The 56541-nt window shown below is 71.1% G+C and carries 48 protein-coding genes, 1 tRNA gene and 1 pseudogene (1 of these 50 only partly in view); 21 read left to right on the top strand and 29 right to left on the bottom strand.

Annotated elements, in window-relative coordinates; genetic code table 11:
• Positions 1 to 1440 carry the 5' portion of an FG-GAP and VCBS repeat-containing protein gene (locus ABZ877_RS33270; protein ID WP_361079061.1) on the bottom strand. The gene continues 6 nt to the left of window position 1, outside the view, so only the first 1440 of its 1446 coding nucleotides appear in the window; the start codon lies at positions 1438 to 1440; its stop codon lies off the left edge, out of view.
• Between the two features lie 271 nt (positions 1441 to 1711).
• On the opposite strand from ABZ877_RS33270, the gene ABZ877_RS33265 reads away from it, so the two are divergent.
• Positions 1712 to 2833 (top strand): ADP-ribosylglycohydrolase family protein, encoded by a 1122-nt coding sequence (locus tag ABZ877_RS33265; RefSeq protein WP_361079058.1) that lies wholly within the window; start codon positions 1712 to 1714, stop codon positions 2831 to 2833.
• Between the two features lie 896 nt (positions 2834 to 3729).
• Here the strand turns inward: ABZ877_RS33265 and ABZ877_RS33260 are convergent.
• The gene (locus ABZ877_RS33260; protein ID WP_361079055.1) at positions 3730 to 5295 is read right to left on the bottom strand and encodes a sodium:solute symporter family protein; all 1566 of its coding nucleotides are present in this window, start codon (positions 5293 to 5295) and stop codon (positions 3730 to 3732) included.
• Positions 5296 to 5668: 373 nt separating this feature from the next.
• Positions 5669 to 6463 (bottom strand): SDR family oxidoreductase, encoded by a 795-nt coding sequence (locus ABZ877_RS33255; protein ID WP_361079053.1) that lies wholly within the window; start codon positions 6461 to 6463, stop codon positions 5669 to 5671.
• A 99-nt stretch (positions 6464 to 6562) separates the two neighbouring features.
• Here ABZ877_RS33255 and ABZ877_RS33250 point away from each other — a divergent pair, with 99 nt between their 5' ends.
• Complete coding sequence (locus ABZ877_RS33250; RefSeq protein ID WP_361079051.1) at positions 6563 to 7417, top strand: hypothetical protein; 855 nt, start codon at positions 6563 to 6565, stop codon at positions 7415 to 7417.
• A 191-nt stretch (positions 7418 to 7608) separates the two neighbouring features.
• On the opposite strand, the gene ABZ877_RS33245 is transcribed toward ABZ877_RS33250, so the two are convergent.
• From ABZ877_RS33245 to ABZ877_RS33235, 3 genes are all read right to left on the bottom strand, one after another.
• The gene (locus ABZ877_RS33245; RefSeq protein WP_361079048.1) at positions 7609 to 7809 is read right to left on the bottom strand and encodes a DUF397 domain-containing protein; all 201 of its coding nucleotides are present in this window, start codon (positions 7807 to 7809) and stop codon (positions 7609 to 7611) included.
• A gap of 285 nt (positions 7810 to 8094) precedes the next feature.
• Entirely contained in the window at positions 8095 to 8952 is an 858-nt protein-coding gene (locus tag ABZ877_RS33240; RefSeq protein WP_361079045.1) for a helix-turn-helix transcriptional regulator, read from the bottom strand.
• Between the two features lie 329 nt (positions 8953 to 9281).
• A complete protein-coding gene (locus tag ABZ877_RS33235; RefSeq protein ID WP_361079042.1) occupies positions 9282 to 10019 on the bottom strand; it encodes a GPP34 family phosphoprotein in 738 nt (245 codons plus the stop codon).
• Positions 10020 to 10349: 330 nt separating this feature from the next.
• Between ABZ877_RS33235 and ABZ877_RS33230 the strand changes: the two genes are divergently transcribed.
• Positions 10350 to 12581, top strand: coding sequence for a D-alanyl-D-alanine carboxypeptidase (locus ABZ877_RS33230; protein ID WP_361079039.1), 2232 nt, complete (start codon positions 10350 to 10352; stop codon positions 12579 to 12581).
• Between the two features lie 97 nt (positions 12582 to 12678).
• Here the strand turns inward: ABZ877_RS33230 and ABZ877_RS33225 are convergent, their stop codons facing one another.
• A complete protein-coding gene (locus ABZ877_RS33225; protein WP_361079036.1) occupies positions 12679 to 14406 on the bottom strand; it encodes a hypothetical protein in 1728 nt (575 codons plus the stop codon).
• A 386-nt stretch (positions 14407 to 14792) separates the two neighbouring features.
• On the opposite strand from ABZ877_RS33225, the gene ABZ877_RS33220 reads away from it, so the two are divergent.
• Positions 14793 to 16508 (top strand): MFS transporter, encoded by a 1716-nt coding sequence (locus tag ABZ877_RS33220; protein ID WP_361079144.1) that lies wholly within the window; start codon positions 14793 to 14795, stop codon positions 16506 to 16508.
• 4 nt (positions 16509 to 16512) lie between these two features.
• On the opposite strand, the gene ABZ877_RS33215 is transcribed toward ABZ877_RS33220, so the two are convergent.
• From ABZ877_RS33215 to ABZ877_RS33190, 6 genes are all read right to left on the bottom strand, one after another.
• A complete protein-coding gene (locus tag ABZ877_RS33215; protein ID WP_361079033.1) occupies positions 16513 to 17805 on the bottom strand; it encodes an alpha-glucoside ABC transporter substrate-binding protein in 1293 nt (430 codons plus the stop codon).
• The gene (locus tag ABZ877_RS33210) at positions 17802 to 18956 is read right to left on the bottom strand and encodes a hypothetical protein (RefSeq protein WP_361079030.1); all 1155 of its coding nucleotides are present in this window, start codon (positions 18954 to 18956) and stop codon (positions 17802 to 17804) included. The genes ABZ877_RS33215 and ABZ877_RS33210 overlap by 4 nt, the downstream gene beginning before the upstream one ends.
• On the bottom strand, positions 18953 to 21223 hold the full coding sequence (locus tag ABZ877_RS33205) for a tetratricopeptide repeat protein (RefSeq protein WP_361079027.1): 2271 nt from the start codon (positions 21221 to 21223) through the stop codon (positions 18953 to 18955). Before ABZ877_RS33205 ends, ABZ877_RS33210 begins: the two co-directional genes overlap by 4 nt.
• A gap of 95 nt (positions 21224 to 21318) precedes the next feature.
• Positions 21319 to 21939 (bottom strand): bifunctional 4-hydroxy-2-oxoglutarate aldolase/2-dehydro-3-deoxy-phosphogluconate aldolase, encoded by a 621-nt coding sequence (locus tag ABZ877_RS33200; RefSeq protein ID WP_361079024.1) that lies wholly within the window; start codon positions 21937 to 21939, stop codon positions 21319 to 21321.
• Complete coding sequence (locus ABZ877_RS33195) at positions 21927 to 22673, bottom strand: IclR family transcriptional regulator (RefSeq protein ID WP_361079021.1); 747 nt, start codon at positions 22671 to 22673, stop codon at positions 21927 to 21929. The genes ABZ877_RS33200 and ABZ877_RS33195 overlap by 13 nt, the downstream gene beginning before the upstream one ends.
• 3 nt (positions 22674 to 22676) lie before the next feature.
• Positions 22677 to 23582, bottom strand: coding sequence for a sugar kinase (locus tag ABZ877_RS33190; protein WP_361079018.1), 906 nt, complete (start codon positions 23580 to 23582; stop codon positions 22677 to 22679).
• Positions 23583 to 23717: 135 nt separating this feature from the next.
• Here ABZ877_RS33190 and ABZ877_RS33185 point away from each other — a divergent pair, with 135 nt between their 5' ends.
• Both ABZ877_RS33185 and ABZ877_RS33180 read left to right on the top strand, forming a co-directional pair.
• Positions 23718 to 24338, top strand: coding sequence for a GNAT family N-acetyltransferase (locus ABZ877_RS33185; RefSeq protein ID WP_361079015.1), 621 nt, complete (start codon positions 23718 to 23720; stop codon positions 24336 to 24338).
• 117 nt (positions 24339 to 24455) lie between these two features.
• Complete coding sequence (locus ABZ877_RS33180; protein ID WP_361079012.1) at positions 24456 to 24878, top strand: hypothetical protein; 423 nt, start codon at positions 24456 to 24458, stop codon at positions 24876 to 24878.
• A gap of 125 nt (positions 24879 to 25003) precedes the next feature.
• On the opposite strand, the gene ABZ877_RS33175 is transcribed toward ABZ877_RS33180, so the two are convergent.
• The 3 genes from ABZ877_RS33175 to ABZ877_RS33165 all read right to left on the bottom strand — a co-directional run bounded on the left by ABZ877_RS33175 (position 25004) and on the right by ABZ877_RS33165 (position 27644).
• Complete coding sequence (locus ABZ877_RS33175; protein WP_361079009.1) at positions 25004 to 25570, bottom strand: Uma2 family endonuclease; 567 nt, start codon at positions 25568 to 25570, stop codon at positions 25004 to 25006.
• 227 nt (positions 25571 to 25797) lie between these two features.
• Entirely contained in the window at positions 25798 to 27153 is a 1356-nt protein-coding gene (locus ABZ877_RS33170; protein WP_361079006.1) for a hypothetical protein, read from the bottom strand.
• 26 nt (positions 27154 to 27179) lie between these two features.
• Positions 27180 to 27644, bottom strand: a complete 465-nt coding sequence (locus ABZ877_RS33165; protein WP_361079004.1) for a hypothetical protein — start codon at positions 27642 to 27644, stop codon at positions 27180 to 27182.
• A 63-nt stretch (positions 27645 to 27707) separates the two neighbouring features.
• Here ABZ877_RS33165 and ABZ877_RS33160 point away from each other — a divergent pair, with 63 nt between their 5' ends.
• The 3 genes and pseudogenes from ABZ877_RS33160 to ABZ877_RS33150 form a co-directional block, all read left to right on the top strand.
• The gene (locus tag ABZ877_RS33160; protein ID WP_361079001.1) at positions 27708 to 28208 is read left to right on the top strand and encodes an ATP-binding protein; all 501 of its coding nucleotides are present in this window, start codon (positions 27708 to 27710) and stop codon (positions 28206 to 28208) included.
• Between the two features lie 12 nt (positions 28209 to 28220).
• A complete protein-coding gene (gene tgmA / locus ABZ877_RS33155) occupies positions 28221 to 28520 on the top strand; it encodes a putative ATP-grasp-modified RiPP (RefSeq protein WP_361078998.1) in 300 nt (99 codons plus the stop codon).
• Positions 28517 to 28891: pseudogene (locus ABZ877_RS33150) on the top strand (MvdC/MvdD family ATP grasp protein); the annotation flags it as partial. The gene tgmA and the pseudogene ABZ877_RS33150, both read left to right, overlap by 4 nt.
• A 38-nt stretch (positions 28892 to 28929) precedes the next feature.
• Here the strand turns inward: ABZ877_RS33150 and cyaB are convergent.
• Together cyaB and ABZ877_RS33140 are read right to left on the bottom strand one after the other, a co-directional pair.
• Complete coding sequence (cyaB, locus tag ABZ877_RS33145; RefSeq protein WP_361078996.1) at positions 28930 to 29493, bottom strand: class IV adenylate cyclase; 564 nt, start codon at positions 29491 to 29493, stop codon at positions 28930 to 28932.
• 14 nt (positions 29494 to 29507) lie between these two features.
• Entirely contained in the window at positions 29508 to 30158 is a 651-nt protein-coding gene (locus tag ABZ877_RS33140; RefSeq protein WP_361078994.1) for an XRE family transcriptional regulator, read from the bottom strand.
• 541 nt (positions 30159 to 30699) lie between these two features.
• Here ABZ877_RS33140 and ABZ877_RS33135 point away from each other — a divergent pair.
• The gene (locus ABZ877_RS33135) at positions 30700 to 32043 is read left to right on the top strand and encodes a Fic family protein (RefSeq protein WP_361078991.1); all 1344 of its coding nucleotides are present in this window, start codon (positions 30700 to 30702) and stop codon (positions 32041 to 32043) included.
• 1008 nt (positions 32044 to 33051) lie between these two features.
• Here the strand turns inward: ABZ877_RS33135 and ABZ877_RS33130 are convergent.
• Positions 33052 to 33127, bottom strand: a tRNA-Arg gene (locus tag ABZ877_RS33130).
• Between the two features lie 347 nt (positions 33128 to 33474).
• Here ABZ877_RS33130 and ABZ877_RS33125 point away from each other — a divergent pair.
• Entirely contained in the window at positions 33475 to 35184 is a 1710-nt protein-coding gene (locus ABZ877_RS33125) for a class I adenylate-forming enzyme family protein (protein ID WP_361078989.1), read from the top strand.
• Between the two features lie 101 nt (positions 35185 to 35285).
• On the opposite strand, the gene ABZ877_RS33120 is transcribed toward ABZ877_RS33125, so the two are convergent.
• Positions 35286 to 36572, bottom strand: a complete 1287-nt coding sequence (locus ABZ877_RS33120; RefSeq protein ID WP_361078987.1) for a M6 family metalloprotease domain-containing protein — start codon at positions 36570 to 36572, stop codon at positions 35286 to 35288.
• Between the two features lie 320 nt (positions 36573 to 36892).
• On the opposite strand from ABZ877_RS33120, the gene ABZ877_RS33115 reads away from it, so the two are divergent.
• Together ABZ877_RS33115 and ABZ877_RS33110 are read left to right on the top strand one after the other, a co-directional pair.
• A complete protein-coding gene (locus ABZ877_RS33115; RefSeq protein ID WP_361078984.1) occupies positions 36893 to 37558 on the top strand; it encodes a TetR/AcrR family transcriptional regulator in 666 nt (221 codons plus the stop codon).
• Between the two features lie 149 nt (positions 37559 to 37707).
• The gene (locus tag ABZ877_RS33110) at positions 37708 to 39225 is read left to right on the top strand and encodes an MFS transporter (protein ID WP_361078981.1); all 1518 of its coding nucleotides are present in this window, start codon (positions 37708 to 37710) and stop codon (positions 39223 to 39225) included.
• A 25-nt stretch (positions 39226 to 39250) separates the two neighbouring features.
• Here the strand turns inward: ABZ877_RS33110 and ABZ877_RS33105 are convergent, their stop codons facing one another.
• Positions 39251 to 39877: a MarR family transcriptional regulator gene (locus tag ABZ877_RS33105; RefSeq protein WP_361078979.1), complete on the bottom strand. Its 627-nt coding sequence runs from the start codon at positions 39875 to 39877 to the stop codon at positions 39251 to 39253.
• 46 nt (positions 39878 to 39923) lie between these two features.
• Here ABZ877_RS33105 and ABZ877_RS33100 point away from each other — a divergent pair, with 46 nt between their 5' ends.
• Entirely contained in the window at positions 39924 to 40685 is a 762-nt protein-coding gene (locus ABZ877_RS33100) for a class III extradiol ring-cleavage dioxygenase (RefSeq protein WP_361079142.1), read from the top strand.
• A 236-nt stretch (positions 40686 to 40921) separates the two neighbouring features.
• Here the strand turns inward: ABZ877_RS33100 and ABZ877_RS33095 are convergent, their stop codons facing one another.
• Positions 40922 to 41947, bottom strand: a complete 1026-nt coding sequence (locus ABZ877_RS33095; RefSeq protein ID WP_361078976.1) for a questin oxidase family protein — start codon at positions 41945 to 41947, stop codon at positions 40922 to 40924.
• Positions 41948 to 42018: 71 nt separating this feature from the next.
• The gene (locus tag ABZ877_RS33090; protein WP_361078973.1) at positions 42019 to 42558 is read right to left on the bottom strand and encodes an N-acetyltransferase family protein; all 540 of its coding nucleotides are present in this window, start codon (positions 42556 to 42558) and stop codon (positions 42019 to 42021) included.
• A 176-nt stretch (positions 42559 to 42734) separates the two neighbouring features.
• Between ABZ877_RS33090 and ABZ877_RS33085 the strand changes: the two genes are divergently transcribed.
• Complete coding sequence (locus tag ABZ877_RS33085) at positions 42735 to 43742, top strand: sigma-70 family RNA polymerase sigma factor (protein WP_361078970.1); 1008 nt, start codon at positions 42735 to 42737, stop codon at positions 43740 to 43742.
• 410 nt (positions 43743 to 44152) lie between these two features.
• On the opposite strand, the gene ABZ877_RS33080 is transcribed toward ABZ877_RS33085, so the two are convergent.
• Positions 44153 to 45136, bottom strand: a complete 984-nt coding sequence (locus ABZ877_RS33080; RefSeq protein ID WP_361078967.1) for a YafY family protein — start codon at positions 45134 to 45136, stop codon at positions 44153 to 44155.
• Positions 45137 to 45198: 62 nt separating this feature from the next.
• Between ABZ877_RS33080 and ABZ877_RS33075 the strand changes: the two genes are divergently transcribed.
• The 5 genes from ABZ877_RS33075 to ABZ877_RS33055 all read left to right on the top strand — a co-directional run bounded on the left by ABZ877_RS33075 (position 45199) and on the right by ABZ877_RS33055 (position 51279).
• Complete coding sequence (locus tag ABZ877_RS33075) at positions 45199 to 46743, top strand: MFS transporter (protein ID WP_361078965.1); 1545 nt, start codon at positions 45199 to 45201, stop codon at positions 46741 to 46743.
• Between the two features lie 135 nt (positions 46744 to 46878).
• Entirely contained in the window at positions 46879 to 47640 is a 762-nt protein-coding gene (locus tag ABZ877_RS33070) for a DeoR/GlpR family DNA-binding transcription regulator (RefSeq protein ID WP_361078962.1), read from the top strand.
• 74 nt (positions 47641 to 47714) lie between these two features.
• Entirely contained in the window at positions 47715 to 48665 is a 951-nt protein-coding gene (pfkB, locus tag ABZ877_RS33065) for a 1-phosphofructokinase (protein WP_361079139.1), read from the top strand.
• Positions 48666 to 48774: 109 nt separating this feature from the next.
• Positions 48775 to 50925 carry a fructose-specific PTS transporter subunit EIIC gene (locus tag ABZ877_RS33060; RefSeq protein ID WP_361078959.1) on the top strand — a complete coding sequence of 717 codons (2151 nt, stop codon included), beginning with the start codon at positions 48775 to 48777 and terminating at the stop codon, positions 50923 to 50925.
• A 108-nt stretch (positions 50926 to 51033) separates the two neighbouring features.
• Positions 51034 to 51279: a hypothetical protein gene (locus tag ABZ877_RS33055; protein ID WP_361078957.1), complete on the top strand. Its 246-nt coding sequence runs from the start codon at positions 51034 to 51036 to the stop codon at positions 51277 to 51279.
• Between the two features lie 16 nt (positions 51280 to 51295).
• On the opposite strand, the gene ABZ877_RS33050 is transcribed toward ABZ877_RS33055, so the two are convergent.
• From ABZ877_RS33050 to ABZ877_RS33040, 3 genes are all read right to left on the bottom strand, one after another.
• On the bottom strand, positions 51296 to 52081 hold the full coding sequence (locus ABZ877_RS33050; RefSeq protein ID WP_361078954.1) for a DUF6227 family protein: 786 nt from the start codon (positions 52079 to 52081) through the stop codon (positions 51296 to 51298).
• A 228-nt stretch (positions 52082 to 52309) separates the two neighbouring features.
• Positions 52310 to 53485, bottom strand: coding sequence for an Ig-like domain-containing protein (locus ABZ877_RS33045; protein WP_361079136.1), 1176 nt, complete (start codon positions 53483 to 53485; stop codon positions 52310 to 52312).
• Between the two features lie 157 nt (positions 53486 to 53642).
• The gene (locus tag ABZ877_RS33040; RefSeq protein WP_361078951.1) at positions 53643 to 54806 is read right to left on the bottom strand and encodes a P1 family peptidase; all 1164 of its coding nucleotides are present in this window, start codon (positions 54804 to 54806) and stop codon (positions 53643 to 53645) included.
• A gap of 217 nt (positions 54807 to 55023) precedes the next feature.
• Here ABZ877_RS33040 and ABZ877_RS33035 point away from each other — a divergent pair, with 217 nt between their 5' ends.
• Positions 55024 to 55206: a hypothetical protein gene (locus tag ABZ877_RS33035; RefSeq protein ID WP_361078948.1), complete on the top strand. Its 183-nt coding sequence runs from the start codon at positions 55024 to 55026 to the stop codon at positions 55204 to 55206.
• Positions 55207 to 55225: 19 nt separating this feature from the next.
• Here ABZ877_RS33035 and mscL read toward each other — a convergent pair whose 3' ends face one another.
• Together mscL and ABZ877_RS33025 are read right to left on the bottom strand one after the other, a co-directional pair.
• A complete protein-coding gene (mscL, locus tag ABZ877_RS33030; protein WP_361078945.1) occupies positions 55226 to 55696 on the bottom strand; it encodes a large conductance mechanosensitive channel protein MscL in 471 nt (156 codons plus the stop codon).
• A 132-nt stretch (positions 55697 to 55828) separates the two neighbouring features.
• On the bottom strand, positions 55829 to 56374 hold the full coding sequence (locus ABZ877_RS33025; RefSeq protein WP_361078942.1) for a hypothetical protein: 546 nt from the start codon (positions 56372 to 56374) through the stop codon (positions 55829 to 55831).
• Between the last annotated feature and the right edge of the window lie 167 nt (positions 56375 to 56541).

The following is a 56541-nucleotide window of genomic DNA, read 5'->3' as shown; positions in this document are numbered from 1 at the left end:
GCCCAGGTCACGGCCCAACTGGGCGTTGGCTACAGGAGCGTGGAGGGTGGCCGGGCCGAAGGAGGTGGTGGCGGTCGTTGTGAGGCCGGTGGGGGTGCCGCGGAGGAGCCAGGTCGCGCCGGAGTCGCGGTAGGTGCCGTCCTCCAGCGGGGCGGCGGCGGTGAGGTCGGCGTGCTTGTCGCCGTCGAGGTCGGACAGCAGGACCTGGAGGCCGAACCGGTCGCCCTTCTCGCTGGCGCCGGGGATGCCGGGGGTGGACTGGTGGAATGCCTGGGCGCCCGCGCCGCTCAGGCCGCCCCTGCCGCCCTTCAGGAGGACGACGGCGCCCGCGTCGGTGACGTCGCCGATCGCCTCGCCGGGGACGCCGACGGCGATGTCCGCGAACCCGTCGCCGTTCACGTCACCGGCGGCGATGTCCGTCCCGAACTGGTCGCCGCTCTCGCCGCTGCCCGGGACGCCGCTCGTCTCCTGGGTGATCGCCGTCGTACGGGTGGAGGAAGGGCCGGCGGCGCTGCCGTACAGGACGCGGACCGTGCCCTTCTCGTAGGCGATGTCCTCGTAGTTGTCACCGATGTCGTGGACGACGAGGTCGCCGTAGCCGTCCCCGTCGACGTCGGCGACAGCCCCCGCGAGGCTGGAGGTAAGGGAGGTGGAGGTGTGGGCGACGCCGTCCGCGCCGCCCTTCCAGAACTTGCTCGCGTACGCCGCCTCCTCGAACCCGTGACTCGTGACGATGTCGTCCGCGCCGTCGCCCGTCACATCGCCGACGACGAAGTCCTGCGGCCCGAAGGTCTGGCTGGTCACGATGGTGTCGGTGCGGGTGGCGGCGCCGGTCGTGCGGTGGAAGGGGCCGTACGAGACGGTCATCCCGGCGTCGTCGTCGTCCGGGTCGTCGCTGCGGGGGTAGTCGTCGGTGACCAGGTCGCGGTGGCCGTCCCCGTTGAAGTCCCCGACCGAGAACAGGCCGGACCCGCCCGGCAGGCTGACCGCCCCGGCGCCGCTCAGGCCCGTCGCGGAGCCCCACAGGACGACGGGGTGCGACCCGTTCACCGACCCGACGACGAGGTCCGTGAACCCGTCCCCGTCCAGGTCGCCGGTGGCGGTCCGCTCCCCGAAGTACTCCCCGCCGGTCGATGTCCCCGGCACCCTGGCGGAGTCCCGGCTCAGCACGCGCGCGTGGGTGACATCCGCCCCGTTCTTCGATCCGTAGACCACGGCTATGACCCCGGCGGCCTGCTTGCCGCCCACGGCACCCCCGGGCGCGCCGAGCGCGAGGTCCGCGTAGCCGTCGTGGTTGAAGTCGGTGAGGGGGGTGCGGGGTGGGATGGGTGCGAGTGCGGCCGTGGCCGTTCCCGTGGCTGTGGCCGTGGTGACGGTTGCGGCGGTCGTGGCGGTGAGGGCGGTGGTGAGGGCCAGAGCGGTCAACAGGGTGCGGCGCACAGGGGCTCCCGGGTTACGTGGGGAAACGGCGGTAGGCATAGGGGAGACGTTCGGGGGGCGGGAAGCGTTGTACGCGGAGGGGGGCGTAGAGGGGGCGTTTCCGGGCGATGGTTCTGTGTTGTTGTGTACGCCTTCGCTAATTGGGCGAATTCTGTCTCATGTGATTTCACGGCTGTCTTTTCGCATACCAGGTGAGGTCGCATGAGTCGCTACAGCGAACGTTCCCGGTCGGGCTCGGTCGATTACAGTGCTGCCCGGAGGAGGGGATCCCATGGGCGCACCGGTCGCCGCCGCGGCCGTCTGGGGCCGCGTCGAGCAGCAGGACTTCCGCAGCCGGGTACGCGGCACGCTCCTCGGCGCCGCGCTCGGCGACGCCTTCGGTGCCCCGCTCACCGGGCTCACCCTCGACGCCATCCGCGAGACGCACGGCGCCGCCGGACTCACCCAGCTCGCACCCGCGTACGGGCGCAGGGGCGCCGTGACCGCGGCGACCCAGCTCGCGCTGTTCAGCGTCGACGGGCTGATCCGGGCGCAGGTGCGGCGCGACACCGGGGCCTGGCATCCGCCCACCGATGTGCACCGGGCCTACCTGCGGTGGGCCGCCACCCAGCGGGACTGGGGGCCCGACGAACGCCGCAAGGAAGACGGGTGGCTCGCGCGCGAGGAGTGGCTGTACTCGCGGCGCGGGGCCTCTCGGGCGTGTCTGCTCGGGCTCGGCAACGACGTCATGGGGACGTTGGACAAGCCGAAGAACCCTGAGGCGGCCGGGCCCGAGGCCGTGACGCGGTCGGCGCCGTTCGGGCTCCTCGTGGGGTGGGAGCCGCAGCTCGTGCTCCAGTTGGCCGTCGAATGCGCCGTCCATACGCACGGTGCCGCCGAGGCGTATCTCGCGGCCGGGGCGTACGCGGTGATCGTGCATGCGCTCGCGCGCGGGGAGTCCCTGGACGCGGCGGTGCAGCGTGCTCTCGTGCTGCTTGCGGCGCGGCCCGGGCATGTGCCGGTCGTCGAGGCGCTCAAACATGCGGTGGGGGCCGTGCGGCAAGGGATGCCCAGTCCCTCGCGGGTCGGGGAGCTGGTCGCGGACGGCGGGGCCGTCGGGGCGCTCGCCGCCGCCGTGTACTGCGCGCTCGTCGGGGAGGACATACGGCACGGGCTCGGACTCGCCGTCCACCACGACGGGCCTTCGGCGGAGGTCGGGGCGTTGTGCGGGGGGTTGCTCGGGGCGCTGCACGGGGAGACGGCGTTGCCTCCGGCGTGGGTGGCGGAGCTTGAGGGGCGGGCGACGATTCTGCTTCTGGCGGATGATTTCGCGATGGAAATGACGCAGGGCGCTGCGCTGCATGGACCGGGCGTTTCGTCCCCGGGGTGGCTGGCGCGGTATCCCCGGGCTTGAGGCCCGGCGCGTATGCGAGGGCGTTGTGGGGCGCGGTCGGTTGGATGGTGGGGCGGGGCCGGTCCAGACGTACACGCGAGGGCGCTGTAGGGCGCGGTCGGTTGTGTGGTGGGGCGGGGCCGCGCCGGCGTACCTCCTCGGCCGGATAGGTCTGGTCGCCTGCTGTCCGCCCAGAGGTCGCGTATCCGGGGCGGGTTTCCGGCGGTGTCCTGCGGGGGCACCCCGACACGTCCCCTCACGTGGCGACGCGGGTGCACCCCGGTGGCCCATACGGTGGCCACAGCACGGCCGGGTACGCCTGGTGCCGCCGCCTTGGGCAACCTGCCATCCACCACCCCCACCCCGAACACCCCTGCTGCCGCAGGCAACTCGCCGCCCACCGCCCCCACCCCGGGGCGCCCGGCCCCGCCCTGGGCAACGTGCCACTCCCCGCATCTTCCCACCCCGGCCGCCCCGCCCGCCTTGGCCAACCTGCCGTGCCCCGCGCCTCCCCACCCCGGGGCGCCCCGCCCCGCCGTGGGCGACCCACCGCTCCCCGCACCCCCCCGCCCCGCCCGCCTTGGGCAACCCGCCGCTCCCCGCCCCTCCCCACCCGGGCCGCCCCCGCCCCGTCTAGGGCAACCTGCCATCCACCCCCCCGCCCCGGGCGCCCCCGCCCCGCCTTGGGCAATCTGCCGCCTGGGGCGGCAGGGTGGGCAAGGCGGCACCCCGGCGCCGGGCCACCGTGCAAAGCGGGCTCCCGCAAGCACCCCGCCCCGGGCAGGCAGCCCCCCGCGTACAACCAACCCGCGCAGGGGCCCCGCTGCGTTCACGTCAGGGCCCGGGCCCGGGGCATCCCATCGACCAGCCGGCGCCCACCGAAGCAACCCGGCGTATCCCAAAACCCCGCCCCCTCCCTAAAGCCGCCGCGCCTCATCCACAGGCCCCGTCGGCGCCGGAATGCCCCCCGCGGCGAGCGGCCCGTCGGCATCCGTGTTCAGCCGCTCGATCAGCGCATCCCGCTCAGGCGTGTCCTCCGGCTTGACGTAGCCGATGACCACGTACAGGACGAGTGAGACGGCGAGCGGGATGGAGACCTGGTACTGGAGGGGGACGCCGCCGTCGACGTTCCAGTTGATGGGGTAGTTGACCAGCCAGAACGTGAACAGGCCCAGCGCCCAACTGGTGAGCGCGGCTGTCGGCCCGGACTTGCGGAAGGGGCGGAGCAGCCCGAGCATCATCGGGATCGCGATCGGCCCCATGAGACCCGCGACCCACTTGATGACCACCGTGATGATGTCTTTGAAGGTCGGGGAGTTGACCTGTGTCGCCACCGCCATCGACAGGCCGAGGAAGATCACCGTGGTGAGGCGCGCGGCGAGCAGGCCCTTGCTGCCGACCCACTGCTCCTTCGCCTTGCGCGACAGCGCGGGCGCGAGGTCCCGCGTGAACACGGCCGCGATGGCGTTGGCGTCGGAGGAGCACATGGCCATGGTGTGGGAGAAGAAGCCGACGATGACGAGGCCGAGGAGGCCGTGGGGGAGGAGTTGTTCTGTCATCAGGCCGTACGAGTCCGAGCCGTCCGGCTTCTCGGCCTTGACGAGGAGCGGTGAGACCCACATCGGGAAGAAGAGGACGACCGGCCAGACGAGCCAGAGGACGGCGGAGAGGCGGGCGGAGCGGGTGGCTTCGCGCGGGCTGTTGGTGGCCATGTAGCGCTGGGCCTGGTTGAGCATGCCGCCGTTGTACTCGAACAGCTTGATGAAGAGGAAGGCCAGGAGGAAGACGGTGCCGTAGGGGCCGACGAGCGGTTTGCCGTGGCCCGCCAGTTCCGGCTCGTCCCAGACGCCGAAGATCCCGCCGAACGGGCCGAGCTTGGAGACGACGGCCACGAACATCGCGATGCCGGCGATCAACTGGATGATGAACTGGCCGAGTTCGGTCAGCGCGTCCGCCCACAGGCCGCCGATGGTGCAGTAGACCGCCGTGATGGCGCCGGTGATCAGGATGCCCTGGTTGATGGAGATGCCGGTGAAGACGGAGAGCAGGGTGGCGATGGCGGCCCACTTCGCGGCCACGTCGACGATCTTCAGCAACATGCCGGACCAGGCGAGCGCCTGCTGTGTGCCCAGGTTGTAGCGGTTCTTGAGGTATTCGAGCGGTGAGGCGACGTGGAGCCGTGAGCGCAGCCGGTTGATGCGCGGCGCGAAGAGGTTGGCGCCGATGGCGATGCCGAGCGCGATGGGGAACGACCAGGTGATGAAGGACGTGACGCCGTAGGTGTACGCGATGCCGGCGTATCCGGTGAACATCACGGCGCTGTAGCCGGACATGTGGTGTGAGATGCCGGAGAGCCACCAGGGCATCTTGCCGCCGGCGGTGAAGAAGTCGGAGACGTTGTCCACGCGTTTGTGCGACCAGATGCCGATCGCGACCATGATGCCGAAGTAGCCGATGAGCACGGCCCAGTCGAGACTGTTCATGTGCCCCCTCCAGGGGTCCGCCTTGTGAACGTTGCGGCTCTTCGTCAGTACGTCCGTTCCAGCGGGCGCCCCCTTGCGGGAGTGGGGACTTCCGGGATTGAACCGCTTGTTCGGGTGGACGGTCAAGAGGTTCGTGGGTCATGTACGTGAACGCAGATCAGCAAGACGAACGATTTTGCATTTTCGTTACTGGGCGGGGAGTTGTCGTGAACGTGACGCCGCCCACACCATGAGCGGGCACTTCGTCAGTAGCCGCACACACGCGAACGGCCGTACGGGATGCGGGTCCCGTGCGGCCGTGTGACGAGAGGGGTGAGATCGATTTCGGTGAAGTTCCTTGAGGCAGGGGTGTCTTCGGTCGGTTCCGCGCGCCTCAGCGCATCACCTCGCCCGCGTTCACCAGCAATTGCTGCCCCGTGATCGCCCGCGCGCGGTCCGATGCCAGGAAGACCGCCGCCTCCGCCACGTCGCCGTCCGTGGCCAGTTCCGGCAGCACCATCCGCTCCGTGAGCCTCGCCAGGACCTCGCCCTCCGGCACCCCTTCGGCGTGCGCGGTGTACTGGACGTACGTCCGTACCGGCGGGCCCCACATCCAGCCGGGCAGCACCGTGTTGACCCGGATCCGGTACGGGCCGAGTTCGCGCGCCAGTGAGTACATCGCGCTGGTCAGCGCCCCTTTCGAGGCCGCGTACGCCGCCTGCCGCACCTGGGAGGGGGCCGCCACCGCCGACTGCGTCCCGATGAAGACGACCGAGCCGCCGTGCTCCTTGAGCGCGGGCAGGCAGGCCCGGGTCATCCGCAGCGTGCCGAGCAGGTTCACGTCGACGACCCGGCGCCACGTCTCGAAGTCCGCGTCCTCCAGGCCGCCGAAGCAGCTGTCCCACGCGGCTACGTGGATCACCGCGTCCACCCCGCCGAACCGCTCCCGCGCGAGCGCCGCCAGCGCCGCGCACTGTGCCTCGTCGCCGATGTCCGTCACCCGGTACGCGGTCCGGGCGCCCTCCGGGTCCAGTTCGGCCGCCGTCTTCGCCAGGTTGGCCTCCGTGCGCGCCCCGAGCACGGCGTTACCGCCGTCCCGCACCACGGCCGCCGCCACCTGGTGGCCGAGCCCGGCGCCGACCCCCGAGACGATCACGGTCCTTCCGGCGAGCAGCTCGTCCGTGCCCATGAGGAGCCTCCCGAGTCTGGCCATTCATCTGACGGGGCGTCAGAGTATGGGCGGCACGTCGAGGACGGAAGACACGTGAGCGGGAGAAGGAGTGGTGGCATGGACGCACGGCCCGGTTCCGGCACCCGGAGCGAGACGTACGCGGAGCTGGCGGCCCTCGGCCCCTACGGGGTGCGCCCGGGCCACGCCCTGATCACCATGGTGGAACCGCACCCGGGGCACGAGCGCGCGTACAACCGCTGGTACGAGGACGACCACTACTACGCCGGCGCGATGGCGATGCCCTGGATGTACGCGGGGCGGCGCTGGGTCGCGACGCGCGACCTGCAACTCCTGCGCTACCCGGAGAAGTCGGCGGTCGCCGAGCCGGTCACCGCCGGGTGCTACCTCTCCACGTACTGGATCACCGAGGGGCGCTACGACGACCACATGAAGTGGACCGTCGCGATCAACAAGCGGCTCAACCGTGACGGCCGCGTCCATCACGACCGCACCCACGTCTTCACCGCCTTCCAGGACCACGAGGCGACGGTGTACCGGGACGGGGCCGCCGGGCCGCGCGACTTCCATGCCCTCGACCACCCGTACGCGGGCCTCGTGCTCGAAGTCGTCGACGTGGCGGACGGGGAGCGGCGTCCCGAGGTGGCGAAGTGGCTGCGGTCGTGGCATCTGCCGCCGGTCCTGGCCGGGTCACCGGCCGCGATGGTCGTCCTCTTCCGGCCCACGCCGCTGCCCGGCGACCGGATGACCTACGTGAAGCAGGTGGAGGGCGTCGACACCCGGCTGACGCTGCTCTGGTTCCTGGAGGCCGATCCGCGCGACTGCTGGCAGGAACGGTTCACCGGGCTCGGGGAACAGGTGGCCGAGGCCGGGCTCGGGGCGCGGGTGGAGCTGATGGCGCCCTTCGTGCCGACCGTGCCGGGCACCGACCGCTACGTCGATCAACTGCGATAGCGGCTGCGGTCACGGCGGTCGCGGATTCGGGGATTGCGGGAGCGAAGGTTTGCCGGGCACAAGCCGAGCCCCCTCGGCCGGGACGGCGGGCCAGTCGAGAGGGCTCCCACGGTGGTGCCTGATGCGTGTGACACAGGTGGTGCTGGTGGTGCTGGTTGTGCATGTGTGGTTGTTGTGCCGTTCCTCGTCCTCTACAACGAACCCGTGCGCACCTTCCGCACGAACGCGGTCCAGGTCTCGGGGCCGAAATCGATCGACGGCCCCTGCTCGACCTTCGAGTCCCGCACCGCGATCGCGCACAGCTCGGGAGACCGGACCTCGACGCACGCGCCGTTCCCCGTGGAATAGGAGGACTTGACCCAGGATTCCGTGGCGCCCTGCTGAATTGCCATGATTGCTCCGCTTTTTAGCCAGTGGTCGAATTGCATCCCCGCCCGGAGGTCCAGAGCGGTTCTCGCCAACGATGTTGTCTTGATGGCGTGATCGACGCTACTCGCCAACCCGAGTACGTGAAGCGGGCATTCACCCGACCGGATGGCATATTCCATGGGAGTCTTCCATTCCTCCGAGGGATAGGTGTACCGTGCGGCGCCCTTGCCTCGGAGGCATGAAATCCGGCGGTCACGCAGAGGAATCCGGCCTTCCGGAGATCGTCGCGGAGGGGTCGGAAAGCGCCCTCAGCGCGCGTACTCCTTCGCGATCTCCGAGATGAACTGCCGGGATTGCTCCACGTTCAGCGCCTGTGCCCGCAGATGCTCGTACATGACGCTGTACTTCTGGACATCGTTGGCCTTCTCCAGATAAAGGTCGCTGGTGACGCCCTCGATGTAGACCACGCTGGAGTCCGCCGCGTCGGGGAACTCCAGGATCGCGTACTGCCCGTTGAGCCCCGGATGCGCGCCCATGTCGAACGGGATCACCTGCACCGTCACATGCGGCAACTGCGACTGCTCGACCAGGTGCTCCAACTGCTCGCGCATGATGTTCCGGCCGCCGACGACCCGGCGCAGCGCCGCCTCGTCGAGCACCGTCCACAGCCGCAGTGGATTGTCCGGCGCCTGGATGCGCTCCTGCCGGCGCATCCGGACCTGCACGCGCTTCTCGATGTCCTGCGGGGTCGTCTCCGGCAGCGCGCCGCTGATGAGGGACTCCGCGTAGCCGCGCGTCTGCAACAGACCGGGCACGACCTGCGGATCGTAGACGCGCAGGCTCGCCGCGTCCGTCTCCAGGCCGATGTAGACGCTGTAGGGGATGTCGCCGAACGAGTGCCACCAGCCCTGCTGACGCGAGTCCTTGGCCATCTGCATCAGCGAGTCGACGATCCGGTGGTCCTCGACCTCGTACACCCCGCACAGGTCGCGTACGTCGCGCTGGCTGATGCTGCGCCGCCCGTTCTCCAGGCGGCTGATCTTCGACTGGGACACCAGCAGGCGCTCGGCGACCTCCTCGGCGGTCATGCCCTTGAGCTCGCGGAGCCTGCGCAGCTCCTGGCCCAACCGGCGTCGTCTGACAGTGGGATTGACGTTGGACGCCACGGGACGTGCACCTCCGGCTGCGTGCATCTTTTTCTACGTTGCGTATCTGCTGCTCAGCAGATTGCCACTTCAGAGCGTTTGCCGCTGGGAAACAGCGGATGTGTGTACGGACGGCCCCCGCACACACGACCGCGCGGGGCGATGGCCGGGCACCCGCCGCGTGGTACGGACGTCCGGTTCATCGCCCCGCGCGGTACAGCGGCTCCCGGACCGGTCGTGGGGACTGCGGCGCGGCGCTGTTGCGGGTTGGTGCGTGGTTCTGCCTTGTGCGTGGTTTCGCTTCGTGCGTGGTTCTGCCTCGTGCTGGGTGTGCTGGTGCTACCGCGCGCCTAGTGGGCCGCGGCGCGGGCCATGGAACCGTGACGCGGCTGCATCGGAACCCCCCTGGCGGGCTCCGGTGCGCCCCGGCCCGCCGGGGCGGCGGGCGAACGGCGTGGCTGAGCGGCCACCCCGTTCTGGACGTCCATCACGGCGTGCGCCACGAGGCCGCCCATCGGGTCGTGCCTGATCAGGTCCCGCAGCCGGGAGCGGGACGAACGTCCCTCATTGCCCGGGTACAGGTGCTTGCCGAGACCGACCGCGTGGGCCAGCGCGGCGAGCGCCGCGGTCCGTGGGTCCGGTGGCACGCCGGTACGGATCGCTGAATCCAGCCGGGACCTTATCTCCCGGCTGATCGCCGTGTCCGTCGCCTGATAGCGAGTCGTCGGCAGTACCCCGCACATCTGGCCGGCCACAGCATGCACCATGCCGCACCGCTCCAGGTGCGAGAGGTAGGTCTGGCGCAGCCCGAGACGCGGCCCGCCAATCCAGTGGACCGCCCGCACAGGAGCGCCGCGCCTTCGCAGCAACTCCAACGCGCAGTCCAGAGTCGGATCTCCGGTCGGCCGTGGTGCCACCACGGCGATACGATCCCCGTCTGGGGCTATCCGTCCGGCCAGCGCCAGCTCTACTAGCTGTGCTCCGGCCAGACCTAGGTCGAGCGACTGCGGCTGTGCGGTGGTACCCGTGGTCGGGTCCAGCGCCAGCAGCAGAAGCTCCTCCGGAAGTGTTCTGCGGCTCCTGCCCATCCATGCCTCCCCGCGTGGATGAATGACAGGGTGACCCCTCTCACATTGGTCTGTCGAGAGTGCGTGGGGACTTTGGACGGGAACCAGTAGGTATGTCGTTCTCGTCTACCACGGGGGTTAAGCCCCCACACAGGACACTGGTACATGGTTCGGACAGGGCCGCAGGACAGGATCGGCCTGTCCGGCGCTGAGTGGTGAGTGGTCGAGGAGGCATCGGTGGCGGGGACCCCGGACAGGTCGGGCGAAGAGCAGAAGGCGTCGGGCGGCCCGGCCCGGGACGAACGAGACCCGCGCCTTTCCGTGGCGCGGGAGACTCCGTCGGCGTCTGGCGTGGATCAGGCGACGACGGTGTTCTCCGTCCGGGACGTCGCGAAGGCGGAAGCCGGTTCCGGTTCTGGTTCCGGTTCCGGCTCGGATTCCGGTACGGGGTCCGCTGCCGCGGCGGAGCCCGGGGACGAGCGGCTCCGCGCCGCGGTGGCGGCCTGGGTCGGCACGGCTGACGGCAAGGACGAGACGGACGCGGACGCGGCTGCCGCCGATACCGGGAAGCGCGGCGGCGCCGCCGAGGCGGAAGCGCCGGGGGCCGCGGATGGCGCCGAGTCGGAGTCCAGCGCCGCCGCTGAGGCCGGGGCGCCGGTCGATGCTGCCGCAAAGGCCGCGGACAGCGCCGAGGCCGAGCCCAACGGCGCCGAGAAGCCCGAGCCCGCCGACGCAGAGGATGCCCAGCCGGAGAAGGCCGGGCCCGCTGACGCTGCCCCGAAGGCCGCGTCCAGCGGCGCTGCGCAGGCCGCCGACGCGGAGGACGCCGTACCGCAGAAGCCCGAGCCCGCCGACGCCGAGCCGGAGAAGTCCGAGCCCGCCGACGCCGCCCCCAAGGTCGCCGCTGCAAAGGCCGCCGAGCCGAAGAAGCCCGAGCCCGTCGACGCCGAGCCGGAGAAGTCCGACGCCACCCCCAAGAAGCCCGCCCCCGCCGGAGGCACCGGCGGCGACGAGGCTGGCGGGGTTGATCAGGCGACCGCCGTGTTCAAGGCTGTCGCGCCGCCCGTCGATCAGCCGACCACCATGCTGAAGGCGCCCGGCGTCCGTCCCGCCGAGTCGGATGCCGAGCGGACCAGCAAGTTCGTGCCGCTGAAGTCCCTGGACGACCGGGGCGGCGACAAGGCGAAGCCCGCCACGACCGCCACCCCAACGCCCGCCCCCACGGAGCGCACCGCCGAGACGGCCGTCCCCGAGCCGACCACGCAGCAGCCGCTCCCGCCGAAGCCCCCGCTGGACCTGCTCGCCGAGCTGACCAACACGCCGCCGCCCCCGGAGACCCGGGTCCGTACGACCGTGCGGCGGGTCAAGATCTGGACGCCGCTGGTCCTTCTCCTGATCGTGATCTTTGCAGTCGTACAGGTCGTGCGCCCGCTGCCGGCCCCGACGCTGGAGCTGACCGCGAAGGACTCGGTCACCTTCGAGGGCGACAAGCCCGCGGTGCCGTGGCCGGGCCAGGGCCAGGCGGCGATGGACGTGAACGGCATCGGCACGTTCGGCACGTCCGGTACGCAGAAGCCCGTACCGATCGCGAGCATCGCCAAGGTCATGACCGTCTACCTGATCCTGCGGGACCACCCGCTGAAGACGGGTGAGAAGGGTCCGGACATCCCGGTCGACGCCGCCGCGCAGAAGCACTACGAGACCGGCAAGGCCGAGCGGGAGTCGGTGGTGAAGGTCTCCGAGGGGCAGAAGCTCAGCGAGTACGAGGCGCTCCAGGCGGTCATGCTGCCGTCGGCGAACAACGTGGCCAAGCTGCTGGCCCGCTGGGACACGAAGAGCTCGTCCGAGGACCAGTTCGTCGACAAGATGAACAAGATGGCCAAGGACCTCGGCATGAAGAACACCACCTACACCGACCCCAGCGGCCTGGACAAGACGACCGTCTCCACCGCCGACGACCTGGTGAAGCTGGGCCGCGCCGCGATGGAGAACCCGGTCTTCAAGGAGATCTCCAGCCAGCCCAGCTACGTGGACCTGAACGGGGACAAGCAGAAGAACTTCTTCGGCCTGGTCCCCACGGTCGCCATCGGCATCAAGACCGGTACGACCACCGCGGCGGGCGGCAACATCCTCTTCGCGGCGGAGAAGAAGATCGACGGCAAGACCCAGACGATCATCGGCGCGGCCCTCGGCCAGTACGGCCGGAACGGCACGGCCAACATCGACGAGGTCACCGGTGTCGTCGAGAACCTGATCGCGTCGGGGCAGAAGGCGCTGACCGCGAAGACCGTCGTGAAGAAGGGCGACGTCGTCGGCCATGTCGACGACGGGCTCGGCGGGACCACCCCGGTCGTCGCCGCCAAGGACGTCTCCGCGGTCGGCTGGTCGGGCCTGACCGTCCATCTGAAGCTGGACGGCAAGAAGGGTGAAACGCTCCCGCACACGGCGAAGGCGGGCACGGTGGTCGGCGTGCTGAGCGTCGGTGACGGGAAGAACGACGCCACCGCCGTCGAGGTCCCCGTGGCGCTGCAGAAGGACCTCGCGGAGCCGGGCTTCGGCGCGAAGCTCCGCAGGCTCGGCTGACCCCGCTGCAACAAGGGACCGAACAGCACCGCGCCCGTCGATCAGCCCCACCCGGGGCTGATCGACGGGCGCGTTCCCTTGTCGCCCGCCCGGCGCCCTACCGTTCGGCCGCCGGGCACCGCGGCATCGTCTTGCCCTTCGGCCCGCGGTAGGCCGACGTGATCCGGACCTTCCCCGGCTTCTTCACGGTGAGCCGCGTGAACTCCCCGGCCGGCGCCAGGCACCCCGCGTCCGCCCACAGCCAGGGCGAGTGGGCGATCCGTACGGTGACCGAGCCGGCCCTCGGCATCGACACGACGAGGTTGGCCCCGTCGGAGCTGGCCACGGTGGCGGGCGGGTCCACGAGCGGCACCGCGTCCTGGACCCCGTAGATCTGCCAGTTGGTGTCGTGCCACAGCAGCTTCAGATAGGGCGGTTCGCTCGTGACCAGGGCGTGCTCCAGCTTGGCGGGGCCGTCGGGCTCGCTCTTGGAGACCACCACGTAGCCGACCGCCCAGTGGGAGAGCCAGGCGCGGTAGGAGGCGGAGGTGAACGAGCCCTCGGGGACGTCCGTGCCCTCGTGCCCGCCGTAGAAGAGGCGGCCGCGTTCGACGTCGGCCTGCCGGTTCCAGCCGCGCGCCATGTTGATGTACGGGGCGAGGATCGCGGCCTCGCGGTGGTCGCGGGCGGGGACCACCTCGACGCGGGTGCGCTCGGCGCCGAGGCGCTTGAGCTCGGAGACGACGCCGTCGGTCTGCTGGGCCCACGCCGGGACCTTCGTGTTGTGGATTATGTCGGCGGTCGTCTTGCCGGTGAGCCAGGTCAGGGAGGACAGCAGGGCGATGCCGCAGACCGCGATCTGCCGACGCGGGGTGAACCAGCCGAACCGTGTGCCGTCCGCGGCTTCGCCCCGCCCGCGCCGCCCGTACCGGTCCATCGCGATCGCCAGCGCCGCGACCGGGGCGCCCAGCTCGGTGAGGCGTTCGACGTTCGTGCCGATCGGTGAGGAGATGAAGAAGGTGAGGACGACGCCGAGCGCGTACACGGCCGTCCCCCACCGCAGCAGGCGCCACGCGCGCGGAGCCGTCAGCAGGATCACGGCGCAGAGCAGCAGGGGCGTCCAGACGCGTCCGAGCGGCATCGGCTGCTCGCCCTTGAACGGGAACAGCCACGTCGTCACCGCCACGACGACGACCGGCGGCGCGAGCAGGGCCGCCGCCCGGCTCCAGTCGCGGGTCAGCAGGTGCGCGGTCCCGATCACGACGAGGAAGAGGCCGGCGACCGGGCTGGCCATCGTCGCCAGCGCCGCGCACAGTGCGGAGGCCGCGACGCGCGGGGCGCCGCGTCCGCCGACGAGCACGACGAGCGCGGCGAGCCCGAAGGCCACGCCCAGCATGAACGTGGAGCGGCCCGACACCACCTGGCACCACAGGCAGAAGGCCAGCACGAGCGCGGGTGCCAGGGGCCGGCGCACCTTGCTGTGCAGCATCAGGACCCCGGCGAGCCAGGAGGAGGCGACGCCGGAGAGCAGCGTCATCGGGACGACGCCGATGGCCGCCATCACGTAGGGCGAGATCAGGCTGTAGTTCGCCGTGTGCAGGCCGCCGTACCAGAACAGGTTGTAGGCGTAGCCCGGGTACTGGCGCGCGAACTCCGCCCACGCCACCTGCGCCGCGAGGTCGCCACCGCCGGTCGCGAAGACTCCCCACCACAGGCCGTACAGCGGCAGCGCGCACGCGGTGACCAGGAGCGGCACCCTGAGCCGTACGTGCCACGGCTCGGGGGGCGGGCCTGGGCAGGCGGCGGCGAGGGCGTCGCTGGGGGCGGGCAGTTCCGTGGAGTGCACTGAGCGTGTCCGTCTCGGGTCGGGGACGTGATCGTCGGCTTCGGGGAGAGCGGCCCCGGGCGGGGCACTATCGAAGAGTGTGCCGGGCGCCGATGGGTTGGTCCTCCGCCCGGAGAAGGATCGGCGGCGGCGTCCCCGCAGGCGGCGGCGTCCCCCGGGCGGCCGGGCCGCTCCCGCGGCGCCCGTGCGCACCGCCCGTGCTAGCGTCGCGAGACCGGGGCAGGACCGGGACGTTCCCTCGGTCGGTAAGACGGTGTACGGGAGTGTCAGCAGTGACCACAGCGGAGCCGACGCGCGCCGGCGGCGACGGGCCGGGCGCCGGGGGCGTACGAATACGGCAGGCGGAGGGGCCCGCCCAGGACGGCGGCGGCCGCCTCTCCTCCTGGATCGCGGGCGCCGAGCGGCACCCGGTCGTCGTCGCCACCGTCGTCGCCGCCGTACTGCACGTCGTGTGGTTCTTCACGTTCGCGAACAGCGGCGGCGACCTGGCCGCGCAGGACGCGTGGGCCGAGTTCGTCGGCCGCCACCCCGACTCCGCGTACAACCTCGCCTGGTACGGCGGCATGCACCCGGTCTCGTACAGCGTGGTGTCGCCGTATCTGATGTCCGTGCTCGGTGTCCGTACGACGATGATGGTCGCGGGCACGCTCTCCGCCGCCCTGCTGACCCTTCTCCTGTTCCGTACGCGCGTCCTCGCCCGGCCGCTGTGGCCCGCGCTCGCCGGTGTCTTCGCCCTGCTGTGCAACGCGGCGTCGGGCCGCGTCACCTTCGGGCTCGGCATGATGTTCGGGCTCGGGGCGGTCGCGGCCGTGTTCTGCTGGCCGTACCGGTGGCGCCACAAGCGGTGGGCGAAGGCGGCCGTCGCCGCGCCGCTCGCCGGGCTGGCGACGGCCGCGTCGCCGGTGGCGGGCCTGTTCGTGGGGCTCGTCGCGGTCGCGCTGTTCCTGCAGAAGCGGCGGCCCGGCGCGTATGCGCTGGGGCTCGCGCCCGCCGCCGTGGTCGGGCTGTCCGCGTGGCTGTTCCCGTTCTCGGGGACGCAGCCGATGTCGTTCTGGTCGGCGCTGCTCCCGCTCGTCTACGGCGCCCTCGTCCTGGTCCTCGCGCCGAAGAAGTGGAAGACGGTCCGGTTCACCTCCGGCGTCTACATCCTCTCGGTCCTCGGCGTCTGGCTGGTCAGCTCGCAGATCGGCACCAACATCACGCGTCTGCCGATGCTCTTCGCGGGCGTCGCGCTCCTCGCGATCCTGCCGTTCACCGTCCCCCGCTCGCGCAAGTGGTACGTCACCGTCATCGCGTTCATCGGCTTCAACGGCTGGGTCGGCGGCAAGATGATCTACGACGTCGTGCACACGGTCCCCGCCGCCTCCTGGGCCCGCGAGCTGGCCCCGCTCGTCAACCAGCTCCAGGAGGTCAAGGCCGAGCGCGGCCGCGTCGAGGTCGTGCCGGCCCGCTCGCACCGGGAGGCGTCCGCCCTCGCCCCGTACGTGAACCTGGCGCGCGGCTGGACCCGGCAGGCCGACATGAAGCGCAACCCGCTCTTCTACGACGACACGCTCAACTCGGCGAACTACCACGAGTGGCTGAAGCGCTGGGCCGTGCACTACGTGGTCCTGCCCAAGGGCGCGCCCGACGGGGACGGCGGCGAGCGCGAGCGGGAGCTGGTCCAGCGCGGCCTGCCCTACCTCACGCAGGTATGGGGCGACGACAACTGGCAGTTGTTCGCCATGACCGACCCGACGCCGCTGGCCGAGCCGAACGCGACGGTCGACGCCGCCGAGCAGGCCGAGCTGACCCTCGAGGTGACCAAGCCGGGCCGCATCCTCATCCGCGTCCCGTACTCGCCGTGGCTCGCGGTCGTCGACGAGGACGGCAAGGCGCTGGGCGCCCCGCGCGAGACCGAGGCGTCCAAGCGGGCGCGCGAGGACGACGAGTCCCTGCCGAAGCGGTACGAGAACGAGCACGGCTGCCTCCTGGAGACCGAGGAGGACGCCTCCGGCGACCAGTGGACCGAGCTGATCGCCCCGCGCGCGGGCACCTACCACCTGGCCGCGCCGTACAAGTGGTGGTCGCGGGGCACGCCCTGCCCGGAGGAGCTGAAGTAGCGGCTCACCTGCAGATGTCCGTCGGCGGGCGGATGCCCTCCGGCGTCTGTGCCGCCGCGATCTGCGTGCGCACCGTCTCCAGCTGGCCGAGCAGCTTGCGCAGCGTCGCCTCGTACGGGGAGCGGAAGTACTCCAGGACGGCGCGGTAGAACGCGTCGCGCAGCACGGGTGGCATGACGTCCGAGGCGTCGAAGCAGAGCGTGTTGCGTGCGTCGGTGAGGTAGGAGGCGATCTCCTGCGCCGCCGCGTTGTCGTCGGGCTGCGGGTCGGAGCGGTCGGGGAAGAACGGGCGCAGATGCGGCTGCGCGGTCCTCGACCACTGCTCGCGGCCGTCCTCGCTGGTCAGGCGCTTCACCAGCTCTTGGGCGCCCGGGTTGTCGGTGAGCACGGCGGCCATGTCGCCGGACACCTCGAACGCCTTGCTGTACGCGGCCGAACCGTGCAGGAAGCGGGCGGCGGGCTCCAGGCGGATGTCGTTCCGCGGCGCGTACACGTACCGCACGAACGACCCCTGGTGCTCGTGGGTGCAGCCCGGCATCGAACCGCCGAGCAGGCCGCGCGGGTCGCCGTCCGGGTCGTGGGGCGCGGGCGTCCCCCAGAACGACATGGTCAGGGAGCGTTGCACGGCGGAGCCCCGGGGCCCGCCGGCCCTGAGCAGCCCGGCCCATGTGGTGAAGGCCCGCTTCACCTCGGGCGACGTGGCCCAGTTGAGCTGCCCGGTCGCCCACCGCCCGTACGTCTCCGGGCCCGCCTGGTGCAGCAGGATGTCCTCGACCCAGTCGGTGCCGGGCCACCCGGACGTGGCCTGCGCCGCCATCCCCACGCACCAGCGGGGGTGGGCGCTCGACGATCCGGCCCTGCTCCACACCATGCTCTTCAGGTCGACCTTGAGCGGCACCCAGAACGTACGGTGCCAGCCCTCCACCATCAGCGTGGGCGACCAAGGGGCGTAGGCGCGTTCGGCGGTGGACTGGTCGAGGCGCTTCAGCTTGTTCCGGGTGGCGTACTCGGTGAGTTCGCCGATGCTGTTGAGGATGGCGACGTCCGGCGGCGCGTCGGCGGCGAGCTGTGCGACGAGGGTCTCGCGCAGCGAGCGGGTGCCCTTGTACACGTAGCGGTACCGGGAGCCCTCCGACAGATGGTCGAGGACCCGCTCGAACGCGGCGCCCTCCGGCCCCGTCCACGGGCCGAGCACGACGATCTGCCGGCCGTCGCCCGAGGAGCAGCCACCGCTCAGCGCCGCGATCCCGAGCAGACAGGCCGCCAGAAGGAGGCGCAGGAACCGGCTCGTCATCATGTGCCTCCGCCCCGGCCGACCACCAAGTACTCCCGCCGGTACGCGTGCAGCGCCCCCGCGAGCACCCCGCCCGCCAGGAGCCCCGCGGGCGCGACCCAGCCCGCGAGCGACCCCACGCCGCCGAACCTGCCTCGCGCCACCGTCCGCTCCATCCGGGCCGTCGCCGGGCGGATCGCGGTGGGGGCGGGCGCGGCCAGCGGGTCGTCGTCCAGGGCGACCTCGACGGCCGGCGACGCCTCGTGCGCGAGCACCCGCGCGTACGGCACGGCGTCCCGCTGCGCCTGCCACGCCCGCACCCCGTCGGCGACGACCCACGGCACGAGGAGCAGCGGCAGCGCGGCGGCGATCAGGGGCACGCTCACCCGGATCCGCATACGGCGGCGCAGGAAGACGAGCGTGCGCCACAACCCCACCGCGAGGAGGACGAACGCGAGGAGCGACACGGCGACCGCCGTCAGCACCCCGGGGCCGAGCGCGGCGCGGTCGGCGAGACGGTCGCGCAGCTCGTCCTCCAGGGCGGCGATCCGGTCGACGACCGTCGTGGCGTCGCTGCCCCGTGCCGCCCCGCACGGCGGATACGGCGCGTGCCGGTCCGTGGCCGGTCCGGGCGCGGTGTAGGCGCACAACATGCTCTGCGCGTACGCGAGCCCGGCCCTGCGCAGCGACGTGTCGGTCACGTTGGTCCGGGCCCAGGCGATCCACTCCTCGTAGCCGTCGATGAGACCGGAGACGACGTCGAGCTCCTGGCGCTGCGCCTCCGTGAACGCGCCGCCCCGGGAGAGCCGGGCGATGTCCTGGGCGGCGGCGCCGGTGCGGGCGGCGTAGCGGGGGCCGAGCCCGGACAGCTCCACCGCGTTCCCCGCGTCGAGGCTGACCTCGGCCTCCCGCTGGGCGATCCGCAGCGAGATCCGCGCGTCGGCCAGATCGCCGAGCGCGGGCGCGAGCTGGGTGCGGATGTAGGCCGAGTCCTCGCGTACGTCGGCGTAGGCCCAGCCGAGCGTGGTGAAGGCGACGACGGCGAGCAGCGGCAGCGCGACGAGCCGGTCCCGCAGGAAGGTGCGGTTGCGGACGCGGTCGGTCCCCGGCCACAGCAGGCGGCGCAGGACGAGGAGCCAGGCGGGCGCCGGACGCGGGCGCGGGCGGAGGTTCATCCGGTCCGCCGCAGCAGGGGGCGCAGCAGGACGTGCAGGGGGCGGCGCTCGCGGTGGTGGCGCAGGGCGAGGGGGCGCACCAGATAGGCGCGGTCCAGGAGGCGTTCGGCTATCCGGTCGGCGTGCGGCAGATCCGGCGAGCGGGCCGCCTGGCGCGCCAGGAAGAGGTAGAAGCCGGACAGGTCACGGCCCAGCGCCCGCTCCTGGGCAGGGAAGTCGAGCCGCGCGCCGGCGTCGACCGCCGCGTCGTCCCGGACCGCCGTCTCCCGGGCGAGCCGCCGCAGCCCGTCGGCGTCGATGATCCGGCCCGCGAGGAGCTGCTGCGCCGCCTCCCACACCTCGGCCTTCATACGGACACGGGCCGGTTCGTCGGTCAGGCCGTGCTCGGTGAAAAGGCGGGAGAGGCGGACCAGGGCCGTGCCGAGCGAGTCGGTGCCCGCCGCGTACTCGACGGCGATCCGCACCGTGGCCGTGCGGGCCGCCGTACGGTGCCGGGAGTGCTGCGGCACCGCGTCCAGCGCCTCGATCGCGGCGGTGCTGGCGCGCGGCCCGCCGAGCGCGAGCCGCGCCCGCGCCGCCCCGAACGCGGCGCTGCCCAGCGACGGGTTGCGCAGCCGCACCGCCTCGTAGAGTTCGAGCGCCTCGTGGTGGCGGCCGAGCCGCTCGGCGCAGTGGCCGAGGGCCAGCTTGGGCGCGTACTCGCCGGGGATCGCGCCGTAGACCTGGTCGAAGTGGTCGCGGGCCACGGGCACGTCGTCGTGGGCGAGCGCGAGGAGCCCGCGGTGCCAGTCGACCCGCCAGTCGTGCCGCGCCCGGTCCGCCCCTATGGCGTCGACGGCGGCGCGCAGCTCCCGCTCGGCGAGTTCCAGCCCGGCCGGGTCGCGGTCGCCGCGCAGGGCGACGCGGAGCGTCAACCGGCAGCGCAGCAGGTGCACTTCGGGGGAGGCGCGCCAGTCGGCGGTGTTCTGCAGCAGCGCGGCCGGGTCGGCGTCGGCGAGGCGGCTGAGCTCGGCGTGGTGGGCGTCGTGCGGGTCCGGCCGGGGCACGGGCAGGCTGGCGGCGGTGTCCGCGGCGGACGGCGGTTCGTGCAGCGGGCCCGGCGGGTCCTCGCCGGGCGGTACGGCCCAGCGGGGCAGCGGGGGAGCGGTGCCGAGCCCGCTGTCGAGGGCGTACGGCGACTGAAGGAACAGCGGCGACGGCTCGAACGTCTCGTCCCCGGTCCGCAGCGACCGCAACTCCCGCCACACACCCCGCAGTTGCGCCTCCATCTCGTGCGCGTCGGCGAACCGGTCGGCGGGCGCGGTGCGGGTGGCGCGGCGCAGCACACGCGCGAGGGAGAGCAGACCGAGCCCCTTGGGAGCGGGCGTCGTCGTCATCAGCGCGGTACGGGCGGCGATCGGATCGCCCTCACCGAGCCGGTCGAGCGCGCCGAGCGGGCCGAGGTCACGCGCGTGCTCCCCGAGCCCGCACAGCGTGCGCAGGGTCTCGCCTAGTCCGTACAGATCGTCCTGCGGCTGACTGGCGCCCGCCTTCTCGCTGGGCCTGAGCCGCACGTTCGGCGCGCGAAACCCGTACGTCGTCAGGCCCGGCGCGCCCGCCGCCCGGATGGACCCCACGTCGACGACCTTGATGGCGGCCCCGTCGTGCATCACGTTCTGCGGCTTCAGATCCCCGTACACCAAGGCGGCGGGCCGCGCGTGCAGATGGTCCAGGGCGGACAGGATCCGGACCCCGTACGCGAGCACGAACTCGTGGAAGCGGGCCCCGCCGAACCGCTCCGGGTCGAACCGGGCGAGCGCCCGCACCTCGTCGAGGTTGAGCCCGTCGACGTACGGCAGGACGAGGAAGTCGCCCACCTCCTCGTGGCTGCCGTAGTTGAAGACGGGGATGATGCCCTCGTGGTTGAGGTCGGCGAACGCCTGCCGCTCCTCCGCCAACGCGTGCGTGGCGAGCGCCAGTTGACCCGGCCTCAGCGTCTTCACGGCGACCTCGCGCTCGTCGACCTTCTCGTCGCGCGCGAGATACACGTCCCCCATCCCGCCGAGCCCGAGCCGCCGCACCACCCGGTACTGTCCGGCGAGCAGCGCCCCCGGCGCGAGCCCCGGCCGCCGGTCCTCCGCGTCGCCCGCCACCGGGTCGCGCGGCCGGATCTCCGGCAACGCCGTGACGTCGGGCCCTTCCGCGGGCAGCTCGACATCGGCGTCACGCGGCCTGTCGGGCGGCGGCATGACGAACAACGGCCCCGATCCTGAGGAGTCCCCCTCCATGGCGTCCCACAATAGGTGCGGGGGGCCGGTGACGGACCCTGAACGGTCAAGCCCTTCCGGCGCTCGAGGAGCGGGGCCCTGGGCGGAGCCCCGTGTCAGCGGGCAAGAAGCGCGGCGAGCCGCTCCAGCTGGTCCGGATCCTCCAGCGCGGACCCCACAGCGACGACCCGCGCCCCGGCATCCAGATACGCGGAGGCGTTCCCCGCGTCCAGCCCGCCCGTGGCGACGAACGGCACCTCCGGGAACGGCCCCCGCATCGCCCGGAACCACTCCACCCCGAGCACGCTCGCCGGGAACGCCTTCAGCCAGGTCAGCCCGAGCGCCCGCGCCGCCTGCACATCCGTGGCCGTGGCGACCCCGGGCAGATGCGGCAGCCCGGCCGCGACACTGGCCCGCGCCACCTCGGCGTCGAGCCCCGGCGCGACGGTGAACGCGGCGCCGGCCCCGACGGCCCGCTCCAGCCGCTCCACGGAGGTGACGGTGCCCGCACCGACCGCCTTGCCGCGCTCGCGCCCGGCGGCCACGACAGCGGCCAGCGCCCGCCCGGCGGCCTCGTCCTGCACGGGCACCTCGACGCACTCGATACCGAGATCCCAGGCGCGTACGGCCAGTTCGACGGACCTGTCGGGGGACAGGCCGCGGAGGATGGCCATGACGGGCACGCGGCCGAACAGGTCGTCGAAGGTCATGTCTGCCCCGGGGGTCACGGTCGCCATCCCAGCTCCTTGGAGATCGTCTCGGCGGTGGCGGCCAGATCGGGCAGCACACCGGTTTCGAGGGCGGGAAGATCCGCCTTGGCCTTCAGCGCGGTCACGGACACGGCGGCGACCACGTCCCCGCCGCTGTCCCGGACGGGGACGGCGACACAGTTCACGTAGTCCTCGTACTCACCGTCGTCGACGGCCCACCCGCGCGCTCGGGTCGTGTCGAGGACCTTGCGGAGCGCGACGGGGTCGGTGACCGTGGTGCCGGTGCGCGGCGCGAAGTCGCACCCCGCGAGGAGCTGGTCAGCGCGCTCGCGCGGCAGGAACGCGAGGATCGCCTTGGCGACCCCGGCGGTGTGGAGCGGGACCGGCCGCCCGATCTCGGCGTAGAGCCGCACGCCGTCGACGGGATCGACCTTGTCGACGTAGATGATCTGATGTCCTTCGAGGGCGGCGAGATGCACGGTGTGCCCGCACCGCTCACCGAGGCCGCGCAGGTGCCCGGCCGCGATGTCCTTGATCCCGAACTGTTCGAGCGCGAGCGCGGCCAGCCCGGCGAGCCGGTGCCCGACCGCGTACCGCCCGTCGGTCAGCCGCCGCGCGAGCCCGCCGTCGGTGAGCGACTCCAGGATGCGCTGGGCGGTCGACCGGTGCACGCCCAGGTGCTCGCCGACCTCGGTCTGGGTGCGGGGCTTGCGGGCGACGTACTCAAGGATGTCGATGGCGCGCCGTACGGTCTGCGACACGGGTCAACTCCCGTCCGTGACGGGGACGTAGTCCTCGATGCTGCGGAGGGTGCGCCCGGCGAGCCGGTGCCCGAGGGCGAGCCGTTCGCGGGGAGCGGCGCCGTCGAGCAGCCCGCCGAGATACCCGGCGGCGAAGGCGTCCCCGGCGCCGACGACCTCGACGACGTCGACGGCGGGAGCGGCGACGAAGTGCGTACTGTCCGGGCCGAACTCGGTGACGCCGACGTCCCCGTCCTTGACGACGAGGGTCCGGGAGCCACCGAGAAGCCGACGGACGTCGTCGGCGGTGCGCGTGCCCCAGAGCACCTCGGCCTCGTCCCGTCCGACGAGTACGAGGTCGGCGAGGCGGGCGAGATCGTGGAGGGTGGCGGCGGCCTCCTTGGACGAGGCCCAGAGGGCGGCCCGGTGGTTGACGTCGAAGGAGACGAGGGTGCCCCCGCGCCGGGCGCGCTCCATCACCGTACGGACGAGAGCGGCGCACCCGTCGGACAGCGCGGGCGTGATCCCGGTGAGGTGGAGCAGCCGTACGCCGTGCAGTTCTACGCGATCGGCGTCGGCGACGGACATGCGGGAGGCGGCGGACCCGGCGCGGTAGTAGTGCACGCGGGTGCCGTCGGGCCCGGGGTCCTTGAAGTAGACGCCGGTGGGGGCGTCGGGGTCGACCAGGACCCCGCCGACGTCGACCCCGCGCGAGGCGACGGCCCGCACGACGCGCCGCCCGAACGGATCGTCGCCGACACGACTGACCCAGGCGGCCCGGTGCCCGAGATCGGCGAGGTACTGCGCGACGGTCGACTCGGCCCCGGCGACGGCGAGCCGCAGCGCCTCGCTGTGCTCAAGGGGGGTGCCGTCGGCGGGCCCGATCTGCGCCATGGTCTCGCCGAGACAGATGACGGCCGTACCGGTCATACGGGGTCCTTTCTTGAGCGAGTGCGCCTGTGTCACGGGGGACCGTAGCAATGAGCACGCAACAGGTGTGCACATGTCGCAACAGCCGACGAAATGCCGATGCGGGGAGGTGTGAAGGGGAACGATGATGCGCCCATGCCGATCGAGATCGCTCCCGTCATCGAGCCGGGCACGCTGGCCGCGACCCCCCAACCGACCCTGCACACACCGGACGGCGAACTGCGCCTCCGCGCCTTCGAACCGTCGGACGCGCCGGCCGTCCACGCGGCGTTCCAGGACCCGACTCTGCGCTACTGGCACGCGCGCAGCATGGAGACGCCGGCCGAAGCGGAGACATGGGCGCGGGAGGCCCGCGAGGGCTGGGACAAGGAAAGCTCTGCCCAGTGGTTCGTGACCCGCTCGTCCGACGGCGCCCCGCTCGGCCGGATGGCGCTGCGGGAGATGGACCTGATGGAGGGCTTCGCGGAGGTCGCCTACTGGATGCTCCCGGAGGCCCGGGGCCAGGGCGCGGCTCCCCGGGCTCTGCTGGCGCTGACGGAATGGGCCTGGAAGACGGGCTTCCACCGCCTGGAGATCCGCCACTCGACGCGGAACGAGCCGTCGTGCCGCGTGGCGCTCAAGGCCGGTTACGAACTGGAGGGCACGCGGCGCAGTTCGGCGCTGCACACGGACGGCTGGCACGACATGCACGTACACGTACGGATCGCGCCGGACGGACATCGGACGGACATCGGACGGTGTGACCTGAGCACGTGATCTGAGCACGTGATCTGAGCACGTGATCTGAGCACGTGATCTGAGTACGTGATCTGAGTACGTGACTGAGTAGGCGCGCTCAGGCGGCCCCCGCGCCGGTGCGGCGACCCTGGCCACATGACCGACGAACTCCGCAAGCGCACCCCTCTCCACCAGGCCCTTGCCGCTGTGCTCCTGGCCCTGATCGCGGGGGCGGCCTGGGCCGCGTGGCTCGGCTGGGACCAGCACCGGGACGTCAGCGCGGACGGCACGGAAACGGGCCCGTACGAGGCGTGGCAGGTCCTGGGCCTGGTGGTGACTTTGCTGCTCCCGGTGATCTGGGCAGCGACCCGCCACTACGTACCCGCCGCCGTACTCGGCACGACGGCGGGCCTGACGATCGCCGCGTACGTCGACTGGTCGGACGACGCGAGCGGGCTGTACGGGGTCGGGGTGCTGATGGTGATGCTGGGGAGCGCGGCGGCGACGGCGGTGGTCGCGGGGCTGGCACAGGCGGCGACGCGGGGCCGGGGCGGGCCGCGCGATCACGCGACGGTGTGACCCCACATCGCACCTGAGGGGGCAGCGGATCGCGAGGCAGGCGCCCGGGTGGCACTGATCGACCTCGACGTGCAGCGAGCCACTTGCTCCGGCTCACGCCGTCCTGTACGCCAAGCAGCGCATGGTCAGACCTGGCCGAGGTCGACCTCCACCGGGAAGGGGGCCGCGACCTTGAGGACGCCGGTGAAGACGTCTCCGTCCCGGTAGGTCTTCGTCGCGGGGTCGAGGACGTAGGTGTACACGAGAGGAACGCCGGTCGCGGCCTGCTCGATCCGCCAGTAGAAGCCGATGCCCGCCTTGGCGTACTGGTCGACTTTCACGATCCGGTCGGTGGTTTCCGAGCCCGGCGACACCACCTCCGCGACCATCAGCACGTGCTCAGGGCGAGTGGGCGTGATGTCGATCGTGTCTGCGCGGTACACGACGACGTCCGGGCGGCGATTGGTGAGCGGGACGTCCTGAAGCCGGACGTCGAAGTCCGTGTCGGCGTTCCACTCCGGGCCCGCGGCGGCATCCAGGGCGTTCGCCAGAATCCGAGCGAGCCGGTTGTGCCGCTTGGACGCGCGCGGACTGACGACGACCATCCCGTCCACGATCTCGATGCCGACGCACTGCTCCTCGGACCAGGACTCGTACTCCTGCGCCGTGATCTGCTCATGCATCCACGCCGGGGCCACCATCTCGGCCGTCATGAAGCACCTCCCGGCCACTGTGCGGCGGGCCCGATAGCACGCTGATCTCGTTCACGCTCTCTCCTGTCAGCCGACGTCCGACCGATGTTGTGCCGCAGCTCCAAGGCCATGGGCGAGGGCGGCGGGTTCGATGAACTCGCCGAACACCTCGTCGGCAACCTCCATGCTGCGGGGGCCCGGCTGAACTGCTGGGCCCGTCGCTCGCGTGAAACGTCCCCCAGGAGAGGTCACACGTCGAATGCATCCATCATGTGATCGTCCAGTTCGGTGACGAAGTCCTCGCGACGCCACGGCCTCAGGTCGCGCCGGGCTCGTCGAAGCCGGATGGAGGCCACGCGGCTCCCCGTGGAGGCCGCAGCTTCGACGCAGTCGTGCAGGAGCGAGGCCGCCGCCCGAGGGTCGTCGAGGCGGATCCGCGCGACCGCTTGGTCGGTCGACACGATCGCGCGTTGTACTCGCTCGCGAGGGGCGGAGAGCGACGCCGCCGAGCGGGCGAAGTAGGCATGTGCCTCGGATGGATCGCCGACGTACAGCGACGTCACCCCTTCGAAGCCGCGCAGATGCGCGGGGGAGAAGCTGGTGGTCACCGCCGCGGGGTCGCCGTCGCGGTCGCTGTCCATGTCGTACCAGGCGAGCCCGAGCGCTCCTCTCGCCTCGCTGCCCGCTCCGGCCCGAGCGGCGACCTCCGCCTGCACGGCGTGAGCACGGGCGCGTACGGTCACGCTCTCCCCGGCCGCAGCGTCCCGAACAGCCGCGTCGACCAGGGCCTTCGCGGCGTCGAGCCCCGGCCGGGAGTAGAGCGTCACCAGCGCGTGGCTCAGATGCACCATGGCCCGCCGCCACGACGCGCCGGTCGCCCCCGCTGCCGTTGTCGCCGCCGAGTAGAGAGACCGTGCCGCCTGATCGTCGCGGGTCTCGAAGGCGAACCGTCCGGCGAGGGTGTACGCCTGCGCCGCGACCGCTTGCAGGTCCGGCAGGAAGGCGGCCGGGACGGACGCCCTCTCGTCGAGCAGACGCCGGCACGACTCGACGACCGGCGCCAAACAGATCTGCAGACGCACGAACGGGATGCTGCCGACCTGTTCGTTGACGTGAGCGAGCGCGACACGCAACAGATCGACCAACCCCTCGTCCACCCGGGACGGATCGGCCAACGCCACCGCCAGGGCGTCCTGTGCCGTCGGCCCCAGAAGCGCGAGCAGCCCTCGGCCGGACCCCGTCGCCGTACGCGCGAGATGGGTGCGCAATGCGTTGAGCCGGTGTTCGCTCTCGCCGAGGTGCGCGAGCGCGTCGAGCAGCTCGGCGAAGTCCGTTCCCGGGCCGAGCGCCATGTGCCCGTCGGCGTCTCGCGCGTACAGGTGCGCGAGGAGGAACTGGTAGCGCTCGCAGGGTAGGACCGGTGCTGTTCCGCTCTCCCAGCGCGCGACGGAGCGCTGCACACCGGAGAGGCCGGCGTCGAGCGGCTGTCTGAGCTGTGCGGAGGTGTCGATGAGGGCGCGCGCGGTGTCGCGCAGGGACCGGCCGTGACGCTGTCGAAGCCTTTTGAGCGTGGCCGCACCGACAGCGCTGTCGTGAGTGCTCACACCCGCATCATGCCCACCCCGACGAGTCATACGGGCACGATCAACCGGGGTTTGCCTCGATGCGCCCCGTAATCGATCGTCTGCCAGGTTCCTGACCCGCCCTTGGGACGACCTTCCGCGGGGAACCCGATGACCATGTCGGAACGGTCGACCATCCATCGGTTCCGAGCGTGATACGCGGCGGTCCGCAGTTCCGGGGCGCCCAGTTCGACGACGCGAGCGATCCGCTCGCGGCACTCGTCCACCGTCCGCCGCGCCTCGGGCGGTTGCTGCGCCACCGTTCCCGGGACGACGACCGTGATTTCCGCACCAGTGTTCCGGGCGAGCCACGACAGGGCCAGGCTGTCGATCCCCTTCGCACCTCCGACGTAGAAGCGGGAAGCGTCGTCTTCGGCGAAGGGTCGCACATAGTGGGTGAACACCCCCGTGTACCAGGTGCTCTCACGATGCCCGGTTGACCGTGTGCCGGTGATCGTCATGGTCAGAGGCATGATCAACTCCGCGTCATAGGTTGTCGTATCCCGCGCTGCACGACCGTGCGGTGGGATCGAGGCATGGAAGCGAACACCGCAGCCATTCTGGCGGAGCAAGCCGCACCACCTCAGGACGGATTCCCCACGCAGAGGCCACGAGAGAGACGCTTCGGCCTGCGACCGGTGTCCGTCAGACGGGCGCGGTCGTTCGTCGTCGACGGTCTTTCCGGCTGGTTGTCGGAGGAGCGACTCGTCGACCTGAACGTCTGCGTATCCGAACTCGCCACGAACGCACTCAAGTACAGCAGTGGCAGGGGCAACGGCTTCCGTGTCCAAGTGATGCGGCGTGCCGAGTGGCTACGCGTCGAGGTGCGTGATGGCGGCAGCAGCGATGGCAAAACCCCGCACGTGCGACGACCGGCCGACGACGACTCCGCGGGGCGCGGGCTCCTCCTTGTGGCGGCCCTCGCGGACGACTGGGGAGTACGGCGCGACGCAGGCTCCGGATACACGGTCTGGGTCGAGTTCAGGACGAGCGACCCGGCGACGCCCGTCACCCCGCTCAAGCGGACCGAACCATAGAGAGGACGAGCAATGTTCAAGCACGCGGAACGCTTCCCCACCGGCACCCCGATCCCGACGGGCCGCACCACGCCACCACCCTGGGGACTCAGCCGACTCACCCCGTACCCGTCCGCCGGGACACAACAACCCACGCGCGTAGAGATCGACCCGGAGACACAGACCACCCGCTGCTTCGACGCGGCCGGAGCCCCGGTCGCCGCGCCCGGCCATGGGACGAGCAGCGGCACCAACCCCTCCACCGGCACGTCTCCCGACGGCCACGGCCACGGCGGCGGCGACACGGACACCGGCAACGACACCGACCAATGACGCGAACCGAAGACCGGCGACCGGTCGCGGTCATCACGAACGACGACGACCCGACCGCCGACCTAGTGATCGCCGAACTGCACGGCCGGGGCGTCCCTGTCGTGCGCTTCGACAGCGGCCACGTCCCCGCCACCTTGACCTGCTCGGCCCGTATCGGCGGTGACGGCGGTGACCGGGAGCAGTGGCGGGGAAGCCTCACGACACCGACCCGCGTCGCCGCCCTGGACGGCGTACGGGCGCTGTACTACCGGCGCCCCTCCGGGTTCACCTTCCCGCATCTTGATGTGCAGACCGCGCGCTTCGCCGCTGCCCAGGCGCGGTACGGACTCGGCGGCGTTCTCGTCTCGCTGCCCGACTGCCTCGAGCTGTCGGGGCGGTTGCTCACTGCCAGGAGATGACGGCCGTCCGCTCAACCACGCCGCGCGGCCACCGCGCTCGTGTACGTCTCGCGGGTCAGATCCTCCCCGGCGATGCCGAGCTCAGCGAGCACGGACCGCACGTCCTCAAGAGCCGCGCCGACCTCACTCGCGTCCACAATCGCTTCGAGCTCGATGAACGTCCCGTCGAGCTCGGGAACACGCACCAACGTGGCGAGCATCCGCCGACCGTGTGCCACGAAGCTGTAGTTGCGGCAGTGCTTCTCGAAAGCGATCACCTCGACGTAGCCGAGCCCGCGCAAGATGGCGTGCGTCGCATCGGCGTCGTCTACGTGGGTCTCGTACTCGGGCTTCGAACCGGAGCCCTCGTCCACCGCGGCGGCCTTGAACGTGAGGACGGTGCGGGTGTCACCGCTGCCCGAGTTGTGCACCGTCCGTACACGCAGCTCCTGGTCGGCTCTCCCCAACACCTCACCTGGCCTGTCGTAGTACGTGTCCCTGTATACCTCGACGCGCGGCTCGGCCCACCCGTCGAGTCTGGCCACGACTTCCTCCGGCGAACGCACCCGCGCCTTCAATTCGGCTTCGACAGGCACCGCTACCCCTCCCTTCAGACCGTGCGCCGCGCACCGTCGACGACCGCCTCGAACATCCGGCGAAAGCCGCGGTACAGGGGACCGTGTGGCGTGGCCATCACCTTGTACGTAGCCGACTCGTGCCCTTCCCAACCGGAGTCGAAGGCGCCGACGAACAATGTGTCGTCCGCGCGGATCAGCCGCCAGGTCGGCAACATGCGATACCGCCACACGCTGATGTCGCAGGTGTCGGAGAGATCCCGCAGCCGCGCCTCGGTCAGTCGCACACCGGCGGCGAGCGACTCGGGCGATTCGCCGATCTCGGCTGCTCGCTTCGCCAGTGCCTCGCTGTCGGGATCCAACAGCGCCACTCGGACGCGTAGCCCTGACTTACCGTCCGCACGCGGCAGGCACGTGCGCAGCAGACTGTCGTTCAGCCCCACCAGACCGAGGCCGCGTACGGCCAGCACGTCCAGTTCGGCGGAGCCCCGAGTCTGCTGCCGGATCTCCTCCGCCGCTGACGCCTGAGCCGCGTACACGCGCACCACTTCCGGGAACGCGGCAAGGTCGAACGCCGCACCCCCGCCGCGCCGTTCGCGGCCACCCGCGAGACCGAGCAAGTGGCGTGCGTCGTCAGGCATGTGCAGACCATCGGCGATCCGCTCGTACACGTCGATGCGGACCACTTCGACGCAGTAGGCACCGCCGCCCTCCGCGTGAGGCGACTGGCCAAGGGCGCCAGGGTGTGGCACCCACGCAGCTCTGGGGGCATGCGCGAAACCCCGAACACGACAAAAGGGTCAGCCCGGGAGAAGCTCCCTGGGCTAGCCCTTCTGCCCACGCCCCCGGCAGGATTCGAACCTGCGCCACCCGCTTTAGGAGTTCGATCTTCCCTCGACGCGAGCGGGGCGTACTTCGCTCTCCGGTGCCGCAAGGGGCTGGTGCATGTTGCCACTGTGCGGGGCCGTTGATGTCAGCCGTGGATGTCAACCGAACAGCTCCTGCACGGGGTAGACGGTCACCGGCTCATCCGGCCGGGTCGGCCCAGCGCCACCAGACGTGGTCGCCAGCACACCTCCAGAGTGCCCGGCAGGCCCGACCGTCGTCCTCGCGCCGCGACATCTACTACGCGGTCCGGTGCGGGGTTCGTCTGCGCCACAGCCCTTCTTGGTGGCCAGGATTGACTGAAAGCCTGCCTTTGCGCCTGCCAGCCCGTACGGTTGGCTCATGGGAGAAATTGATGACATCTTCGCAGGCACCCCGTACCTGATTTCCGCTGACGAGAATGCGGTTTCTCGTTTTAGAATCGTCGAAGAAAAGGCAATCCGTTTACGGGAAAAGTCGATTGCCGTGCAGGAGCGCATCGCCCTTGAGGGGCAAGAGATGTTCGAGCCCTATGCCCGCGCAATTAGGACCCGAATCGTTGCGGAGAGTAATCGTATCGAAGGCTATGACTGGACTTACAGACAGGTTAACGAAGTAGCTCTCACGTGCAGGGAACTCCTACAAGGGCCTGTGGGTTCCTTGATGCAGGCGGTCAGGCAAGATCCGAAAGTCTACGAGGCGCTCGGGCTTTACAAGGCGCACGAAATCGCAGATGAATGGGCGCGTGGTTCTGTGAGGCCGCGTGAGTTTGAAATGCGCTCGCTGCATGAGCTAATCGCTAGCGGGGAATCGTATGCTGGCCGATATAAGGAGGTGGAAAATAAAATTGGCGGCACCAAGCATCGCACTTCTGCCCCCTGGGAAGTTCCCATCCACATGCGTGAACTTACCGAATGGTGGCAGCAATGCGATGTGAATCCGGCCTTGGAGGCTACGGTTGTTCACGCCTGGCTAACGCATATTCATCCATTCGAGGATGGGAACGGCCGAATGGCTCGCCTGCTTGCGAATATGTCCTTGGCGCGGAACGGATTTCCGCCTCTTTTGGTGCGTTCGGGAGTTGATCGCGGACAGTATTATGATGCTCTAGCGCGAAGCGACGAGGGTGACATGTTGCCGCTCTACGACTTGTTTGTTCTGGTGCTGAATCGGACCGTTCGGCTCATGTCGCGCCCGGACTACGTCCGGGAGATCGTTAAGGACCGCCTGTTGTCCACCGTGAGAGACAGGTTCGATCTCTGGAAGATCCTTCCAGACCAGTTTTTCATGGCCCTGTCGAGTGCATTCAAGGCCCGAGGGTGGTCCATGCTGCTGCAAGGGAACCCCGACTTGAGCTCGTATGCCTTGCTGGAGGATCTTGACTCTGAAGGTAATTCTTGGTTTGGGAAGGTGTTGGATGAAGACCGGGCGCCAAAGTGGCTCCTGTGGTACGGATTTAAGAGCGAGGTCCTGCGTGACCTTGACGGTACGGCGAAGCGGTATCCGTCAATTTTTGTTTCTGTGCGAGACGATAATCCCGAGGCTGTTCACCCGTATCGCCCGCTGCGATTTGATGAAGGGCCCGTGGAAGAGATCGTCTTGCGGCCTATGGAGGCTCATACAGTTTTGCTTCGTCGAGGCTACGACGTAGAGGAGAAAAGCATCCTGGAAGCAGCGAGAATCTTGACAGGTGAGCTCGCGTCTTGAGGTTCGCTTAGCGATCCAGGTGAATCCATCACTCGCTGGGCCGGGTACCCAGGCAGAGGTGCGGGGGTCATCAATTTGGGAGAACACAGATGGTCTAGCGGGAGTTGGGCTGCGGACTTGGCCCGACGGCTCGTTGCCTCGCGAATTTCCGTTCAACCTGGCACAGTGCTGGCACGCTCTGCGACGTTAGGCAACCGCCTAGGGGGACGGAAGAGGCGAAGCGCTCGGACTACGGTCACGGCGTGGTTTCTAGCGGCGGTTGCCTCATGCAGGGTTGGCGTGTGGCCCGCGTGTGCCGCACGGTTCCTGACGTTAGCGAGTTCCTGCGAGAGTCTGCTCTTGGAAACTCCTGGGTCTCCCCCAAGTTTGGTGCATAGCGCGCGCAAGTTCGCTACTCCGTTAACATCCTTAATTATTTCGTCAATGAAACCCTGCCCTAGTCCTTTGGCGGACACGCTGTCAGCGATGTAGGAAGCCAGAGCCACTTCGTCTGCTCGGCTCCGCCTGGGGCGATGGTGGACGGGATAGGAGCCCCCACACTCGCCACGATGTGCCCGCGGCCGGGAAGGGTGCCCCCTCCCACCCCGTGCTGGCCGATCCCCCGCCGGAGGCATCGTCTGTGACCGAGGGTCGCGTACATCGGGTGATCGACTCATGCCACCAGGCCCACCACATGAAGGGCGGGCGTCGGCGCAGCGGGGCGGAGCGGGCCGAAGGCAGGAGCGGCAACCCCGGCGGAGCCGTGAGCCCGCCCGGCGGCGCGGAGCGGTGCCGGGTGCTTGAAGCAGTAGAGAAAGTTGTAACTCAGTCGTCCACTGGGACTTGAAGTCGTATGCGCAGCTTGGCAGCCCGCCTGCGGGCGAGGGCAGGGAGATCGCCGGACGTAACCACCGGTGATCTGGGTGTCCGGCTGCTCAGGACTCGTCGCGGTCGTCTGTGATCGCTCGCGTTGCTGTCACCTGTAGATGGCAAAGGCCCCGGACCATGATCGGTCCGGGGCCTTTTGGCTGGTGCCCCCGGCAGGATTCGAACCTGCGACACCCGCTTTAGGAGAGCGGTGCTCTATCCCCTGAGCTACGAAGGCGGGGTGGCGGAGCAGACCGTAGGGTCTGGGCCACCGCCGACAGTGTAGCGGGTGGGCCGGTGCGGGAGATCGGGTTGCTCGGTGCGTGCCGTCGCTCCGGTCTGACCTCGCGCCTAGTTTGTCGCCCCCCGGCCCGTGCCCGCGTGCAGAGCGCCGCTGTCCCGGCCCGTGCCCGCGTACAGCTTGCCGCCGCCCCGGGCCGTGCCCGCGCAGAACCCGCCGCCCCCCGGGTCGCGCCCGCGCTGAACCCGCCGCCCCGCTCTGCGCCCGCGCATAGCTCGTCCCCACCCCAGTCACCCCCGCACGCACCTTGACGCCCCCCAACCCCCCAGCCGTACCGTCCCCACATGGATGACCTGGGTTCCCTGGAAGCCTTGCTTACCGCGCCGGGTGCGCCCTTTGCTGTGGGGCGGGGGGAGGATGGGCGGCTCGGGTATGTGGGTGGGCCTCGGACTCTGCGGGAGTTTGTTGAGACCACCTGGGCCTTCGGGGATGCCCCGTTTCTCGTGTCCGAGGACGGGCGGATGTCGTACGGGGAGTTCTTCGCCGCCGCTTGTGCGCTTGCTCGCCGCTACGTCGGTCAAGAGAGCGACGGGGGGTATGGGCTGGTCCCCGGGGATCGGGTCGTCGTTGCCATGCGGAATCGGGGCGAGTGGCAAGTTGCGTTTTGGGCCGCTCAGTTGGCCGGACTCATCGCCGTGCCGCTGAACACCTGGTGGACCCCGGACGAGCTCGCGTACGTCCTCGATGACTGTCGGCCCGGGCTCCTGGTCGTCGACGGGGAACTGTATGAACGTGTCCTGCCCTGGTGGCGGCGGCAGGAAGGGCATGTCCGGCCCTGGGTCGTCGTCGTGCTTGACCAGGACGTCGACAGCCGTGGGCTTCCCGGTCGGGTGCAGCTTTATCGGGATCTTCCCGTTGCTGATCCCTCTCTCGGGCCTCCCGATATCTACGTAGCGCCCGAGCATGACGCCACCATCCTCTATACCTCCGGCACCACCGGGCGGCCCAAAGGGGCCGTCGCCACCCATCACGCGCACGTCGGGGCCATCGCCAATTCCCGGTACTTCGCCGCCCTCTCCGCGCTCGCGCGCGGGGTCGTGCCGGGGCAGGGGCCCGCGCCCGTCGGGCTGCTGACCTTTCCCTTCTTTCATGTCGCGGCGTTCACCGGGTTCTACGGGGCCATGGCCGCGGGCGGCGCGATCGTCGTGTTGCGGAAGTGGGATGCCGACAAGGCGCTGGCCGTCATCAAGGAGTACGGCGTCTCCGCGTTCGGTGGAGTGCCCACCACCGCGCTTCAGTTGCTGGAGCGGGCCGAGGAGGTGGGGGACGAGATGCCGACGCTGACCATGTTCAGTACGGGAGGCGCCGCCGCCCCGCCCCGCTTGGTCGAGCGGCTCGCCGCGCGGTTCGGGGAGCGCGTCGAGCCTCGTAACGGGTACGGGCTGACCGAGACCCTCGGGGGCGTCGCCGCCAACTTCGGTGCGCGGTACCGCCAGTGGCCCGACAGCGTGGGGAAGGTGGCGCCCGCCGTCGAGGCCCGCGTCGCTGCCGATGAGGGGGGTGTCGGGGAGCTTCTGTTGCGGGGGCAGTGCGTGTTTCGCGGGTACTGGGGGGACGAGCGTGCCACCCGCGACGCCTTCACCGATGACGGGTGGTTCCGTACGGGGGACCTCGCCGTGATCGGTCCGGAGGGGCTCATCCGCGTCGTCGACCGGCTCAAGGACATGGTCATCCGGGGCGGTGAGAACGTGTACTGCGTCGAGGTCGAGAGTTGTCTGCACGGGCATCCCGATGTGGTGGAGGCCGCCGTGGTCGGGGTGGCGCATCCTGTGCTGGGGGAGGAAGTCGCCGCCTTCGTACGGGTGCGGGCCGGGGCCGCGCTCGATGCGTCCGGGCTGCGGGAGTACGCGGGGCGGACGCTCGCCGCGTTCAAGGTGCCCGTGCACGTCGTGATCCAGGAGGAGCCGCTGCCGCGCAACGCCACCGGCAAAGTGCTGAAAGGGGAGCTTCGGGAGCGGTTCGCGGCCGCCGAGAGCACAGAGGTGAGAAGCTAGGCGCAGGTCAGAAGCTAGTCGCAGGTCGGAAGCTGGTCGCAGGTCACGAGTTAGTCGCACGTCACAGCTAGCGCCGCGTCACAGCTAGCGCCGCGTCACCGCTAGCGCCGCGTCACATACACCCGGTAGTTCCCCGCGTCGTCCCTCGCCGTTACCGATATGCGTATCCCCCTCTTGCGGTCCTTGAAGACCTCGCCGGGGCGGTACGTCGCGTCGGAGAGTTCCGCGTGGACGTTCGGGCGGCGGGTGCAGCCGCCGCTGTCGGGGGTGGCGTCCTTGACGGTGATGGGGCCGCGGCCGGTGTCCACGTCCGCGTCGACCTTGTAGATGAGGACGCCGGGGCGGCAGACCGCCTCGTCGTTGCCGTCCTGGGTGCGGACCTCGACGGCGTAGCCCGTCTCCTCGGTCAGCGGGATGAACACCAGCTTCGTACCGCTGTCGTCCTCCCGGGAGAGCGGGGCCAGGAGGTACTCCGAGGTGCCGGAGCGGGCCGCGCAGCCGATCCGGGCGTCGTCGAGCCAGCCGAGCTTCCACTTGTGCCAGCCGAGCAGGTCGTTCCCGGCGCCCCAGTCCTCGCTCATGATGTCCCAGTGGCCGACGGCGCCGCCGCCGTCCTGGGTGTAGAGGTCGGGCAGGCCGAAGACGTGGCCGTTCTCGTGGGGCAGGACGCGGTAGCCGGTCTCGGCGTAGGAGCCGGAGCCGTCGTCCTGGCGGGAGTAGACGAAGGAGGCGTTGGAGAGGGGGACGCCGTCGGCGACCGGGGCCTCGCGGTTCCCGGCGAAGGTGACGGAGAGGACGGTGTCGAGGGCGGAGGGGCCCGCGTTCGGGGTGACCAGGATGTTCGCGAGGTCGTACGTGCGGAAGTCGACGTTGGGGTCGGCGGCCGCGACGATGTCGTCGACCAGCTCGCGGTAGCCGGGTTCGAAGGGGGCGCCGCGCTCTATCCCGTACTCGGAGAACGGTTTCGGCATCCGTAGCCAGTGCTTGATCGGGGCGTCGGGGACGTAGGTGAGGCGGCCGTACGACGCCGTGCGGAACCAGTCCTCCGTCTTCGGGAAGAACTCGGCGAGGCGGTCCGTCGCGCTGCCCTCGCCGTGCGCGTCGGGGAAGTCGATCATCAGGTTGAGGGCGTGGACGGTGCCGGTGGAGCGGGCGTAGCCGGAGGAGGTCGGCACGCCCTCGGACATCTGGACGCCGAGCGTGCCGCGGATCATGCAGGGGGCGAGCGAGGTCTCCCCGGCCGGTGCGACCGGGCCGGCCGCGGTCGGTGACGTGTCGAGCAGCCGGCCGGTGCTCGCGGTCATCGTCAGCGTGAGCGCCACGGCCGTGGCTCCGGCGAGCGTCGTTCCGCGCCGGCCCCCGCGTATCCGCCGCTTCCCCTGCCGCATCCGAACCGCCTCACCCTCGGGTCCCTTTCGCTCACCCTGTGTCGGGGTGGGGAGGGTCGCGCGCTGGGTGCGCCGATCGGGGGTTACCGGCCCGTAGGGGGTGTGAGGCGGGGGGTGTGAGGCGGGTCACAGGAAGTTGGGGAAATAAGCGGGGAGGGTCTCCCCGTTTAGACCTGTGTCCGCGCGAAACGGGGAATCACTCCCCGATTCGGAATCCCTCCCCGATTCCGCACCGGTCCCGCCTCGCGAGCGACCAACGCCAACGACGACAGACGCCAAAGACGACAAACGCCGACGACGACAGACGCAAGGAGTACGCCGTGGTCACCGCCGCACCCACCGAGCCGCAGCAGCGCCGCACCCCGCGCCCGCGGGCCGACGCCCTGCGCAACCGGGAGCGGATCCTCGCCGCCGCGCGCGAACTCCTCGTCGAGCACGGCAGCGACCTCCCCCTCGACGAGGTCGCCCGCCGCGCAGGCGTCGGCAACGCCACGCTGTACCGGAACTTCAAGGACCGCGGCGACCTCATGCACCACGTCGTCCTCGCCGTCACCGACCGCATCACCGAGCACGCCGACAAGGCGCTCGCCGCGCAGGAGACGGGGGAGAGCGGCGCCTTCGCCGCCCTGCGGACCTTCGTGCACGCCGCCGCCGACGAACGCATCGGCGCGCTGTGCCCGACCCTCCAGACCACCTTCGACAAGGACCACCCGGACCTGCTCGCCTCCCTCCAACGCCTCACCAGCGGCGTCGAGGACCTCATCGGGCGCGCCCACGCGGCCGGCGAGCTGCGCCCCGACATCGGCGTCGGGGACCTGATGGTGGCCCTCTCCCAGCTCACCCGGCCGCTGCCCGGCAAGGCCTGCCTGGACTTCGACCGGTTCGTCCACCGTCATCTGCAGTTGTTCCTCGACGGCCTGATGGCACCCGCCCGCTCGGAACTGCCGGGCGAAGCCGCGACCTTGGAGGGACTCCGCGAGGGCTGACGCCGCGGGGGCGCGCACCGGCAGGCCGGGCCGCGCCGCCGCCCCGCACTCGTATCAGTGACCCGTGACCCGTAACGCGTAGCAAACCGATTTCTCAGCTTTATTCACGACTTACACGACGTACTTGGAGTCCCGCTGTGGGTACCCCCATGTCAAAAACGGCCCCTCTCATAAGTGACCCGCGCCGCTGGAAGGCGCTCGTCTTCATCGCGCTCGCCCAGCTCATGGTCGTGCTCGACGCGACCATCGTGAACATCGCCCTGCCGTCCGCCCAGACGGACCTCGGCATCTCCGACGGCAACCGCCAGTGGGTCATCACGGCCTACGCGCTCGCCTTCGGCGGCCTGCTCCTGTTCGGCGGACGCATCGCCGACCTGTGGGGCCGCAAGCAGACCTTCGTCACCGGCCTGATCGGCTTCGCCCTCGCCTCGGCGGTCGGCGGCGCCGCGCAGAACGAGGCCATGATGCTCGGCGCCCGCGCCCTGCAGGGCCTGTTCGGCGCGCTGCTCGCGCCCGCCGCCCTCTCCCTCCTCGCCGTCATGTTCACGGACGCCAAGGAGCGCGCGAAGGCGTTCGGCATCTACGGGGCGATCGCCGGTGGCGGTGGCGCCGTCGGCCTGATCCTCGGCGGATTCCTCACCGAGTACCTGAACTGGCGCTGGACCTTCTTCGTCAACATCCCGTTCGCCGCCGTCGCCGCGCTCGGCGCCGTCTTCGTCATCCGTGAGCCGGCCGGTGGCCGCAACCGCTCGCCGCTCGACATCCCGGGCGTCGTCCTGTCCACCCTCGGCCTGGTCTCGCTCGTCTACGGCTTCACGCGCGCCGAGTCCGAGGGCTGGTCCGACGCCAGCACCATCGGCCTGTTCGTCGCCGCCGCCGTCCTGCTCGTCGCGTTCGTCGCCGTCGAGGCCCGGGTCAAGCACCCGCTGCTCCCGCTGCGCGTCGTCGCCGACCGCAACCGCGGCGGTGTCTACGCCTCCCTCGGCCTCGCCGTCATCGCGATGTTCGGCCTGTTCCTCTTCCTGACCTACTACCTCCAGGTCCAGAAGGGCTTCTCGCCGGTCAAGACCGGCTTCGCGTTCCTGCCGATGATCGCCGGCATGATCACGGGCTCCACGCAGATCGGCGCCCGCCTGATGACCCGCGTCAGCCCCCGCCTCCTCATGGGCCCGGGCTTCCTGCTCGCCGCCCTCGGCATGGGCCTGCTGACCCAGCTGTCGGTCGACTCGTCCTACCCGGCGCTGATCCTCCCGGCCCAGCTGCTGCTCGGCCTCGGCATGGGTACGGCGTTCATGCCCGCCATGTCGCTCGCCACGATCGGCGTCGAGGCGCGGGACGCCGGTGTCGCCTCCGCGATGGTCAACACCTCGCAGCAGGTCGGCGGCGCCATCGGCACCGCCCTCCTCAACACGATCGCGGCCTCGGCCACGACCGCGTACATCGCCGACCACGCGGCCGGTGCGCGCAACGCCCAGCTGCTCCAGGCGCAGGCCATGGTCAACGGCTACACCCACGCCATCTGGTGGGCCGTCGGCATCCTGGTCGTCTCCGCCACGATCGCCTTCGCGCTGATCAACACCCGCGCCCCCGGCTCCGGCCCCGCCGTGGCCGCCGGGGACACGGAGGGTGTCGAGGACGAGTTCCGGGTGCCGGTGGTCGCGCACTGACGGTTTGCCCGTAGCGGGCCGGACCTCACCTGAGCCAGGGGAGGTCCGCCCCCGCGTCCTTCGGCTGAAGTCCCTCGGCGACGATCCGCATGATCTCGCCGAGGGACTTCTGCTGTTCCGGGGTGAGCCGGTCGAACAGGGCCTGGCGGACCGCCGACACATGGCCCGGGGCGGTCTGCCGGAGGACGTCGAGACCCGCGTCCGTCAGGACCGCGAACTGGCCGCGCTTGTCCGAGGGGCAGTCCTCGCGCCGCACCCAGCCGTTCTTCTCCAGGCGGGCGATCGCGTGCGAGAGGCGGGAGCGGGTGATCTTGGCGCTCATCGCCAGCTCCGTCATCCGCAGCCGCCGCTTCGGCGCCTCGCTGAGCTGGACGAGCAGCCCGAAGTAGATGTGCGGCATCTTCGCGTCGCGCTGCAACTGCCGGTCGAGGTGGTCCTCGAGGAGCGTGGTGGCGTGGAGGTAGGCGCGCCAGACCTGCTGCTCGTCGGGGCTGAGCCACTTGGCCGCGCCGTGGGCGCCGCTCTCGTCGTGCTCGGTCTGGTTCTTGGCGTCGTGCTCGGTCTGGTTCATCGCGACCATCGTAATTACCTCCTTCTTGAATATTAAACAAACAACCGTTACTTTGGCAGTATCCAGAGCTTGAAAGTTCAAGGAGGCCGCCTCCGTGTCCACCGCATCCGCACCCGCGCCGGAGCGCATGCCCGCGCTCTACCTCAGCCACGGGGCCCCGCCGCTCGCCGACGACGCCCTGTGGCCAGGACAGCTCGCCGCCTGGTCCGCAGGGCTGCCACGCCCCAAAGCCATCCTCGTCGTCTCCGCCCACTGGGAGGAGGCCCCGCTCGCCCTCGGCGCGACCCGCACCGTCCCGCTCGTCTACGACTTCTGGGGCTTCCCCGAGCACTACTACCAAGTGCGCTACGCCGCCCCGGGCGCGCCCGCACTCGCCGACTCCGTACGCAAACTGCTCCGTGCGCCCGGCATCCCGGTGCAGGACGTGCCCGACCGCGGGCTCGACCACGGCGCGTACGTCCCGCTCGTCGAGATGTACCCCGGGGCCGACATCCCCGTCCTCCAGGTCTCCATGCCGACGCTCGACCCCCAGAAGCTCATGGACATCGGGCGGCGGCTCGCACCCCTGCGGGACGAAGGCGTGCTGATCATCGGCTCCGGCTTCTTCACGCACAACCTCGCGGCGCTCCGGCAGGGCGGCATTCCCTCGTGGTCCGCCGAGTTCGACGACTGGGGGCAGCGGGCGCTCGACTCGGGGGACGTGGACGGGCTCCTCGACTTCACGCACGCCTCTCCGGCGGGGGCGCTGGCTCATCCGCGTACGGAGCACTTCGCTCCGCTGTTCGTGGCGATGGGGGCGGCGGATGCTTTCGGCGAGCTGGACTCTCAGCGGGCGGTGATCGAAGGGTTCTGGATGGGGCTGGCCAAGAGGTCTGTGCAGTTCGGGTAGCGGGGGTGGGGCGGGCCGAGGCGTGGGGGCGTGTGCGGCGCCGTCGTGGCTGGTCGCGCAGTTCCCCGCGCCCCTGGAGGCTGCGGCTTCGCCGCGCCTCCCCCGAGGGCGCGCCCCCTGAGATGGCGCGCCCCCTGAGATGGCGCGCCCCATGAGATGGCGCACGCAGTGCGCATCTCAGGGGCGCGGGGAACTGCGCGACCAGCCACCACCGGCCCGCGGACTCCGGCGAATCCTCAGACCGGCTCGATCAGGTGGAGGGCCCGTTGCGCGGCGCCCAACGCTTCCGGGGTGGCCACGTCCAGCGCCGTGTCCGTGAACTTGATCGCGTGGTCGTCGCCGTGTGTGGCCGCCCGGGCGAAAAGCTCCTCCGGCGACGAGGAGGCGCCGGGTGCATAGGGGACCGCGACCGTCGGGGCGTACGCCGCTGTCACCGCCGCGCTTGCCGACCACGCCGCCTCCAGTGATGCCGGCCAGAGGGCGCGGGGGAGGGCGGGGAGGGTGCGGAGGACCGCGTTGGGGGCCGTTGCCGCGTGGACGAGCATCACGGGGTTGCCGTGGGCGTGGGTGGCGTAACGGTGGACCGCCGCCGTGACCAGTTCGCCGAGCCGTTCGCGCGCCGTGTCCGGGTCGACCGGGCCCGCCGCCCACGTCGGCAGGGCGGTGAGCTGGTCGAGCCGGGCCAGGATGCCCCCGCTCTGGTCGGGGACGAGCGGCACCGCGTCGAGGGCGGAGGCCGCGTCCGGCGCGGAGGGGAGGGCGGTCAGCGGGGGCAGGGGTTGATGGCGGGCGGCCCAGTAGCCGAGGCCGTGGGCGAGTTCGGCGAGGCGGGGCTCGTTCGGTGGGGCCGTCAGCAGGGTGCGTACGGCGTGGCCGACACGGATCGCCGGGTGCGTGGCGCCCGCCGCGATGCCGGGGAGCAGCCGGGGCCACCATGCGGTGAGCACGTCACGCCAGGGGCGTTCGGTGACGGCGCGTTCGAAGTGGGTGATCCAGTCGGCGAGGCGGCGCGGGTCGCCCAGGGCGGACCGCCAGTCGTCCTCGCGGATGGGGTCGGTCGGCGCGGGCATGTCGTCGAGCCGGCGCTCGTAGTGGTCGAGCCAGCGGTGCACGCGCGGGGCCTGGCCGCCGCGTACGAGGGACTCCACGGCCATCGGTCCGTGATTGCTGAGCCAGCCGTCGAACTCGGGCCCGGTCCGGTGCAGCCGCTCCAGCGCTTCGTCGAGGGTGCCCGTCGTGTCGTGAGCGGTGTCGTCGTCCATGGAGCCGACGGTAGGTGCGTCGTGCACGCCTCGTAACGGGCCGTGGCCGTAGGTCTTGCCCGGCCGGGGGCCTAGTCCCGGAGGCCGAGGTCCTTCTCGTACCACGCGACGTCCCAGTACGTGCCGAACTTGCGACCGACCTCCCGGTACGTGCCCACATGGGTGAAGCCGAAGCGGGTATGGAGGCGGACCGATGCCTCGTTGGGCTGGGTGATGCCCGCGTACGCGCGGTGCAGGTCCTCGCCTGCGAGGGCGTCGAACAGGGCGTCGTACAGGAGCGTGCCGATGCCGCGGCCGCCGGCGTCCGGGGCGCAGTAGACGGTGACCTCCACCGACGTGTCGTACGCGGCTTTGGCGCGGAAGGGGCTGGACGTGGCGTATCCGAGGAGTGGGCCGAACGTCCCGTCCCGTACGTCCTGCGCAACCATCAGGCGGTACGGGCCGTCTTCAGGGTGGGAGAGCAGCCAAGGACGTCGCTCCTCCGGGGTGAAAACGGCCGTGTCGAAGGTGATCGGCGTCTCACGTACGTAGTGGTTGTAGAGGTCGGTGAGAGCCGTGAGGTCCGCCTCGACTCCCGGTCTGACCTGCACCTCTGTGGGCTTCGACCGCAACTTCCCACTCCTTCGCGTGCCGCGTGGCCGCACAGGGTACTGCATGATCACAAAAAAGTTGGGGCCAGTTGGGAATTCTGTCCGGATTCCAGTCGTTGTTTCCATCAGATGCAGGGCACCCGGGAGGGTGAACGAGCCGTCCGGCCCAGCCGACCTACCATCGCAAGGGAGCACGCATGGCAACCCGTGCCGTAGCCCGTCGTAAGTCCGCCGCCTCCGGCGAGACCGACGCGGCACGCAGTGTTCGCGCCGTAGGCGGGGAGATCGCCGACCGCGACCTGGTCGGCATGTACCTCGACGAGATAGCGCGCACACCGCTGCTCGACGCCGCAAAGGAAGTCGACCTTTCCCAGACCATCGAGGCGGGCGTCTACGCCCAGCAGATCCTCGACGGAGAGGTCTCCGACAGCAAGGCCGCGGGCGAGGCGTCCCGCGAAGAGCTGGAGGCGCTCGTCGCCGAGGCCGAGAAGGCCAAGGACATCTTCATCCGGTCCAACCTGCGCCTCGTCGTGGCGGTCGCCCGCCGCTACCCGCGCAGCGGCCTCCCGCTGCTCGACCTCATCCAGGAGGGGAACGCGGGCCTGGTGCGCGCGGTCGAGAAGTTCGACTACCGCAAGGGCTTCAAGTTCTCCACGTACGCCACGTGGTGGATCCGCCAGGCCATCACCCGTTCCATCGCCGACCAGTCCCGTACGATCCGGCTCCCCGTCCACCTGGTGGAAGAGCTGGGCCGCATCCGGCGCGTCCAGCGCGAGTTCAACCGGAAGAACGGGCGGGACCCGGAGCCCGCGGAGATCGCCGCCGAGCTCGACACGAAGCCCGAGCGTGTTGTCGACGTGCTGGACTGGGCGCGTGACCCGGTCTCGCTGAACATGTCGGTCGACGACGAGGGCGACACGCAGTTCGGGGATCTGCTCGAGGACACGTCCGCTGTGTCGCCGGAGCAGTCCGTGCTGACCCTGCTGCGCTCGGAGGAGCTGGACGATCTCATCGGGCGGCTCGACCAGCGGACCGCGTCCATCATCAAGATGCGGTACGGGATCGAGGACGGGCGCGAGCGGACGCTCACCGAGGTCGGCAAGGAGCACGGGCTCACCCGTGAGCGGATCCGGCAGATCGAGAAGCACGCGCTGCTCGAACTGAAGAAGCTGGCTCGGGACACCGGGTTCGACGCGGCGGCGTAGCCCTTTGGGGACCTGGACATGATCGGCCCGTGCGGTTCGCTGCGCGGGCCGTCCTGGGTTTTGGGGCGGGGGGTTGTTCGGGGGTTGCGGCTCGCGTCCTTGCCGATCACGGGGTGCCCCGGGCTCGTGAGCGCCAGTCCGTAGTTGTGCGGGCGCGCCGGTGTGGGGGTTGCTCGCGCAGTTCCCCGCGCCCCTGAGCGTCTGCCCTCTTCTGTGGTTTTTTGAGCGCGCCGTCGCGGTGGCTGGTCGCGCCGTTCCTCGCGCCCCTGAGGGGGCGCGCCCTTGCTCGGCCGGTTGCTGAGATGGTGCACGCAGTGCGCATCTCAGGGGCGCGGGGAACTGCGCGACCAGCCACGACGCAACCCGCACCCGGAAGCGGTTCGAAGGGGGCAGACGCGGGCTTGGGGGCGTCAGGTGCCCTCCGCCCCGCGTGTCAGGCGCATGCCCAGTTCCCGGACGGACGTCAGCAGGGCCTCGGGGGCCCGGACGCGGAAGTCGAGGCCGGTCAGGGCCAGGCGTACGGCCATCCATTCGACGGGCCCGGACGCGTTCGCCCGGAGACGACAGCCCCGCCCCCTGGGCAGCGGCTCGGGCCGGCCGACCGCCGGCGGAACCTTGGCGGCGACCTCCTCGACGGTCGCCCGGAACTCGACGTCCACCTCGTAGACCGCCCCACCGCGAGCCTCCACGGACCGCCGGAGGTACTCCGCCGCGTCCCCCGACGGCACCTCCCGCGGAGCGAACCGCGCCCCGGTGGCGAACGGTTCCGTCACCCGGTCGACCCGGAACGTCCGCCAGTCGTCGCGATCGATGTCGTACGCGACGAGGTACCAGCGCCGCCCGGTGGAGACGAGCCGCAACGGTTCCACCAGGCGGCGCGTCTCCGTGCCGTCGGCCGCCCGGTAGTGGAAGCGGAGCCGTTCCGTCCCGGCGGCGGCTGACGCGAGGACGGTCAGCGTCTCGGGCGCGATGGTGGCCCCGTCGCCCGAGGTCAGCGGGATGGTCGCGGCCTGGAGTGTGCTGACGCGGTGGCGGAGGCGGGAGGGAAGCACCTGTTCGAGTTTGGCGAGGGCACGGACCGACGCCTCCTCGATGCCGTCGACCGCGTGCCCCGCGCCGGCCCGCAGGCCCACCGCGATGGCGACGGCCTCCTCGTCGTCGAGGACGAGCGGCGGCAGCGCCTTCCCCGCGATCAGCCGGTAGCCCCCGTCCGCGCCCATGGACGCCTGGACGGGGTAGCCGAGGTCGCGCAGCCGGTCGATGTCGCGGCGCACGGTGCGCCGGGAGACGCCGAGCCGGTCGGCGAGTTCGCCGCCGGGCCATTCGCGCGGGGTCTGGAGGAGGGAGAGGAGTTGGAGTAGCCGGGCCGGGGTGTCCGTACTGGTCGTCGTCATGCCCGTAAGGATGCCGCAGATGTAGGACACGATCTGGCCTACATCGGCTCTACGTTCCTCTCATGACGACTTCACCGAGTTCGCCCACCCACCCAGACGTCGAGCAGGACCGCCGGCGCTGGTTCGCCCTGGCCATCGTGATGGTCGCCGCGTTCATGGACCTCGTCGACGTGACGATCGTCAACGTGGCCCTGCCCACCATCCAGCACGACGAGGGCGCCTCCACCGGCCAGATCCAGTGGATCACCGCCGGTTACGCGCTGGCCTTCGCGGCGCTGCTGATCACGGGTGGGCGGCTCGGCGACATCTTCGGCCGCAAGCGGCTGTTCCTGCTCGGCATCGCCGGATTCACCGCGGCCTCCGCGCTGTGCGGCTTCGCCGCGAACCCGGAGATGCTGGTCGCGTCCCGCATAGTGCAGGGCGGCATGGCGGCGCTGATGGTCCCGCAGGTCCTGTCGATCGTCCACGCGACGTTCCCGGCGCACGAACGCGGCAAGGTGTTCGGCCTGTTCGGCGCGATCGTCGGGCTCGGCGCCGTCACCGGGCCGCTGCTCGGCGCGCTCCTCACCGAGTGGAACCTGTTCGGTCTCGAATGGCGGCCGATCTTCCTCATCAACCTGCCCGTCGGCATCGCGGCCCTCATCCTCGGCACACGTGTGATCAGCGAGTCGAAGGCGCCGACCGCGCTCAAGCTGGACCTCGTCGGCGTCGTCCTCGTCACCCTCGCCATGCTGGCGCTGGTCTACCCGCTGACGCAGGGCCGCGAGAACGGCTGGCCGGTCTGGGGCTACGTGATGATGGCCGCGTCCGTCGTGATCGTCGCCGTGCTCGTCGCGTACGAGAAGGCGAAGGCGCGGCGCGACGGGTCGCCGCTCATCGAGCTGTCCCTGTTCAAGGTCAAGAGCTTCGCGGCGGGCATCGCCGTCCAGACCGTCTTCGGCGTCACGACCGGCGTCTTCTTCCTGACGTGGACGCTCTACATGCAGCTCGGCCTCGGCTGGAGCGCGCTGCGGGCCGGCCTGACCGGGGTGCCGTTCTCGATCGCCGTCTCCGTCGCGGCCGGGATCTCCGTGCAGCAGTTGGTGCCGCGCTTCGGCCGCAAGGTGCTCCAGGCGGGCGCGCTGACCATGGCCGCGGGTGTGCTGGTCTACGTGTGGGAGTCCGGGCACTACGGCCTGTCCATCGCCTCCTGGCAGATGGCGTTGCCGCTGGTCGTGATGGGGCTCGGCATGGGGCTGATCGTCGCCCCGCTGACGGACGCGGTGCTCTCGGAGGTGCCGCGCGAGCACGCCGGTTCGGCGTCCGGGCTGATCAACACGGTGATGCAGATGGGCAACGCGCTGGGCCTCAGCCTCGTCTCGGTGATCTTCTTCAACGTCGTCGAGGACCACATGAAGCAGGGCGCGGGCAACGCCGCCTTCATCGACGGATTCCAGAACGCGCTGGTGTGGGCGGCCGCCATCCTCGTCGGCATCTTCCTGCTGATGTTCGCGCTGCCGCGCAAGCCGGTGGTGGCGGCAGGGACGGAGGGCGACGAGAACCCGGTCGTCACCGATGAGCAGGACGACGAGCGGAAGCCCGAGCCCGAGCCCGAGCTGGTCGGCTGAGGTCCCCCCGCCGCTGTTGCCTGTTTGTGTCTGGTGAATGCCCGAACCTGTTTACTTTCCGGAAAAGTGCTCGTACTCTCCCGGTAAAGCAACAGGTTCGGGCATCCATCGTTGATAGGACACAGGTAAACGGGCATGTACGCACCGGAGCGCCAGCAAGAGATCCTCCGCCTCGCCCGCGAGGGCGGCCGGGTCGACGTGCTGTCGCTCGCCGAGCTGTTCCAGGTCACCGCGGAGACCGTGCGGCGCGACCTGAAGGCCCTGGACCGGGCCGGACTCGTACGCCGCGTGCACGGCGGCGCCATCCCCGCCGGGCGGCTCGACTTCGAGCCCGACCTCGCCGAGCGCGAGTCCACCGCCGCCGACGAGAAGGACCGCATCGCGCACGCCGCCCTCGCCGAACTGCCGTCCGAGGGCAGCGTCATCCTCGACGCCGGTTCGACCGTGGCCCGCCTCGCCGCCGCGCTGCCGCTGGAGTCCGAACTCACCGCCGTCACCCACTCCCTGCCGACCGCGGCGCGCCTCGCCGACCACCCCGGCATCCAGCTCCACCTCATCGGCGGCCGCGTCCGCCACCGCACCCGCGCCGCCGTCGACGCGTGGGCGCTGCGCGCGTACGGCGAGATCCGGGCCGACGTCGTCTTCCTCGCGGCCAACGGCTTCTCCGCCGACTCCGGCCTCACCACCCCCGACCTCGCCGAGGCCGCCGTCAAGCGCGCCGCCGTCGCCGCGGCCCGCCGGGTCGTGCTGCTCGCGGACTCGGGCAAGTTCGGGCAGGAGCACTTCGCCCGCTTCGCGGACCTGGCCCAGGTCGACCTGCTGATCACGGACACCGGCCTCGCCGACGAGGACGCGGCCGCCATCGAGGCGGGCGGCACGGAGGTGCTCCGCACATGAACCCCGCCGAGCCCCGCCCCACGCACCCCCTCAGCACCACCAGCACATCCCCGTACGGAAACGGCGACCGCGGCATGATCCTCACCGTCACCCCCAACCCCTCCCTCGACCGCACCTACGAACTCCCCGGCCTCGACCGCGGCGAAGTCGTCCGCGCCTCCGGCGAACGCGTCGACCCGGGCGGCAAGGGCGTCAACGTCTCCCGCGCCGTCGCCGCCGCCGGAGCCCCCACCCTCGCCGTGCTGCCGCTGGGCGGCGCGCCCGGCGCCCTCGTCGCCGAACTCCTGGCCGAGCAGGGCATCGAGGTCGCCCCGGTGCCGGTCGCGGGCCAGACCCGGTCGAACATCGCGCTCGCGGAACCCGACGGCACCCTCACGAAGATCAACGCGCCGGGCCCCGAACTCTCCGCCGACGAGGCCGAGTCCTTCCTCCGCGTCATCGGCGAACGGTCGGCCGGCGCAGCCTGGATCGCCTGCTGCGGCAGCCTCCCGCGCGGCCTCGCACCCTCCTGGTACGCGGACCTGGTGGCCCGCGCGCACGAGGCGGGCGCCCGTATCGCACTCGACACCTCCGGCCCCGCACTCCTGGCCGCCCTGCGTGAACGCCCCGACGTCGTCAAGCCCAACGCCGAGGAGCTCGCCGAGGCCGTCGGACGCCCGCTCGCCACGGTCGGCGACGCGGTCAAGGCGGCGGAGGAGCTGCGCGACCTCGGCGCGGTCGCCGTCCTCGCCTCGCTCGGCGCGGACGGGCAACTCCTCGTCGACGCGGCGGGCGCCTGGTTCGCGAGCGCCCCCGTCGACGCCGTACGCAGCAACGTCGGCGCCGGTGACTCCTCCCTCGCCGGCTTCCTCATCGCGGGCGGCGAGGGCCCGGCCGCGCTGGCCTCGGCGGTCGCCCACGGCGCGGCGGCCGTACAACTGCCGGGCAGCGCGATGCCGACCCCGGCGGACCTGGCACCGGAGGCGGTGACGCTGACGGCGGAGGTCCCGCTCGACCGCGCGCTGACGGAACCGGTGACGCGATGAGCGCCCCTTCCATGTCCCGCCCCACCTCTCCCACCCCTCCCACCTCTCCCACCTCTCCCACCTCTCCCACCTCTCCCACCTCTCCCACCCCGCACCCGAGGAGCCCGCGATGACGGAGATGATCACCGCGGAACTGGTCGACCTCGACCTGTCCGCCCAGACCAAGACCGAGGCCGCCCGCTCCCTGGCCCAGCGCATGGTGGCCCTGGGCCGCGTCACCGACCTCGACGGCTTCCTCGCCGACGTCGCCGCCCGCGAGGCCCAGATGCCGACCGGCCTCGACGGCGGCATCGGCATCCCGCACTGCCGCAGCGCACACGTCACCGAGCCCACACTGGCGTTCGGCCGCGCGGCCCACGGCATCGACTTCGGCGCCCCGGACGGCCCCGCCGACCTGATCTTCCTGATCGCGGCCCCGGCGGGCGCGGACGACGCCCACCTCACGATCCTCTCGGCCCTCGCCCGTCAGTTGATGGACGAGGACTTCAAGGCCTCGCTGCGCGCGGCGACGGACGCGGAGCGGACGGCGTCCTTGATCCGCGGCGATGCGGTGGACCGGGATGCGGACGAGGACGCGGACCGGCGCCCTGACCCGGACCGGCACGCGAACCCGGACCCGGCCTCGGACCGGCATCCGAGCCCGGACGACCCGAACTCGGATCAACACCCGACCCCGGACGCCGCCCCGGACCTCGTAGAACCGGAGTCCGACCGGCCGGAGGAGACCCCGGCGGCGACGCTGAAGACCGAGGTCTTCAGAATCGTCGCCGTCACCTCCTGCCCCACCGGCATCGCCCACACCTACATGGCCGCCGAGTCCCTGGAGAACGCCGCCCGCGCCACCGACGGCGTCGAACTGGTGGTGGAGACGCAGGGCTCCGCCGGCTTCACCCGCCTCGCCCCTGAGGTGATCGCCGCGGCGGACGGCGTGATCTTCGCCCACGACGTCCCGGTCCGCGAGAAGGCCCGCTTCGCCGGAAAGCCCACGGTCGACGTAGGCGTCAAGGCAGGCATCAACCGCCCGGCCGACCTCATCACCGAGGTCCAGGCCAAGGCGGCCCGCGGCGAGATCACAGCCGCGTCCGACGCCACGTCGTCATCCACACCTGTGGACAACTCCGGCGACTCCCAGGACGGTTACGGCACAAAGCTCCGCAAGTGGCTCATGTCAGGCGTGAGTTACATGGTGCCGTTCGTGGCGGCGGGGGGTCTGCTGATCGCGCTCGGTTTCGCGATCGGTGGCTACGAGGTCGCGGACGTCAAGGTCGAGACCCTTCTCAACAGCTTCGACTGGGGCTCCACCACCAGTTGGGCGGCGCTGCTCTTCTACACCGGCCAGGCGGCGTTCGTCTTCCTGGTCCCCGTGCTCGCCGGGTACATCGCCTACGGCATGGCGGACCGGCCAGGGCTCGTGCCGGGCTTCGTCGGCGGTTCGATCGCGCTCACCGTCAACGCGGGCTTCCTCGGCGGTCTCGCCGCGGGGCTCATCGCGGGCGGTGTCGTCATGGCGATCCAGAAGGTGAACGTCCCGGCCGTGCTGCGCGGCATCATGCCGGTCGTCGTCATTCCGCTGCTCTCCTCGATCGCCGTCGGCTTCCTGATGTTCGTGGTGATCGGCAAGCCGATCGCCTCACTCCAGAGCGCGCTCACGGACTGGCTCAACTCCCTGTCCGGCGCCAACGCGATCGTCCTCGGCGTCGTCCTCGGCCTGATGATGTGTTTCGACCTCGGCGGTCCGCTCAACAAGGTCGCCTACGCCTTCGCGGTCGGCGGCCTCGCCAACCCGACCGACGGTTCGCTCAAGGTCATGGCGGCGGCGATGGCCGCGGGCATGGTCCCGCCGCTGGCCATGGCGCTCGCCACCACCGTGCGCGGCCGGCTCTTCACCAAGGCCGAGCGCGAGAACGGCAAGGCGGCGTGGGTGCTCGGCGCGTCCTTCATCACCGAGGGCGCGATCCCGTTCGCCGCGGCCGACCCGCTGCGCGTCATCCCCGCGTCCATGACGGGCGGCGCCGTCACCGGCGCCCTGTCGATGGCCTTCGGCTGCACCCTGCGCGCCCCGCACGGCGGCATCTTCGTCGTCCCGCTGATCGGCAGCCCGTTCCTCTACCTGATCGCGGTCGCCGTCGGTGTCTGCGTCGCGGCCGCCCTGGTCGTCGTACTGAAGGGCCTGCGCAAGGCGGCACCGGGGACGGACTCCGCAACCACCGGGGGCGAGGCGCTCACCGCCGACAAGGCGAAGGTGCCGGCCGCCGCCTGAGAAAGGACGGAACGGCCGCTACGGCCGGTAGAGCCCCAACTGTCCGTGCATGCGAGATACATCACGGTCCGGGACCAAAGGCCCGGGCCGTGGTGTTCACTGGGACGCATGCCTGAGCACGTGTCGATCCTTCAGCAGATAGGCCTGGCGATTCTCGCGGTCGCCACGGTGGCATGGGTGGTCGGACTGGTCCGACTGGTGCGGGTCGTGGCCCTTGCGCCGCCCGAGGCGGCGCGGATGCCGATGGGGGTGCTGCCGAAGCAGTCGCAGGCGCCGGCGGCGGAGTCGGCGCCGCTGACGGCGGACGAGCAAGACGCGTTCGCCGGGCTCGTGCGGCAGTTCGGGCGGAGTTGAGCCGAGGAGCGGGGCGCTAGGCGCTCGTGCGGCGTGTGGTGGCTGCCCGGTGGGCGATGGCGGCGCGGGCCGCGTCCTGGGTCGCGTAGACCTCGCACATGTGGCGGCCGTCCGGTGTCGCCGTGTGCTCGACCTCCCACAGGCTGATCTCGTCCCCGTCCCGCAGTAAGAACGCGTGCTCGTACAGCGCGAACCCCTGGCTGACACGGCGGCCGAACGCCTGCGTGATCTGGTGCGCGCACGCCTCCCGCAGCAGCCGGGCCGTGCCGGGCCCCGGCCGCGTCGACGGATCCGGGTTCTCCGCGCGGCGCAGCAGCCTGCGCGCGTGGTCGACCGAGCTGTCCGGGTCGGCGGGGCCGAACCGGCGCCGCTCCGGCGGGACCGCGGGCAACTGGACGGGCGCGATGGGCACCTGGAGGTCGAAGTCCGGGGTGGCCTCCGGGGGCAGCGGCAGACGGCCCGTGGCGAGGTGCAGTTCGTCCTCGGTGACGTAGACCTCGTGCTGCTCAGTGCCGTCCCGGCCGGTGTTGTGGACGAGCTCCCAGAGGGTGAGCGCGCTGCCGTCGGCGAGCAGCCAGGTGTGCCGGTACGTCTCGCGGTGGCGGCCTCCGCTGTGGTGGGCCGAGTGCAGGGAACCGGAGTAGGCGAGCGCGCTGTCGAGCAGATGCAGGGTCTCGTCGGGCAGTTCGAACGAGTTGAGCGCGCGGCCGAGAAGGTGTTCCAAGTGCTCGTCGGGCGTGGGCGACGTGGGGGCTGTGGCCGACGAGACGGCGTCGTGTTCATGGTCGTGCGGAACGCTCAAGGCACCTCCCGGCATTGCTGCATGTCACCTCGTGGGTGCATACCGTAGCCCCTGCTTCGGACATCATGTCCGGGAAATCGCAAACGCGGAACGGCATTTGGGAAACCTGTCCGTACAACGCGCGGGCCGCGCGGGACGTTCCCGCGCGGCCCGCTTCGTTCCGCCCTGGTGAGAGGCGGTTACCCAGGGTCAGGGCCCAGGGTCAGGGCCCGGGGTCGGGGTCCAAGGTCAGGCGGTGGCGCCCGCCGTCCACTCGCTCCAGCTCAGGTTCCAGCCGTTGAGGCCGTTGTCGGGGGAGACGGTCTTGTCGGGGGAGTTCTTCACCACCACGACGTCGCCGACGAGCGAGTTGTCGAAGAACCACTTGGCGGTCGTGTCGCCGCCCGCGCCCTTCACGTCCCGCATGCCGACGCAGCCGTGGCTGGTGCCCTGGGCGCCGAAGATGCCGGGCGAGCTCCAGTAGTTGCCGTGGATGAACGTGCCGGACTGCGACAGGCGCATCGCGTGCGGCACGTCCGGGATGTCGTACTCGCCACCGAAGCCGACGGTCGAGCCGTTCATCCGCGTCTGGACGAACTTCTCGGAGATCACCATCTGGCCGTTGTAGGTGGGGTGGTCGGCGCTGCCCGTGGAGACCGGGACGGTCTTGAGGGTCTGGCCGTCGCGCTCGACCGTCATCTGCTGCGTCTTCACGTCGACCGTGGAGACCTGCTTGCGGCCGACGGTGAAGGTGACCGTCTTGTTCTGCACGCCGTGGACGCCCTTGGCGCCCTCGACGCCGTCGAGTGCGATCTTCATCGTGACCTTGGAGCCGGACTTCCAGTACTCCCGCGGCCGGAAGTCCAGGCGCTGGGAGTTGAACCAGTGACCGACGACCTGCTGCCCGCTGCTGGACTCCACCTTGATGTGCGACTGCACGTCCTTCTGGTTGGTGATCGCCTTGTCGAACGTGAACGACACCGGCATGCCCACGCCGACCGTCGTGCCGTTGTCCGGCGTGTACGTGCCGATGAAGCTGTTCGCGCTGGAGACCGTCGTGAAGATGGAGTTGGCGGCGGCCGTGTGGCCCTCGCCGTCCTTCGCGGTGGCGGTGACGCGGTACTTGGTGCCCCGCTCCAGCTGCTCCTTCGGCTTCCACGCGGTGCCGTCCGCGGCTATCGCGCCCGCGACCTGCTTGCCGGACGCGGCCTCGACCAGCTTGACGTCGGTGAGCTTGCCGTCGCTGACCTCGACCCCGGTCGCGTTGATGGACGCACCGGTCGAGCCGTCCTTCGCGGAGATCGTGATCTGCGGGGCGTTCTTCGCGCCGTCCTTGCCGTTCTTGTCGCCGTCGGCGGTGGCGTCGCCCCCGCAAGCCGTGAGGGTGAGGGCGCCGATGACGAGAGTGGCGCACGCGACGGCCATGTTCTGCCTTCTCACGGTCTGCTCCTTCTGTTCCTTCTGAGGCGTTGTGGTTGGTTGACCCGGTACGTGGTGAGAGCCCACGGCGGCTGGAGAGGTTCCTTCCGCTTGCTGTGAAGGGAGACACAGGGACAGTTCTGTTACGCCGGTGAAGGTGCTGTTACGTGAGCGGGCTCTGCTGGTACAGCTCGCTGTACGACAGGTGCGTGCCGCCCGGGCCGTCCACCGACTCCGCCGCCCGCACGGCCCGTACGATCGCCCGCGTCACCAGATCGGCGCCGGCCGCGAGGATCTCGTTCAGCGCGAGCGGGTTCGACGCGTCCAGCGGGCGCTCCCCGGTGGCGACGGCGAACACCGTGTCGCCGTCGTTCAGCAGATGCACCGGACGCACGGCCCGCGCGATGCCGTCGTGCGCCGTACCCGCCATCTTCTGCGCCTGCGCCCGGCTCAGCTCGGCGTCGGTGGCGACGACGGCCAGGGTGGTGTTCAGCGGAGGCACGGGGTCGTTCCAGGCAGATGTGGCTCCCGCTCCCGCTCCCGCTCCCGCTCCCGCTCCCGATGCCGCTGCCGTTGCCGCTGCGGAGAGGCGGGCCGTGGCCTCCGCGTGGCGGGCGGGGGAGGGGTACGGCACCGGGCCCCGCCCCGCGAAGAACTCCCCGTACAGCGCGCCGGTCGCCGGGTCGAACGCCGAGCCCGCCGCATTGGCCACCACCAGCGCGCTCACCGTGATCCCCGTGCCGAGCACCATGGACGCGGTGCCTATGCCGCCGCGTATCCGGCCCACGAGCGCTCCGGTGCCCGCGCCCACGTTCCCCTCCGGGACCGGGGCGTGCAGGTCCGTCGCCGCGGCCGCCTCCACCGCCGCGCGGCCGGTGGCGGCATCGGGGCGGGCCCGCCAGTCGCCGCCCCGGCCCAGGTCGAAGACGCAGGCCGCGGGCACCACCGGCACGACCTGGCCCGGCCCGCCGACGGGGACACCGCGGCCCGCCTCCTCCAGCCAGGCCACCACCCCGGACGCCGAGTCGAGCCCGTACGCGCTGCCGCCGGTCAGCACGATCGCCTCGATGCGCCGCACCAGATTGCGCGGGTCGAGCGCGTCGGTCTCCCGGGTGCCGGGGCCGCCGCCACGCACATCGACGGCGGTGACCGCGCCGCCCTCCGGGGCGAGCACGACGGTGGTACCGGTGAGGAATCCGTCCCCGGTGAGTGTGGCGTGCCCGACACGGAGGCCGGTTACGTCGGTGAGGGCGTCGTTGTCGCGGGGCGCCGACGCCGATGCCGTTCCTGGCGTCGCGCCCGGTATGCGTGTCCGCTTCGTCGTCATCTGCCATGCGTACCACGGCAGTTCGTCGCGGACCGTGATCAGGGGAGTTCGGCTCCCGCCCGGTCGCCGTGTGGCGCGTGCCGACAGTGCCACGGCTGTCGCGGCCGGCAGTGCCGCCATGGCCCTCGTCGGGGCCGGGGCCAGTACCGCCGACCCGCGGGCACCAGGCCCCGCCCAGTCCTCACCCCGTCCCCCCGACCCGACGTACCCTGGATGCATGAGTACCGCCCCCACCCCTGAGCCGCGCGAGCCCAAAGCCGCGCTGATCTTCGACGACCCGCTGACGGCGCTGTCCGCCGACGACACGGATCGCGGCTGGGGCGAGCGGCCGTCGGCCGGGGAGAACAGCGCCGCCGATCTGGCCCGCTTCCTCGACGAGAAGCCGCCGCACCACCTCTGAACCCGCCTCCAGGCCCCCGTTAGGGCTCGGCGCGTCCCGGACCACCCGGGCCGCCCCGCTGGGCCACCAGCGTGTCGCGGATCTCCTTGAGGACCTCCAGCTCCGAGACCTCGACCGTCTCCGCCGCGCCTTCGCGCGCCGCCTTCCGCTCGGCCTGCCGCGCCAGGTACTTCGCCATCGGCAGCACCATCAGGAAGTAGACGACCGCGGCCGTGATGAGGAAGCCGAGCGCCGCGCTCAGGACCGAGCCCCACAGGATCTCGATCCCGTCGTCCCCGCCGCACGGGCCCTTCAGGCAGGACTTGTAGACCTCCAGGTCCTTGGTGCCGAAGGCGCCGACGATCGGGTTGATGACCCCCTTCACCACCGCGTTCACGATGTTCGTGAACGCGGCGCCGATGACGACCGCCACCGCCAGGTCGATCACATTGCCGCGCATCAGGAAGGCCCTGAAGCCCTCCCACAGACTCGGCTCGTTCTTCTTGCTCACCAGGGGGCCTCTCTTCACGTGCGCCGGGTGCGGAGCAGACGGCTTCGCAACTTACGACAGCGCGGGTCGGACCTGCCCCATTCGGTAACTCGATCGAGGGACTTGACGTCACGGCCGTCTTCGAGAGGCCGGTCACCACACCGTCACCGCCAGCCGTGACGTGGCCCCGGCGCCCGCGAGCCGCACCGCCGTGGCACGGCCCACCGAGAGCACCACCAGCGCCCCGCCCGCCACCGCCCCGGCCCCGTCCGGCTCGCCGGGCCCCGCTCCCGCCTCCGGCACGGACACCACCCGCGCCCTCGACGCCAGGACCCGTACCCCTGGCCGGCCGTCCGCGTGTGCCGCCACCACGTCCACCCGGTCGCCGGCCCGCAGCAGCCGTACCGCGCCCGCGTCGGCGATCCGTACCGGCGCCGACACCGACACGGCGGGTCCGCGCGCCCGCTCGCCCGGCGGGTCCTGTGCCCGCTCATGGCCGCGCCCCGCGCCGGACGACGGCACCGCGGCCGCCAGCGCCGCCGACGTGAGCGCGAGCCCGGCGGCCAGCGCGGGCCCGCGCCGACGGCGCCCCGCGCGTCCACGGCGCCACCGCGGGCCCCGTACGCGTACGGGAGGGAAGGAGGGCACCTGCGAGGTCGGGGGAGTGCTGAGCTGGGCCGGGGGAGTCGTCACGGGCATGGCCGTCACCGCCTACGGGTCGTATCGGGTCGTGTCGGGTCGCTCGGATCTTCTTCGGGTCGGACCGGGGGGGGGGGGGGCGCGCCCCCCCCCCCCCACCCCCCCCGCCCCCCCACCCCCCCCCCCCCCCCGGCCCCCCCCCCCCCCCCCCCCCCCCCCCGGGCCGG

Origin of the sequence: Streptomyces sp. NPDC046939 (assembly GCF_040644575.1) — a bacterium.
Lineage (GTDB): Bacteria > Actinomycetota > Actinomycetes > Streptomycetales > Streptomycetaceae > Streptomyces.
The sequence above is the reverse complement of the archived record's forward strand: the minus strand, read 5'-3'. Positions and strand labels throughout refer to the sequence as shown.

Coding starts and splice junctions, on each gene's coding strand:
- ABZ877_RS33265 (WP_361079058.1), top strand. CDS start 1,712: ATGGGCGCACCGGTCGCCGCCGCGGCCGTCTGGGGCCGCGTCGAGCAG.
- ABZ877_RS33260 (WP_361079055.1), bottom strand. CDS start 5,295: ATGAACAGTCTCGACTGGGCCGTGCTCATCGGCTACTTCGGCATCATG.
- ABZ877_RS33255 (WP_361079053.1), bottom strand. CDS start 6,463: ATGGGCACGGACGAGCTGCTCGCCGGAAGGACCGTGATCGTCTCGGGG.
- ABZ877_RS33250 (WP_361079051.1), top strand. CDS start 6,563: ATGGACGCACGGCCCGGTTCCGGCACCCGGAGCGAGACGTACGCGGAG.
- ABZ877_RS33245 (WP_361079048.1), bottom strand. CDS start 7,809: ATGGCAATTCAGCAGGGCGCCACGGAATCCTGGGTCAAGTCCTCCTAT.
- ABZ877_RS33235 (WP_361079042.1), bottom strand. CDS start 10,019: ATGGGCAGGAGCCGCAGAACACTTCCGGAGGAGCTTCTGCTGCTGGCG.
- ABZ877_RS33215 (WP_361079033.1), bottom strand. CDS start 17,805: ATGATGACGAGCCGGTTCCTGCGCCTCCTTCTGGCGGCCTGTCTGCTC.
- ABZ877_RS33210 (WP_361079030.1), bottom strand. CDS start 18,956: ATGAACCTCCGCCCGCGCCCGCGTCCGGCGCCCGCCTGGCTCCTCGTC.
- ABZ877_RS33205 (WP_361079027.1), bottom strand. CDS start 21,223: ATGGAGGGGGACTCCTCAGGATCGGGGCCGTTGTTCGTCATGCCGCCG.
- ABZ877_RS33200 (WP_361079024.1), bottom strand. CDS start 21,939: ATGGCGACCGTGACCCCCGGGGCAGACATGACCTTCGACGACCTGTTC.
- ABZ877_RS33190 (WP_361079018.1), bottom strand. CDS start 23,582: ATGACCGGTACGGCCGTCATCTGTCTCGGCGAGACCATGGCGCAGATC.
- ABZ877_RS33185 (WP_361079015.1), top strand. CDS start 23,718: ATGCCGATCGAGATCGCTCCCGTCATCGAGCCGGGCACGCTGGCCGCG.
- ABZ877_RS33180 (WP_361079012.1), top strand. CDS start 24,456: ATGACCGACGAACTCCGCAAGCGCACCCCTCTCCACCAGGCCCTTGCC.
- ABZ877_RS33175 (WP_361079009.1), bottom strand. CDS start 25,570: ATGACGGCCGAGATGGTGGCCCCGGCGTGGATGCATGAGCAGATCACG.
- ABZ877_RS33165 (WP_361079004.1), bottom strand. CDS start 27,644: ATGCCTCTGACCATGACGATCACCGGCACACGGTCAACCGGGCATCGT.
- ABZ877_RS33160 (WP_361079001.1), top strand. CDS start 27,708: ATGGAAGCGAACACCGCAGCCATTCTGGCGGAGCAAGCCGCACCACCT.
- tgmA (WP_361078998.1), top strand. CDS start 28,221: ATGTTCAAGCACGCGGAACGCTTCCCCACCGGCACCCCGATCCCGACG.
- ABZ877_RS33135 (WP_361078991.1), top strand. CDS start 30,700: ATGGGAGAAATTGATGACATCTTCGCAGGCACCCCGTACCTGATTTCC.
- ABZ877_RS33125 (WP_361078989.1), top strand. CDS start 33,475: ATGGATGACCTGGGTTCCCTGGAAGCCTTGCTTACCGCGCCGGGTGCG.
- ABZ877_RS33120 (WP_361078987.1), bottom strand. CDS start 36,572: ATGCGGCAGGGGAAGCGGCGGATACGCGGGGGCCGGCGCGGAACGACG.
- ABZ877_RS33110 (WP_361078981.1), top strand. CDS start 37,708: ATGTCAAAAACGGCCCCTCTCATAAGTGACCCGCGCCGCTGGAAGGCG.
- ABZ877_RS33100 (WP_361079142.1), top strand. CDS start 39,924: ATGCCCGCGCTCTACCTCAGCCACGGGGCCCCGCCGCTCGCCGACGAC.
- ABZ877_RS33095 (WP_361078976.1), bottom strand. CDS start 41,947: ATGGACGACGACACCGCTCACGACACGACGGGCACCCTCGACGAAGCG.
- ABZ877_RS33085 (WP_361078970.1), top strand. CDS start 42,735: ATGGCAACCCGTGCCGTAGCCCGTCGTAAGTCCGCCGCCTCCGGCGAG.
- ABZ877_RS33080 (WP_361078967.1), bottom strand. CDS start 45,136: ATGACGACGACCAGTACGGACACCCCGGCCCGGCTACTCCAACTCCTC.
- ABZ877_RS33075 (WP_361078965.1), top strand. CDS start 45,199: ATGACGACTTCACCGAGTTCGCCCACCCACCCAGACGTCGAGCAGGAC.
- ABZ877_RS33070 (WP_361078962.1), top strand. CDS start 46,879: ATGTACGCACCGGAGCGCCAGCAAGAGATCCTCCGCCTCGCCCGCGAG.
- pfkB (WP_361079139.1), top strand. CDS start 47,715: ATGATCCTCACCGTCACCCCCAACCCCTCCCTCGACCGCACCTACGAA.
- ABZ877_RS33060 (WP_361078959.1), top strand. CDS start 48,775: ATGACGGAGATGATCACCGCGGAACTGGTCGACCTCGACCTGTCCGCC.
- ABZ877_RS33055 (WP_361078957.1), top strand. CDS start 51,034: ATGCCTGAGCACGTGTCGATCCTTCAGCAGATAGGCCTGGCGATTCTC.
- ABZ877_RS33045 (WP_361079136.1), bottom strand. CDS start 53,485: ATGGCCGTCGCGTGCGCCACTCTCGTCATCGGCGCCCTCACCCTCACG.
- ABZ877_RS33040 (WP_361078951.1), bottom strand. CDS start 54,806: ATGACGACGAAGCGGACACGCATACCGGGCGCGACGCCAGGAACGGCA.
- ABZ877_RS33035 (WP_361078948.1), top strand. CDS start 55,024: ATGAGTACCGCCCCCACCCCTGAGCCGCGCGAGCCCAAAGCCGCGCTG.
- ABZ877_RS33025 (WP_361078942.1), bottom strand. CDS start 56,374: ATGCCCGTGACGACTCCCCCGGCCCAGCTCAGCACTCCCCCGACCTCG.